General features: G+C 70.2%; 36 protein-coding genes and 4 pseudogenes (1 of these 40 running past the window's edge). 30 read left to right on the top strand and 10 right to left on the bottom strand.

What is annotated here, in order from left to right:
- On the top strand, window positions 1-35 hold the 3' end of the coding sequence (locus AB0D57_RS30640; protein ID WP_362080132.1) for an ATP-binding cassette domain-containing protein. Its footprint begins 937 nt before the window's first position; only the last 35 of its 972 coding nucleotides appear in the window; its start codon lies beyond the left edge, outside the window; it ends in the stop codon at window positions 33-35.
- Window positions 32-823, top strand: coding sequence for an ABC transporter permease (locus tag AB0D57_RS30635; protein WP_362080129.1), 792 nt, complete (start codon window positions 32-34; stop codon window positions 821-823). Before AB0D57_RS30640 ends, AB0D57_RS30635 begins: the two co-directional genes overlap by 4 nt.
- Here the strand turns inward: AB0D57_RS30635 and AB0D57_RS30630 are convergent.
- Window positions 804-3,950, bottom strand: coding sequence for a BTAD domain-containing putative transcriptional regulator (locus AB0D57_RS30630; RefSeq protein WP_362080126.1), 3,147 nt, complete (start codon window positions 3,948-3,950; stop codon window positions 804-806). The genes AB0D57_RS30635 and AB0D57_RS30630 overlap by 20 nt on opposite strands.
- Window positions 3,951-4,182: 232 nt before the next feature.
- Window positions 4,183-5,340 (bottom strand): serine hydrolase domain-containing protein, encoded by a 1,158-nt coding sequence (locus AB0D57_RS30625; protein ID WP_362080123.1) that lies wholly within the window; start codon window positions 5,338-5,340, stop codon window positions 4,183-4,185.
- A 245-nt stretch (window positions 5,341-5,585) separates the two neighbouring features.
- Between AB0D57_RS30625 and AB0D57_RS30620 the strand changes: the two genes are divergently transcribed.
- Window positions 5,586-6,857: an alginate lyase family protein gene (locus AB0D57_RS30620; RefSeq protein WP_362080120.1), complete on the top strand. Its 1,272-nt coding sequence runs from the start codon at window positions 5,586-5,588 to the stop codon at window positions 6,855-6,857.
- Window positions 6,854-8,557: a sigma-70 family RNA polymerase sigma factor gene (locus AB0D57_RS30615; protein ID WP_362080117.1), complete on the top strand. Its 1,704-nt coding sequence runs from the start codon at window positions 6,854-6,856 to the stop codon at window positions 8,555-8,557. Before AB0D57_RS30620 ends, AB0D57_RS30615 begins: the two co-directional genes overlap by 4 nt.
- On the opposite strand, the gene AB0D57_RS30610 is transcribed toward AB0D57_RS30615, so the two are convergent.
- Complete coding sequence (locus AB0D57_RS30610; RefSeq protein ID WP_362080114.1) at window positions 8,558-9,253, bottom strand: glycerophosphodiester phosphodiesterase; 696 nt, start codon at window positions 9,251-9,253, stop codon at window positions 8,558-8,560.
- A gap of 26 nt (window positions 9,254-9,279) precedes the next feature.
- A pseudogene (locus AB0D57_RS30605) lies at window positions 9,280-10,394 on the bottom strand (adenosine deaminase).
- A 109-nt stretch (window positions 10,395-10,503) separates the two neighbouring features.
- On the opposite strand from AB0D57_RS30605, the gene AB0D57_RS30600 reads away from it, so the two are divergent.
- The gene (locus tag AB0D57_RS30600) at window positions 10,504-11,481 is read left to right on the top strand and encodes a DUF4190 domain-containing protein (protein ID WP_362080111.1); all 978 of its coding nucleotides are present in this window, start codon (window positions 10,504-10,506) and stop codon (window positions 11,479-11,481) included.
- Window positions 11,482-11,511: 30 nt separating this feature from the next.
- Here AB0D57_RS30600 and AB0D57_RS30595 read toward each other — a convergent pair whose 3' ends face one another.
- A complete protein-coding gene (locus AB0D57_RS30595; protein WP_362080108.1) occupies window positions 11,512-12,078 on the bottom strand; it encodes an NADAR family protein in 567 nt (188 codons plus the stop codon).
- 208 nt (window positions 12,079-12,286) lie between these two features.
- On the opposite strand from AB0D57_RS30595, the gene AB0D57_RS30590 reads away from it, so the two are divergent.
- From AB0D57_RS30590 to AB0D57_RS30560, 7 genes are all read left to right on the top strand, one after another.
- Window positions 12,287-13,810, top strand: a complete 1,524-nt coding sequence (locus tag AB0D57_RS30590) for a gamma-aminobutyraldehyde dehydrogenase (protein WP_362080105.1) — start codon at window positions 12,287-12,289, stop codon at window positions 13,808-13,810.
- A 76-nt stretch (window positions 13,811-13,886) separates the two neighbouring features.
- Window positions 13,887-15,134: a spermidine/putrescine ABC transporter substrate-binding protein gene (locus tag AB0D57_RS30585; RefSeq protein ID WP_362080102.1), complete on the top strand. Its 1,248-nt coding sequence runs from the start codon at window positions 13,887-13,889 to the stop codon at window positions 15,132-15,134.
- A 162-nt stretch (window positions 15,135-15,296) separates the two neighbouring features.
- The gene (locus AB0D57_RS30580) at window positions 15,297-16,475 is read left to right on the top strand and encodes an ABC transporter ATP-binding protein (RefSeq protein ID WP_362080099.1); all 1,179 of its coding nucleotides are present in this window, start codon (window positions 15,297-15,299) and stop codon (window positions 16,473-16,475) included.
- Complete coding sequence (locus AB0D57_RS30575) at window positions 16,475-17,398, top strand: ABC transporter permease (RefSeq protein ID WP_362080095.1); 924 nt, start codon at window positions 16,475-16,477, stop codon at window positions 17,396-17,398. The genes AB0D57_RS30580 and AB0D57_RS30575 overlap by 1 nt, the downstream gene beginning before the upstream one ends.
- Window positions 17,399-18,199, top strand: a complete 801-nt coding sequence (locus AB0D57_RS30570; RefSeq protein ID WP_362080092.1) for an ABC transporter permease — start codon at window positions 17,399-17,401, stop codon at window positions 18,197-18,199.
- Window positions 18,200-18,228: 29 nt separating this feature from the next.
- Window positions 18,229-19,665 (top strand): FAD-dependent oxidoreductase, encoded by a 1,437-nt coding sequence (locus AB0D57_RS30565; protein WP_362080089.1) that lies wholly within the window; start codon window positions 18,229-18,231, stop codon window positions 19,663-19,665.
- A gap of 164 nt (window positions 19,666-19,829) precedes the next feature.
- Window positions 19,830-20,279 (top strand): hypothetical protein, encoded by a 450-nt coding sequence (locus AB0D57_RS30560; protein WP_362080086.1) that lies wholly within the window; start codon window positions 19,830-19,832, stop codon window positions 20,277-20,279.
- 210 nt (window positions 20,280-20,489) lie between these two features.
- On the opposite strand, the pseudogene AB0D57_RS30555 reads toward AB0D57_RS30560, so the two are convergent.
- A pseudogene (locus AB0D57_RS30555) lies at window positions 20,490-21,312 on the bottom strand (phosphatase PAP2 family protein).
- Window positions 21,313-21,481: 169 nt separating this feature from the next.
- Window positions 21,482-22,816, bottom strand: coding sequence for a 4-aminobutyrate--2-oxoglutarate transaminase (gene gabT, locus AB0D57_RS30550; RefSeq protein ID WP_362080082.1), 1,335 nt, complete (start codon window positions 22,814-22,816; stop codon window positions 21,482-21,484).
- Between the two features lie 300 nt (window positions 22,817-23,116).
- Here gabT and AB0D57_RS30545 point away from each other — a divergent pair, with 300 nt between their 5' ends.
- The 3 genes from AB0D57_RS30545 to AB0D57_RS30535 all read left to right on the top strand — a co-directional run bounded on the left by AB0D57_RS30545 (window position 23,117) and on the right by AB0D57_RS30535 (window position 28,921).
- Window positions 23,117-25,258 (top strand): ATP-binding protein, encoded by a 2,142-nt coding sequence (locus tag AB0D57_RS30545; protein ID WP_362080079.1) that lies wholly within the window; start codon window positions 23,117-23,119, stop codon window positions 25,256-25,258.
- A gap of 133 nt (window positions 25,259-25,391) precedes the next feature.
- Window positions 25,392-27,050: a PucR family transcriptional regulator gene (locus tag AB0D57_RS30540; protein WP_362080076.1), complete on the top strand. Its 1,659-nt coding sequence runs from the start codon at window positions 25,392-25,394 to the stop codon at window positions 27,048-27,050.
- Between the two features lie 425 nt (window positions 27,051-27,475).
- Entirely contained in the window at window positions 27,476-28,921 is a 1,446-nt protein-coding gene (locus AB0D57_RS30535) for an aldehyde dehydrogenase family protein (protein ID WP_362080073.1), read from the top strand.
- Window positions 28,922-29,063: 142 nt separating this feature from the next.
- On the opposite strand, the gene AB0D57_RS30530 is transcribed toward AB0D57_RS30535, so the two are convergent.
- On the bottom strand, window positions 29,064-31,919 hold the full coding sequence (locus tag AB0D57_RS30530) for a glycoside hydrolase family 3 C-terminal domain-containing protein (RefSeq protein ID WP_362080071.1): 2,856 nt from the start codon (window positions 31,917-31,919) through the stop codon (window positions 29,064-29,066).
- Window positions 31,920-32,280: 361 nt separating this feature from the next.
- Between AB0D57_RS30530 and AB0D57_RS30525 the strand changes: the two genes are divergently transcribed.
- The 7 genes from AB0D57_RS30525 (at window position 32,281) to AB0D57_RS30495 (ending at window position 43,535) form a co-directional block, all read left to right on the top strand.
- Complete coding sequence (locus AB0D57_RS30525; protein WP_362080068.1) at window positions 32,281-33,969, top strand: extracellular solute-binding protein; 1,689 nt, start codon at window positions 32,281-32,283, stop codon at window positions 33,967-33,969.
- A gap of 27 nt (window positions 33,970-33,996) precedes the next feature.
- Window positions 33,997-35,031, top strand: a complete 1,035-nt coding sequence (locus tag AB0D57_RS30520; protein ID WP_362080065.1) for an ABC transporter permease subunit — start codon at window positions 33,997-33,999, stop codon at window positions 35,029-35,031.
- 8 nt (window positions 35,032-35,039) lie between these two features.
- Window positions 35,040-35,987, top strand: a complete 948-nt coding sequence (locus AB0D57_RS30515; RefSeq protein ID WP_362080138.1) for a carbohydrate ABC transporter permease — start codon at window positions 35,040-35,042, stop codon at window positions 35,985-35,987.
- 155 nt (window positions 35,988-36,142) lie between these two features.
- Window positions 36,143-38,356: a 1,4-beta-glucanase gene (locus AB0D57_RS30510; RefSeq protein ID WP_362080062.1), complete on the top strand. Its 2,214-nt coding sequence runs from the start codon at window positions 36,143-36,145 to the stop codon at window positions 38,354-38,356.
- Window positions 38,356-40,380, top strand: coding sequence for a beta-galactosidase (locus AB0D57_RS30505; protein ID WP_362080059.1), 2,025 nt, complete (start codon window positions 38,356-38,358; stop codon window positions 40,378-40,380). Before AB0D57_RS30510 ends, AB0D57_RS30505 begins: the two co-directional genes overlap by 1 nt.
- A gap of 5 nt (window positions 40,381-40,385) precedes the next feature.
- On the top strand, window positions 40,386-42,662 hold the full coding sequence (locus AB0D57_RS30500; protein WP_362080056.1) for a glycoside hydrolase N-terminal domain-containing protein: 2,277 nt from the start codon (window positions 40,386-40,388) through the stop codon (window positions 42,660-42,662).
- A 153-nt stretch (window positions 42,663-42,815) separates the two neighbouring features.
- Window positions 42,816-43,535 (top strand): hypothetical protein, encoded by a 720-nt coding sequence (locus AB0D57_RS30495; RefSeq protein WP_362080053.1) that lies wholly within the window; start codon window positions 42,816-42,818, stop codon window positions 43,533-43,535.
- Window positions 43,536-43,589: 54 nt separating this feature from the next.
- On the opposite strand, the gene AB0D57_RS30490 is transcribed toward AB0D57_RS30495, so the two are convergent.
- Both AB0D57_RS30490 and AB0D57_RS30485 read right to left on the bottom strand, forming a co-directional pair.
- Entirely contained in the window at window positions 43,590-45,641 is a 2,052-nt protein-coding gene (locus tag AB0D57_RS30490; RefSeq protein WP_362080050.1) for a glycoside hydrolase family 31 protein, read from the bottom strand.
- 118 nt (window positions 45,642-45,759) lie between these two features.
- On the bottom strand, window positions 45,760-46,773 hold the full coding sequence (locus tag AB0D57_RS30485; RefSeq protein ID WP_362080047.1) for a LacI family DNA-binding transcriptional regulator: 1,014 nt from the start codon (window positions 46,771-46,773) through the stop codon (window positions 45,760-45,762).
- A 296-nt stretch (window positions 46,774-47,069) separates the two neighbouring features.
- On the opposite strand from AB0D57_RS30485, the pseudogene AB0D57_RS30480 reads away from it, so the two are divergent.
- From AB0D57_RS30480 to ispG, 8 genes and pseudogenes are all read left to right on the top strand, one after another.
- Window positions 47,070-47,558: pseudogene (locus tag AB0D57_RS30480) on the top strand (endo-1,4-beta-glucanase); the annotation flags it as partial.
- Window positions 47,559-47,853: 295 nt separating this feature from the next.
- Window positions 47,854-48,099, top strand: a pseudogene (locus AB0D57_RS30475) (endo-1,4-beta-glucanase); the annotation flags it as partial.
- Window positions 48,100-48,246: 147 nt separating this feature from the next.
- The gene (locus AB0D57_RS30470; protein ID WP_362080044.1) at window positions 48,247-50,190 is read left to right on the top strand and encodes an acyl-CoA dehydrogenase family protein; all 1,944 of its coding nucleotides are present in this window, start codon (window positions 48,247-48,249) and stop codon (window positions 50,188-50,190) included.
- Window positions 50,191-50,410: 220 nt separating this feature from the next.
- Window positions 50,411-50,779: a hypothetical protein gene (locus AB0D57_RS30465; protein ID WP_362080041.1), complete on the top strand. Its 369-nt coding sequence runs from the start codon at window positions 50,411-50,413 to the stop codon at window positions 50,777-50,779.
- Window positions 50,780-50,806: 27 nt separating this feature from the next.
- Window positions 50,807-53,566, top strand: a complete 2,760-nt coding sequence (secA, locus tag AB0D57_RS30460; protein ID WP_362080038.1) for a preprotein translocase subunit SecA — start codon at window positions 50,807-50,809, stop codon at window positions 53,564-53,566.
- 85 nt (window positions 53,567-53,651) lie between these two features.
- Window positions 53,652-54,908, top strand: coding sequence for a 1-deoxy-D-xylulose-5-phosphate reductoisomerase (dxr, locus tag AB0D57_RS30455; RefSeq protein WP_362080035.1), 1,257 nt, complete (start codon window positions 53,652-53,654; stop codon window positions 54,906-54,908).
- On the top strand, window positions 54,905-56,209 hold the full coding sequence (locus AB0D57_RS30450) for a site-2 protease family protein (RefSeq protein WP_362080031.1): 1,305 nt from the start codon (window positions 54,905-54,907) through the stop codon (window positions 56,207-56,209). The genes dxr and AB0D57_RS30450 overlap by 4 nt, the downstream gene beginning before the upstream one ends.
- 167 nt (window positions 56,210-56,376) lie before the next feature.
- Window positions 56,377-57,534, top strand: a complete 1,158-nt coding sequence (gene ispG, locus AB0D57_RS30445) for a flavodoxin-dependent (E)-4-hydroxy-3-methylbut-2-enyl-diphosphate synthase (RefSeq protein ID WP_362080028.1) — start codon at window positions 56,377-56,379, stop codon at window positions 57,532-57,534.
- Window positions 57,535-57,671 lie beyond the last annotated feature (137 nt).

The following is a 57,671-nucleotide window of genomic DNA, read 5'->3' as shown; positions in this document are numbered from 1 at the left end:
ACGTCCCCAACCAGCCCAAGGAGAATGTCCGATGAGCGCCCTCTCCCTCGCCGTACGCGACTCGAACACGATGCTGCGCCGCAACCTGCTGCACATACGGCGCTACCCGTCCATGACTCTGAACCTGCTGCTCACGCCGATCATGCTGCTGCTGCTCTTCGTCTACATCTTCGGCGACGCGATGAGCGCGGGCATCGGTGGCGGCGGCGCGGACCGCTCCGACTACATCGCCTATATCGTCCCGGGCCTCCTGGTGATGACCATCGGCAGCACCGTGATCGGGGCCGCGGTGTCCGTCTCCATGGACATGACCGAGGGCCTCATCGCCCGCTTCCGTACGATGGCGGTCTACCGCGGCTCTGTGCTCATCGGGCACGTCGTCGGCAGTGTGCTGCAGGTGCTCGCCAGTCTGGTCCTCGTCGGCGCCGTCGCCGTGGCCATCGGCTTCCGGTCCACGGACGCCACGGCCCTGGAGTGGCTGGCGGCGTTCGGGCTGATCGCGCTGTTCGCCGTGGCGCTCACCTGGATCGCGGTCGGGATGGGCATGGCCAGCCCGAACCCCGAGGCCGCCAGCAACATGGCAACTCCGCTGATCCTCCTCCCGCTCATCTCGAGCGCCTTCACCCCGGCCGACACGATGCCGGGCTGGTTCCAGCCGATCGCCGAGTACCAGCCGTTCACGCCGGCCATCGAGACCCTGCGCGGCCTGCTGCTCGGCACCGAGATCGGCAACAACGGGTGGATCGCGATCGCCTGGTGCGTCGGCCTGGCCGCGCTCGGCTACCGCTGGTCGACGTCGTTGTTCAACCGCGACCCGAAGTAACCGCCATGACAGCGCGGGCTGCCTCCCGCAACTCGTCCCGCTCCAGGGCGGCGTACTCCGACACCGCGTCGGCGTACGCCGCCCTGGCAGCGTTCCCGGCGGCCTCGGCCGCCTTCCGGGCGCGGTCCGCCGACATCGTCGGCTGGTAATCGCGCAGTACCCGCAGTCGTTCGGCCAGCGCGATCATCCGTACGGCACCGGCGTCACCGGAGGCGAGCCCCGCCACGCCGAGGGCGTGCAGCACCGTCCCGATCACAGGGAGCTCCATGGGCGAGCCGGACGGACCGGAGAGCAGGGTCTGCATCCCCTGCCGCAGCCGGTCGACCACCTCCGCGACCAGCTCGAGACGGCCGACGTGCGCGTGCGCCGTCACCGCCGTCGACTGGACCTGCAGTGCCCACCGGTCGAGGAAGGGATCGCCGCTGTACATCGAGCCGGCCTTGGCCACCCCCTCCACGGCGCTGCGCCACAAGCCGAGCCCGACCTCCGTCAGCCCGCGGGCGAGCGCGACCTCGGCGCGGCCGCCGAGGTCGGCGCTGTCGGAGTCGTCCTGCTGCAGGGTGTTGACATCCTCCGCCTGCCGCAGCCAGTACTCGGCCTCGTCGGGGTCGCCGCGCTGCAGGCAGGCGAGGACGAGGCCCCAGCGGACGCCGATGGAGTCGTGCTCGTCGCCGAGCCGCGGCAGCGCCTCGAGCGCCGCCTTGAGGTGCTCGTACGCGGCCTCGCCCTGCTCCATCTGCAAGCACAGCTCGCCCAGCCGGGCGTGGCCCATGACCTGCATGAACGGGTTGTCGACCGGCGTCAGTGCAGTGATCATCCGGCGAGCCGAGGCGAGCGCGCGGTCGATGTCGTGCTCCTGCTCCCAGACGTAGGTGGCGATGCACTCGGCGACGCCGGCGAGCAGCGGCTGCTCGCTGTCGCAGAGCCCCTGCAGCACTTCGTAGTCGGGAGGCAGCATCTCGGGGACCGCGCTCAGCACCGCCGCGGTGGCGCGCAGCAGCGTGTCCGGCGGGGCCGGGGGCAGCCGCCGGAGGGTGACGAGCTGGCGTACGACGTGCGGGCCGTAGCCCATGAACAGGGTCGCCGTGCACAACACCGCGGCGGCGCGGGCGACTTCGACGTATTCGGGCTCGGGGTAGTAGTGCGACAGCGGTGGGCCGGTGTCTGCGGCGAGGGCGGTGAGGCGGGGGTAGTTGGAGCCGGTGGACCACAGGGCGGCGAGGACCGCGGTGAGGGCGGCGATGGTGGGGCCGTCCGTACGGGCCAGGGCGTGCCGCAGGGCCAGCACGAGGTTGTCCTGCTCGGCCCTGATCCGCTCCCAGGCGGCCCTCGGTTCCGAGCCGAAGAACCAGTCGTGGTAGGCGACCCCGAAGCCCCGCGCCCAGGCGAGGAACCGGCCGATGGCCTCCTCGTCCTCGCCCGCCTTCGCGCGCCGGGCCGCGCTGAACTCCCGTACGGTCTCCAGCATCCGGAACCGCACGCCGGCCGGGGTGTCGGCGACGGTGAGCAGGGACTGATCGGCCAACTGCTCCAGCAGAAACAGCGCATCCGCACCCAGCACGTGCTCCGCCGCCTCACCGGTGAAGCCGCCGGGGAAGACGGACAGCGTGCGCAGCGCTGCCCTGGCGTCCTTGGCGAGCAGGTTCCAGCTCCACTCCACGACCGCGTGCAGCGTGCGGTGGCGCTCCGGCATGCCTCGCACCCCGCCGCGCAGCAGCGCGAACCGGTCGCCGAGGCGGCGGGCGATCTCCGGAACCGAAAGCACCCGCACCCGCGCCGCGGCCAACTCCACGGCGAGCGGCAGCCCGTCGAGGTGACGGCACAGCTCGGCCACCACGTCCGGCGGCAGCTCCACGCCGGGCCGGGCGGCCCGGGCCCGCTGCGTGAACAGCTCGACCGAGGTGTCAAGACCGAGCTCCGGCAGCGCGTACACCGCCTCCGATGTCAGGCCGAGGGAGGCCCGGCTGGTGGCGAGCACCCGCAGGTCCTTCGAGGACGAGACCAGCGCCTGTACGAGGTCGGCGGCGCCCCGGATGACCTGCTCGCAGTTGTCCAGCACCAGCAGTGCGGACCCGGAGCCGAGCACGCCGAGGATGCCGGGCACCGGGTCGTGGCCGCTGACGGAGCCGGCCCGCCCCTCGCCCGTGCCGAGCGCGGAGGCCACCTCCGCGGCCACGTCCTCGTCCGTGGTGACGCCGGCGAGCGGCACGAAATACACCACGCGCTGCTCGCCCCGGCGGCTGACGGCGTGCGCGAGCCGGGTCTTGCCGAGGCCGCCGGGGCCGACGACCGTGACGGCGCGGGAAGCGCGCAGCAGCCGCTCCACCGCCGCGATGTCCTCGTCCCGTCCGAGCAGCGGGTTCGGCTCGTGCGGCACGCCGTGCCTGACCACAGGCGCCTCGCCGCGCAGCAACTCCCGCTGTACGGCCTTGAGCGCGGCGCCCGGATCCGTGCCGAGCTCGTCGCGCAGCTCACGGCGGTACGCCTCGTACCGCATCAACGCGGCGGACGGGCCCACCGTCGCCGCCTCGCCGCGCAGCAGCTCGGCGAGTATCTCCTCGTCGCGCGGATGCTCCGAGGCGGCCACGGCCAGCGGCCCGGCCGCCTCCGCGTGCCGCCCCAGCCGGGCGAGCGCGAGCGCCTGCGCGCGTACGAGCGTGCCGCGGACGGGGGCGCGCTCGGTGCGCAACGCGGCTACGGGGTCTGTGCTTTCGCCGGGCCCGCCGGCCCCGTCAGGAGTGCCCTCCCACAGCGCGAGCCCGGCGTCGGCCGCAGCCAGCGATCCCGCGTGGTCCCCGGCCCTGGCCCGGTCCGCGCTGGCGGCGGCGTGCAGCAGGAGGGCGGAGCTGTCGACCTGGTCCTCGGCGAGTGTGAGCCGGTATCCGGTCGGTGTGTTGACGAGGACGTCGGCGTCCAGCTGCGCCCGCGCCCTGGACACGAGGACCTGCACCGCCTTTCCCGGCCGCTCGGGCAACTCGTCCGGCCACAGCCCTGCCACAAGACGCTCGGTGCTGCAACCCGTGCGCAAGTCGCCCGCGAGCAGCGCGAGGAGACCGCGGAGCCGGGGCGCGGTGACCTCTTGTCCGCGATAGGCGACACGCGGCAGCAGGGTCAGATCGGTGGTCATCCGTGCAGACTAGCCAAGGCCCGGCCGCCGCAACCACCGTCGCGGGCCGAACTCCCGCAGCGCGGGCAACTGCCGTACCCGCACCAGCCGTTACCTTTTCCTCCACCGTTGCGACACCCACGGAGCCGTCGCCTCTCGTACGCGGTCCGGCAAGGAACTTCTTGCACGCTCGGTGACCGACCGCCCCGCGTTTCCTCGCCTCCTGGGCCGCCGGCACCAGGTGCCCTCTCCGTCACTCCTTGAGCGCCGCCAACGCGATGCGCTCCGCCACCGGATTCATCTCCTCGCCCTTCGCGTCCGTGGAGTTGACCGAGTAGACCAGCGTGCGGGAGAGGTCGCGGGTGGCCGCGACGATCGCTGTGTAGCCGTACCGGGCGCCGGACTTGAGCCAGTAGACCTTCCCCCCGTACTCGAAACGCTGGAGCCCGGCGCTCATGTCCGCGCCCTTGATGTGCGAGGGGACCGTGAACATCTCCTTCAGCTGCGGCTTCGGGACGAGGTCGCCGCGGAAGAGGTGGGTGATCAGCCGCTCCAGGTCCTCCGTCGTGGAGATCATGTCGCCCGCCGCCCAGCGATCGGCCTGGTTCCAGTCGGTGACGTCGACGAACCTCGTCGTGCCGTCCGCCTGTCGCACCGCCTGGTAGCCGTGGTTGTGCGGCCCCCGGATGCGGGGATCGGTGCCGGGGAAGTACGTGTGACGCATCCCGGCGGGCCGCAGCACGCGCCGGGTCGCCTCGGACGCGTACGAGTGCCCCGTGACCTTCTCGATCAGCATGCCGAGGACCGTGTAGTTGATGTTGAGGTAGTGCTGCTTCCTGCCCGGGCGGAACTCCGGGCCCTTTGCGACGGCCGTGGCGACGACCTGCTCGGGCGTGAGGGTGTCGAAGCGGTGTGCGTACACGTCCTCGAAGGATTCGCCGAATCCGTCACCCGGCTGGATGCCGCTGGTGTGGTTCAGCAACTGCCGTACGGAGATGGGCTTGAAGGCGGGGGAGAGCAGCCCCGGAAGGTAGCGCTGCACCGGCGCGCCCAGATCGACCTTTCCCTCCGCCGCGAGCTGGAGCACCACCGCGGCCGTGACCACCTTCGTCGTCGAACCGGCTCGAAAGAGAGCGTTCGGGTCCGCTTTCCGGCCGGTCGCCAGATCGTGCACTCCGGCACTCCCGCTCCAGCGGCCGTCGCTGCCCCCGACGCGTACGAGCGCGGCTGTCGCGTCGGCGTCCGGCAGCCCGGCGAGCGCGGCGCGTAAGGCCGCGGCGTCCGGGCCGGCCGTGGCGGGGCGCGCGGTCACGGAGGTCGAGGCGACGGCGGGCACGGCCAGTGGGCCGGCCGTCAGGCCGAGGACGAGGGCTGCGGCGACAGCCGTGACGGTTCTGGTGCGGACGGGCATCTGCTGCTCCTGAGTGTGGGCGGTGCGATGGGTTCATCCTGTGACCGCGCGGGCTCTCACGGATCGTCACCGAGGAGGGCCCCACCCCTGATGTCGACCCGGATCAACTCCCTTCCCGCGTACGGGTGTTGTCAGGGGTTGCCACTAAGGTCCGGCGAAGAGAGGTGCGAAAAAACTGTTATCGCGGAGGGCGGCCGTCCGTCTCCTGTGTGTAAGGACCACCTCTTCGCACAGGAGCAACCGCCATGCCCGCGCACAAGCGCCCGACCACATCCGAGCCCAAGCGTGAGAACAAGCACCGCCTGACCCGCCGCGGTCTGCTGGGCATCGGCGGTGGCCTTGCCGCCACCGCGGCCGTCGGTGGTGGCGCGCTGCTCGTGATGTCCGGCGGAGACAACGCGGACGCGGCGCCCACGGCCTTCGCCCACCCGGGCCTGCTGCACGCCCACGGCGAGCTCAACCGTGCGAAGGTGCGCGTGGCGGCGAAGGCGCAGCCCTGGCTGTCCGGCTGGGACAGGCTCACCGCCAACGCGCACTCCCGCAGCACCTGGAAGGCCAACCCGCAAGCCACGATCGTCCGTGGCGGCACCGGCCAGAACTACGGCATCCTCTACCACGACATTCACGCGGCCTACCAGAACGCCCTGCGCTGGAAGATCGCCGGGACAAGGGCGAACGGCGACGCCGCACGCGACATCCTCAACGCCTGGTCGGCCACGCTCACCACGCTCACCGGGAACGCCGACCGGTTCCTGGCGGCCGGGATCTACGGCTACCAGTTCGCCAACGCCGCCGAACTCATGCGCGGCTACGACGGCTTCGACCTGGCCCGGTTCAAGAAGATGATGCTGAGGGTCTTCTCCCCGATGAACCGTCAGTTCCTGGCCACCCACAACGACGCGGTCATCACCAACTACTGGGCGAACTGGGACCTCTGCAACGTCGCCTCGATCATGGCGATCGGCATCCTGTGCGACGACCGGACGGAGTTCGACCGCGCGATCACGTACATGAAGCACGGAGCCGGCAACGGCTCCCTGAAGAACGCCACCCCGTTCGTCTACGAGTCCGAGGGCCTCGCCCAGTGGCAGGAGAGCGGCCGCGACCAGGGACACACCATGATGGGCATGGGCCAGATGGGCGCGATCTGCGAGATGGCCTGGAACCAGGGCGTCGACCTGTACGGCTACGACGACAACCGGTTCATGAAGGCCGCCCAGTACGTCGCCAAGTACAACCTCGGACAGAGCGTGCCCTTCACCACGTACGCCTGGCGCAGCGGCACCGGCACCGGTAAGTACAACGAGCAGACTGTGATCTCCGACATGGGGCGCGGGCAGGTTCGCCCGGTTTGGGACATCCTGCACTACCACTACGCGCGCCGCCGCAGGCTCTCCGTGCCGTACATCACGGCCATGGCTGAAAGGGTGCGTGCGGAGGGCGGGGGCGGCGACTACGGGCCGAACAGCGGTGGCTTCGACCAGCTCGGATTCGGAACGCTGCTCTACGCCAAGTGACACCGAAAGGGACGCACGTGGACGGGCGGCAGTGGCGTTCGACCATCTCGGCCGCGCAGGCCGGTGACCGGCGTGCCCTCGACGAACTGGTCGAGGGCTGGCTGCCCCTCGTCTACAACATCGTCGGCCGCGCCCTGAACGGTCACGCGGACGTCGACGACGTCGTGCAGGAGACCATGCTGCGCGCCGTCGGCAACCTCGGCTCACTGCGCGACCCGGACAGCTTCCGGTCCTGGCTGGTCGCCATCGCGATGCGCCAGATACGCGAGCGGGCCCGCGGCCGCACCGCCGAGACGCTGGACGACGGCGTGGCGGACCAGGCCGCCGACTTCGCCGAACTGACCGTGTTGCGGCTTCAGTTGGAGGGGCAGCGGCGCGAGGTCGCGGAGGCGGTGCGGTGGCTCGACGAGGATGACCGCCAACTGCTCTCGCTGTGGTGGCTGGAGGTCGCGGGCGAGCTCACCCGGCGCGAGCTGGCGGCGGCGAGCGGGATCAGCCGACAGCACGCGGCGGTGCGGGTGCAGCGGATGAAGGAGCGGCTGGAGACCGCGCGCGACATCGTGCGGGCGCTCGACTCGTCCTGCCCGGACCTGCCGTCGGTGACCGCCCGCTGGGACGGACGTCCCGACTCGGTGTGGCGCAAGCGGCTGGCCCGGCACATCCGGGGCTGCGCGTACTGCTCGGGCGTCCGAGAGGCTGTCGTACCGGCCGAACGGCTCCTCGTCGGGATCGCGCTCGTCCCGCTGCCGGTCGGCTTCACGCTCTCGCTGGCGCTGGGCGGCAAGACGGCGGTGGCCGCCACCGGCGTCGGCTGGTCCGCCAAGGTGATCGGCGTGCTCACCAAGCCCGCCGTCGCGGTGACGGCGGGAGCGACGCTCGTGGCGGGCGGCGCGTACGTCGTGACGCACACCCCCGACAAACCGCCGGCGCGCGCCGCCGAGCCGACGACGGCGAGCACGGCCCGCCCGCCGACACGGACCCCCTCCGCGACCCCGAGCCCCTCACCGACGAAGTCGAAGCCGAAGCCGACGTCGACGGCGAAGAAGCCGGAGGTGGAAACGCAGCTGTACGGCACGGTCGTCGACGCCGTCGACAACGCGCCCTCCGCGACCGCGCTCCCCGCCGCGCTGCCCCGGCGTGCCGAGAAGGGCGTGAGCGCGACGGGCGCGCCCGCCACCGGCATGACCCACCGCGGCGAGGCGATCACCCTCACCGGCCAGGGATACTTCCGCGTCCGCTGGCAGATCCTGCCCGGTCAGCGCCCCGGCAGCGTGGTGATGCCGACCTGGACGGGCCTGCGCGGCAAGCTCTTCCACGTCGCCTCGGGCGGCGGCCACCGCATGGACGACGTCCAGCCCGGAGCGACGGACGGCACGACCTGGATGGGAGGCCCGGCCACCGGCGTGTCCGTCCTGCCGTCCGGCACCCAGCAGATGTGGCAGAACGAGTACTTCTGGGTCGACGGCACCGTCACCCTCCACCAGAACGAACGCGGCGCCGACTACAACCTCTTCGTCGAGACCTCGACCTGGGACAGGGCGACCGAGGACATCCGCACGGGTCCCGCCGAGGGCGCGGTCCGCTACGGCCTCGTCCGCGACGACGGCAAGGACACCGCTCCGGCACCGCAGTACCTGACCCGCTCCACCCCCACCGATCCCGCGACCGTCCCGCAGCGGTCCGACGTCACCACTCCCTGACTACTCCCCTGACCACGCCTTGCGCAGGGCGTACAGCGTGTCGACGCGGTTCGTCGTGATCGAGTCCACCCCCATGTCGAGCAGCCGGCGCATGGAGCGGCGGGTGTCGGGGGTCCAGACGGAGAGGAGGTGGCCGTTGCGGTGGACGTGGGCCGTGAGGGCGCGGTCGACCAGGGTGAAGCGGTAGTTGAGCCAGCGGGGGCGCACCGCCTCGAGCAGGGCGGGGCGCGGCGGCGCGAGCGTCGTCCAGGTGAGCGCGATCTCCGCCGCCGGGTCGGCCGCCCGCACCGCGAGCATGGCCTGGGCATCGGCGCAGTAGTACACCCGGTCCTCGGCCCCGCACTCGCGAATGACGTCCACGACCCGGCGTACGGCCCGCGCGTTCGCCGCACCCGGCAGATCGACCATGATCCGGCTGTCCCCGGTCGCGGCCAGCGCGTCCACGAGCGTCGGCACGCCGCCGTCCGTGAGTCCCCGCAACTCGTCGCAGGAGAGGGACCGCAGTGGCCGCTCCAGCTCCCACAACCGCTTCAGCGTCTCGTCGTGCAGCAGAACGGGCACGCCGTCGCGAGTCGTCCGTACGTCGATCTCGACCGCGTCCGCGCCCAGTTGGAGCGCGGAACGCAGTGAGTCGATCGTGTTCTCGCGGACGCGATAGGGGTCGCCGCGATGAGCGACGGCAGTCACGGTGCGCATGGGGCCCATTGTGGTGGTGCGGTGTGTCAGAGCGCGAGCCAGGTCGAGGCGTAGGTGTCGATCTCCTCGGCGAGCTTCGTCTTTCCGGCCGGGTCGAGGAAGGACGCGTCGACCGCGTTCTTGGCGAGCGCGGCGAGGCTCTGCTCGTCGAGTTCGAGGAGACGGGCGGCGACCGCGTACTCGTTGTTGAGGTCGGTGCCGAACATCGGCGGGTCGTCGGAGTTGATGGTGACCAGAACTCCGGCCCGTACGAACTCCTTTATGGGGTGCTCGTCGAGGGTGCGGACCGCGCGGGTGGCGATGTTGGAGGTCGGGCAGACCTCCAGGGCGATGCGGTGCTCGGCGAGGTGCGCGAGCAGCTTGGGGTCCTGGGCGGAGCTCGTGCCGTGTCCGATGCGCTCGGCGCGCAGGTCGGTGAGCGCGTCCCAGACCGTCTCCGGGCCCGTCGTCTCACCGGCGTGCGGCACCGATCGCAGCCCGGCCGCGATCGCCCGGTCGAAGTACGGCTTGAACTGCGGCCGCGGTACGCCGATTTCGGGCCCGCCCAGCCCGAAGGAGACCAGCCCCTCGGGGCGCAGCCGCTCGTCGGTGGCGAGCCGTACCGTTTCCTCGGCCGCCTCGAGGCCCGCCTCGCCGGGAATGTCGAAGCACCAGCGCAGTACGACACCGAGCTCGGCCTCCGCCGCCTTGCGGGCGTCCTCGATCGCGTCCATGAAGGCGCGCTCGTCGATGCCGCGGCGGGTGGAGGACCACGGGGTGATGGTCAGCTCGGCGTAACGGACCTGCTGGCGGGCCATGTCCCGGGCGACCTCGTACGTCAGCAGCCGGACGTCCTCCGGGGTGCGGATGAGGTCGACGACGGACAGATAGATGTCGATGAAGTGGGCGAAGTCCGTGAACGTGAAGTAGTCCGCGAGGGCCTCGGGGTCCGTCGGCACCTTGGAGTCGGGGTGGCGGGCGGCGAGGGCCGAGACGATGCGCGGGGAGGCGGAGCCGACGTGGTGCACGTGCAGTTCGGCCTTGGGCAGCCCGGCGATGAAGGCGTGCAGATCGCGGGTGGCCTGGGTGTTGAGGTGGTCGGTCAAGGGTTCCTCCCCGGGAACGGCGCCCCCGGGCCATGGTCGGCGGGGACGCGGGTGATCGGCTGATCGGTGACTCGGGGATCATCGTAGGCCGCGGTCCGCCAGGGGCAGGACCGGGCCGTAGCATGACCGAACGTACGACAGGTGTACGACAGAGGGGGGCCACGCATGTCCGACGACGCGCAGACGCCGCAGAGCGCCGCCGAGACTCCGTGGGTGTCTCCGGACCAGGGGACTCCGCCGTCGCCGACCGACGCGTCGCCGACTGCCGAACCCGCGGACGACGTGCCCGCCGACGCCATACCCGCCGACGCGATACCCGAGGTGGGTGGGGCGACCGGCTACACCGCCCCCGCTCCCAAGATCGCCCTGGGCAAGTCCCCGGACGAATCCCCGGACATGTCCTCAGACGCGTCCCCGGACGCGTCGCCCGCCGCCAGGCAGCCCGAGCCGAACCCCTGGGCTCCGCCCGCGGATCCGGCTCCGTCCCGGGCGGGCGGCGCTCCCACGCCGCCGAACCCCTCGGTGGACTACCAGCCGACCGTCACCTCGCTCCCCGCCACGGGCACCCCGAGCCACCACCCTCAGCCCGGCCCCTGGGACAACCCCTTCGCGCCTCCCGCCGCCCACGCGCCCCACCCCCGACCCGCCCCCGGACAACCGGTACCTCCGCCGCCCATCGCCCCCGAGGGGCCCGGTCAGAACCCGTACGGCTACGGCTACGGCCAGGGCTACCCGGCCTACGCCCCGCCGCAGGCCGGCCACCCGGGCATCCCCGGCTACCCGGGCGGCGTCCCTGGCCACGGCTGGCACGGGATGCCCCTCCCGCCCAGCAACGGCATGGGCACCGCCGCACTCGTGCTCGGCATCGTCGCGGCCGCCATGTTCTGCTTGTGGCCGCTGTCCATCGTCGCGGGCATCCTCGCCGTGATCTTCGGTGTGATCGGCCGCCGCAAGGTACGTCGGGGCGAGGCGACGAACCCGGGCCACGCCCTGGCCGGGATCATCTGCGGAGCGGTCGGCATCGTCCTGGGCGCGGCGTTCGCCTCGATCCTCTTCCTCGTCCCGAACGACGACGGGACCGATGACCCGTTCACCGACGACGACGGCTACTCCACCTCACTCGTCGTGCGGCACCACGGCTGACCGGGTCCCCCAGCCGGCGGGAGGACACGCTCAGCCGGCCTGGGACTCTCTCAACCGCTCCCGCGCCTCCATCAGCGCGAACCCCAGCAGATTCGGCCCCCGCCACCGCTCAGGATCCGAGGCGCGCTCGTCGTCCGCCGCGAGCCCGATGCCCCACACGCGGTCCAGGGGGCTGGCCTCGACGAGCACTCGCTCACCGGTGCCCAGCAGAAACGCCCGCAGATCGGCGTGCGCGGCGAACTTGTGGACACTGCCTTCGACCACGATCGCGAACCGCTCCCGCTCCCATATCGAGTCGTCGAAGCCGCGCACCAGCCGCCCCGCCTTCTTGGCCAGCGCGGGATTGGGCGCCTCGGCCGCGCGCCGTTCCGCCTCCGCGTCCCCGAACAGCCGCGCCTTGCCCGCCATCATCCAGTGCTCGGCACTCGCGTAGGAGACCCCGGCCACCGTGAACGGGGACGGCCACCACTGGCTCAGACAGCTCGCGCTCACCTGACCGTCCGGTCGCGGGCTGTGGCCCCAGAAGTGCAGGTACTTGACCCTCGCCCCCGAGTCGACCGTGCTGAGCAGCGCTTCCCAAGAATCGATCTTCCCCATGCACGCGAGTCTGGCATTCACCACTGACAGTCCGTCCTGCCTTTTCCATGGGGACTAGACACCTGGCCGACAGATTCCGTCGCGTAACCAAAAGGCAACAACGGAATCACTTGTTGGAGTCCCTTTGCTCTGTCAGGATCAGCACTCAATTCGAGCTGGAGCTACGCCGGCCCTCGCGGTAACGGGGAGGGCGGCGGAGGAGAGCGACATGCACAATCGGGGCCATCGCTTCCAGGCGCAGGACCGCTTCGCGGACGGCGCGCAGTACATCGCGGGCCGGCTGACCCAGGGCACCTCCGGCCGCACGTACGCGGTCGTCGACCCGGCCACCGGCGACGCCGTCTACACGTACGAGCTGGCCGGGACGGACGATGTCGACCGTGCCGTCGCCGCCGCCCGCGACGCGTTCCCCGGCTGGTCCGGCGCCACCCCCGGCGAACGTTCCGACGCGCTGCACCGCTTCGCCGCCGTGCTCGCGGACCGCGCGGAGGAATTCGCCCGCGCGGAGTCGCTGCAGTGCGGCAAACCGCTCAAGCTCACGCGGGAGTTCGACATCCCGGGGACGATCGACAACACCGCCTTCTTCGCCGGTGCCGCCCGGCACCTCCAGGGTCAGTCCGCGGGCGAGTACTCCGGCGACCACACCTCGTACGTACGCCGTGAACCCATCGGCGTCGTCGGCTCCATCGCGCCCTGGAACTACCCCCTCCAGATGGCCGCCTGGAAGATCCTGCCGGCGATCGCGGCGGGCAACACGATCGTGCTGAAGCCCGCCGAGCTCACCCCGCTGACCTCGCTCCTCTTCGCCGAGGCGGCCACCGAGGCGGGGATCCCGGACGGGGTCGTCAACATCGTCACGGGAGCGGGCAAGGACGCGGGGGAGCACCTCGTCGGTCATCCCGACGTCGCGATGACCTCCTTCACCGGTTCCACCGCAGTCGGCAAGCGGGTCGCGGAGATCGCCACGTCCACCGTCAAGCGGCTCCACCTGGAGCTGGGCGGCAAGGCACCCTTCGTGGTCTTCGACGACGCCGACCTGGACGCGGCCGTCCACGGCGCGGTGGCCGGCTCGCTCATCAACACCGGGCAGGACTGCACGGCCGCCACGCGCGCGTATGTGCAAAGGCCCCTCTACGAAGAGTTCGTTCACCGAACGGCCGCCCTCATGGAGAGCGTCCGGCTCGGCGATCCGTTCGCGCCCGGCACCGACCTCGGCCCGCTGATCTCGCACGCCCAGCGCGACCGAGTGGCCGGATTCGTCGACCGGGCGCGTGCCTACGCGCGCGTGGTCACCGGCGGCGACATCCCCGAGGAGCTCAAGGACGGCGCGTACTACCGGCCCACGCTCATCGCCGACGCCGCCCAGGACAGCGAGATCGTGCAGTCCGAGATCTTCGGCCCGGTCCTGGTCGTGCTCCCCTTCGACAGCGACGACGAAGGAATCCGGCTCGCCAACGACACCCCGTACGGTCTTGCCGCCTCCGCGTGGAGCCGGGACGTGTACCGGGCAGGCCGTGCGACCCGCGAGATCAAGGCGGGTTGTGTCTGGATCAACGACCACATTCCGATCATCAGCGAGATGCCGCACGGCGGCTATCGGGCATCCGGCTTCGGCAAAGACATGTCGGCGTACTCGTTCGAGGAGTACACCCAGATCAAGCACGTCATGTTCGACAACACCGCGGTGGTCAGGAAGGCCTGGCACCGCACGATCTTCGGGGACCGGCCGTAACGGGATTCCCGTTACCGCCGAGTGGCAGACCAGGCCGCGACCACGGCCGCGACCCTTCCGAAAGGGCACCACGAGCATGGAGCAGTACGAGCCCGAACGCCTGGCCCCGGCCCAACTGGCCGCTCTTCGGCGCAGCTTCGCCGGCGGCAGGGCCGCCCTCACCCGCCGTTCGCTGCTGCGCGCCTCCGCGGGCGGTGCCCTCGCCGTCGGCGGGCTCGCGGCACTGAGCGGCTGCGGAATTCCCGCGGCGGGCAAGTCCCAGGGCGGCGTCTTGGCCGAGGACCACTCGGCCAAGGAGAAGACGATCAACTTCTCCAACTGGACCGAGTACATGGACGTCGACGACAGCGAGAAGCACCACCCGACGCTCGACGCGTTCGCCGAGCGCACCGGAATCAGCGTCAAGTACACCGAGGACATCAACGACAACGTCGAGTTCTTCGGCAAGATCAAGCCGCAGCTCGCGGCGGGCCAGGACACCGGGCGCGACCTCATCGTCGTCACCGACTGGCTGGCCGCCCGGCTGATCCGCTTCGGGTGGGTCCAGAAACTGGACGCCTCCAACCTCCCGCATGCGTACGCGAACCTGTCGGACCAGTTCCGCAGCCCCGACTGGGACCCGGGCCGCGCCTACTCGTACCCCTGGACCGGCATCTCCACCGTCATCGCCTACAACAAGAAGGCGCTCGACGGCGTGGAGGTCAAGTCGGTCTCCGACCTGCTCGACAACCCCAAGCTCAAGGGGCGCGTCGGCTTCCTCTCCGAGATGCGCGACAGCGTCGGCATGACGCTGCTCGACCTGGGCAAGGACCCGGCGAAGTTCACCGACGACGACTTCGACGCGGCGATCGCCCGGCTCCAGAAGGCCGTGGACAAGGGCCAGATCCGCCGCTTCACCGGCAACGACTACACGTCCGACATCACCAGCGGCGACTTCGCGGCCTGCATAGCCTGGGCCGGCGACGTCGTGCAGCTCAAGGCGGACAGCCCCGACGTCGACTTCCTCATCCCGGACAGCGGCTATCTGACGTCCACGGACAACCTGCTGATCCCCAACAAGGCGCGCCACAAGACGAACGCCGAGCGGCTCATGGACTACTACTACGAGCCCGAGCCGGCCGCCGAACTCGCCGCCTACATCAACTACGTCTGTCCGGTCGACGGAGTGCAGCCCTATCTCGCGAAGATCGACGAGGACGCGGCGAACAACCCGCTGATCATTCCTGACCAGGCCATGGCCGCGAAGTCGCACGCCTTCCGCTCACTGAGCTCGAAGGAAGAGACGGCCTACGAAGAGAAGTTCGCGAAGCTCACAGGGGCGTAACGCCTCCGGCGGGTGCGGTTCGGGTGGCCTGGGCCGCCCGGGCGGTCACCCGGCACCGCGGGCACCGAGCGCGGGCTCCGCGCGCCGCGTCCCCGACCGGCGCAGCGAGCGATCGCCACCCGCCCCGGATCCCCTACGACCCCGACACTCAGGGACCACACCATGACGACAGACCATGGCGGCGACGTCCGCCTCTCCGGGATCAGCAAGACGTACGGCTCCTTCACGGCCGTCCACCCGCTCGATCTGACCGTGCCCGAGGGATCGTTCTTCGCGCTCCTGGGAGCGTCCGGCTGCGGCAAGACGACCACCCTGCGGATGATCGCCGGACTGGAGGAACCTTCCTCCGGCACCGTCTCGCTCGGCGAGCAGGACGTGACGAACCTGCCGCCCTACAAGCGGCCGGTCAACACCGTCTTCCAGTCCTATGCGCTCTTCCCGCACCTCGACATCTTCGAGAACGTCGCCTTCGGCCTGCGCCGACGCGGCATCAAGTCGGTGAAGAAGCAGGTCGAGGACATGCTCGACCTCGTACAGCTCGGCGAGCAGGCCCGCAAGAAGCCGCACCAGCTGTCCGGCGGCCAGCAGCAGCGCGTCGCCGTGGCCCGCGCGCTGATCAACCACCCCAGGGTGCTGCTCCTCGACGAGCCGCTCGGTGCCCTCGACCTCAAACTGCGTCGCCAGATGCAGCTGGAGCTCAAGCGCATCCAGACCGAGGTGGGCATCACCTTCGTCCATGTCACGCACGACCAGGAGGAGGCCATGACCATGGCCGACACGGTCGCCGTGATGAACGCGGGCCGCGTCGAGCAGCTCGGCGCCCCCGCCGACCTGTACGAGAACCCGCAGACCACGTTCGTCGCCAACTTCCTCGGCACCTCCAACCTCATCGAGGCCGCCGTCGACGGCAAGAGCGGCGACGACATCGTGCTGGCGGCCGGCGGCGGCAAGCTCGTACTGCCGCAGGCGCGATGTTCGGCGCCCACGACGGCCGGCGGCAAGGTCCTGGTCGGCGTCCGTCCCGAGAAGATCTCGCTCACGCACGTCGACGACGCGGGCGAGATACCGGAAGGCCGCAACCGGATCACCGGCAGGATCGCCGACTCCAGCTTCATCGGCGTCTCCACGCAGTACGTCATCGACAGCGCCGTCTGCCCCGACTTCGAGGTCTACGCCCAGAACATCGACCGCGACGCCCGGCTCACCCCCGGCGCCGAGGTCGTCCTGCACTGGAGCCCGGCGCACACCTTCGGGCTCGATGCCGCGCAGTCCCTGCTTGCTGGGACGACGGGCTCTGCGGGCGTCGAGACGGTGGAGCCAGAAGAGGGGGTGGCCGCCTGATGGCCGCCGTCACCGAGGCGCCGCCCCTCGCGCCGGTGCCCACCGAGAAGCCGCCCCGCAAGCGCGGCCGTCTCGTCCCGTACTGGCTGCTCCTGCCCGGCATCCTCTGGCTGCTGGTCTTCTTCGCGCTGCCGATGATCTACCAGGCCTCCACGTCCGTACAGACGGGCTCCCTGGAGGAGGGCTTCAAGGTCACCTGGCACTTCCAGACGTACTGGGACGCGCTGGTCGACTACTGGCCGCAGTTCCTGCGGTCCGTGCTCTACGCGGGTTCGGCGACGATCCTGTGCCTGCTGCTCGGCTACCCCCTCGCCTATCTGATCGCCTTCCGCGCGGGCCGCTGGCGCAATGTGGTGCTGATCCTGGTCATCGCGCCGTTCTTCACCAGCTTCCTGATCCGCACGCTCGCCTGGAAGACGATCCTCGCGGACGGCGGCCCGGTCGTCGGCGCCCTCAACACGCTGCACGTCCTGGACGTCACCAGCTGGCTCGGCTTCACGTCGGGCGACCGCGTCCTGGCCACCCCGCTCGCGGTGGTCTGCGGTCTGACGTACAACTTCCTGCCGTTCATGATCCTGCCGCTCTACACCTCGCTGGAGCGCATCGACGGACGACTGCACGAGGCGGCGGGCGACCTGTACGCGAAGTCCTTCACCACCTTCCGCAAGGTCACCTTCCCGCTGTCGATGCCCGGCGTCGTCTCCGGCACGCTGCTGACCTTCATCCCGGCCAGCGGCGACTACGTGAACGCCGACCTTCTCGGCTCCACGGACACCCGGATGGTCGGCAACGTCATCCAGACGCAATTCCTGCGCATTCTCGACTACCCGACGGCCGCGGCGCTTTCGTTCATCCTCATGGCCGCGATCCTCATCATGGTCACGCTCTACATTCGCAAGTCCGGGACGGAGGATCTGGTTTAAATGGCCTTCGTACGCTGGTTCAAGCGGAATCTCGTCGTCATCGCGGGACTGCTGACGCTCGGATATCTATTGCTGCCCAACGTGATCGTCACGGTGTTCTCCTTCAACAAACCGAAGGGACGCTTCAATTACGAGTGGCAGCATTTCTCCACGGATGCCTGGAGCGATCCGTGCGGGGTCGCGGACATGTGCGGCTCGCTCTCGATCAGCCTGCAGATCGCGCTGTGGGCGACCGTCGGGGCCACCGTCCTCGGCACGATGATCGCGTTCGCGCTGGTCCGCTACCGCTTCCGGGCGCGTGGCGCGGTGAACTCGCTGATCTTCCTGCCGATGGCGATGCCCGAGGTCGTGATGGCCGCCTCGCTGCTCACGCTCTTCCTCAACATGGGTGCGCAGCTCGGCTTCTGGACGATCCTGATCGCCCACATCATGTTCTGCCTCAGCTTCGTCGTCACCGCCGTCAAGGCACGCGTGATGTCGATGGACCCGCGCCTGGAGCAGGCCGCGCAGGACCTCTACGCCGGCCCCGTGCAGACCTTCCTCCGCGTCACCCTGCCCATCGCGGCCCCCGGAATCGCGGCGGGCGCGCTGCTCGCCTTCGCGCTCTCCTTCGACGATTTCATCATCACCAATTTCAACGCGGGTTCCACCGTCACCTTCCCCATGTTCGTCTGGGGCTCGGCACAGCGCGGGACACCCGTTCAGATCAATGTCATCGGTACGGCCATGTTCCTCATCGCCGTACTGTTCGTCCTGGCCGGAATGGTCATCGGCAACCGCCGCAACAAGCAAAAGGCATAAACGCTCAGAAGCCGTAGGGAGTTGAAATCATGGCCCCAAGCGCCATGACCCGTGGGAATCATCGCAATCATTGGACGAAGTCTCTTTCCGACGCCCAGCCGGTGTCCTACTGGCTGGACGACCCCGGCAAGCCCCACCCCGAGCCCGCCCTCACCGGCGCCGAGACCTGCGACCTGCTCGTCGTCGGCGGCGGCTACAGCGGACTGTGGACCGCGCTGATCGCCAAGGAGCGCGACCCGCGGCGCGAGGTGGTGCTCCTGGAGGGCCGCGAGGCGGGCTGGGCCGCCTCCGGCCGTAACGGCGGCTTCTGCGCCGCGTCGTTGACCCACGGACTGGCCAACGGCCTCGCCCGCTGGCCGGACGAGATCAAGAAGCTGGAGGAGCTGGGCGCCCGCAACCTCGACGCGATCGAGGCGGCCGTCGCCCGCTACTCCGTCGACTGCGACTTCGAGCGCACAGGCGAGATCGACGTCGCCACCGAGCCGCACCAGGCGGCCGAACTGCGCGAGTGGCACGAGGAGCTGGAGGGCGCGGGCCTCGCCGGCGGCACGGAATTCCTGGACGCCGACGCGGTGCGCGAACAGGTCGACTCCCCGACCTTCCTCGCAGGCCTGCACGACCGCCGCGGTGTCGCCATGCTCCACCCCGCGAAGCTCGCCTGGGGCCTCAAGCGCGCCTGCCTCCGGCTCGGGGTACGGGTGTACGAGCACACGCCCGCGCTTGCCCTGAAGTCGTACGGCGCCGGTATGGCCGTACGCACCCCGTACGGCTCCGTCCGCGCCCGCCGGGTCGCCCTCGCCACCAACATCTTCCCGAACCTGGTCAAGCGCGTGCGGGCGTACACCGTCCCGGTCTACGACTATGCGCTGATGACCGAGCCGCTGACCGCCGACCAGCTGGCGGCTGTCGGCTGGAAGAACCGTCAGGGCCTCGGGGACAGCGCCAACCAGTTCCACTACTTCCGGCTGTCGGCGGACAACAGGATCCTGTGGGGCGGTTACGACGCGATCTACCCGTACGGCGGGCGGGTGCGCGCCGAGTACGACGACCGCCCGGAGACCTACGCGAAGCTCGCCGGGCACTTCTTCACCTGCTTCCCGCAGCTGGAGGGCGTCCGTTTCACCCACGCGTGGGGCGGCGCGATCGACACCTGCTCGCGCTTCTCGGCCTTCTTCGGCACCGCGCACCAGGGCAGGGTCGCGTACGCGGCGGGCTACACCGGGCTCGGCGTGGGCGCGACCCGGTTCGGTGCCGACGTGATGCTCGACCTACTGGCGGGGGAGCGCACGGAGCGCACCGAGCTGGAGATGGTCCGCAAGAAGCCGCTGCCCTTCCCGCCCGAGCCCTTCGCCTGGACGGGCATCGCGCTGACCAAGTGGTCGCTGGCGCGCGCGGACGCGCACGGCGGGCGGCGCAATCTGTGGCTGAAGGCGATGGACAGGCTGGGGCTGGGCTTCGACAGCTGAGGGGCGCGTGCGCCCAGCCATGATCCACAGGCGCACGCCCAGCTCATCCACTGTGACCCGGCTCACCATCAACAAGTGGCGGAACCCGCGTAATGCCCGGCCCGGACCCCTCTCTCCCCTGTGACGCGACCAGCGTCGACACGAGGAGAAAGGGGGGTTCCGCCATGACAGGGGACCAGACGGCGGTCGAGTGGCTGGCATCCGTGGCGCCGGATCCCGAGGCCTGCCGCTGGGAATGGGAGCGCGATCCGCTGGGGGTCGCGCTGCTGCCGGCGGGCAGGGTCTGGGACGTACTCATCCTGCCGGGCGAGCTCGGCTATCCCACGCTCGACGTGCTGACCCGGGTGATCGACCAACCGGGCCCGGTGCTCGTCGACTTCGGCGACGCCCGAATGGGCTTCTTCGTGCCTCCCGGCACCGCGGCCCGGTGGCTCGGCACGGGGGTGCGCACGGCGGGCGGCGGTACGTGGATAGTGGTGCCGTATCCGGGACGGACCGGCGGCGGGGTCCGCTGGCTGATACCCCCGGACGGCTCCGGCACGCTCACCGATCCGGCGCTGCTGGAACTGGCCATGCACGAGGCAGCGGCGGGTCTGGGGGGCGAGGACCGATAACCGGGGCGGGGCCGGACCCCGGTAACGCCCGGTGACGGTCAGAGGTCTCGACCATGGAAGCGGCCTGTGCCGAACGCGGTGCGCTCCACCTTGCTGAATTCCCCCATGCCAGGAGGAAGCCGAGCCGCACCCGGCCTCGCCGTGCCCTCGTCGGCCTTGCCGTGCTCTCGTCGGCCGCCCGTGCGGCCGACGGCCCGATGACCTGGTCGGTCAGCCGCTTCGATCACCGATCCGGCTGAGCGAGAGCCGCAGCGCGAGCAGCAGCACCGCACTCAGACACCAGCTCGCCACCACGTCCAGCGGCCAGTGGTAGCCGCGGCGGACCAGACCGATCGCCACCAGGGCGTTGAGAGCGAGGCATGTGATCACCAGGGCACGGCGGGCGTACGTCCTGCGCAACCAGGGCAGCAGGAGCAGGGTCGCGGAGCCGTAGGCGATGGCGGCGGTGGCGGTGTGGCCCGAGGGATAGAAGCCGGTGCCCGGACCCATGACGGGTGGGCCGGGACGGGCGACCAGTTCTTTCAGAGGCACGATCAATGCCGGTACGACCGCCATCAGCACCGCCGCGGCGACCGACGGCAGCCACCAGCGATCCCACCCGGCCCTGCGGGCCCGCCACGCCACATATCCGAGCGCGACGGCCAGGATCGGCACCGCGACGGAGACACTGCCCAGATCGGCGAGGAGTTCGGAGCCACGACCGGGCCGGACGACGCTGTCACTGAGACGTTCATCCGCGCGGGCGAGGGGGCCGTGGGCCGCGACCTGCCAGGTGATCAGCGCGAAGAACAGGGCCGGAAGGCCGAGGAGGAAGGTCGGCCGCCCCGGAACAGGGGGGGGGAGTTCCGAGGCGGCCGTCCAGATCGGGTCGTCGCGCGCCCCGGGGGGTTTGGGGCGAGCGACTGTCCGATCGGTGAGGAGATCCGGAGCCGGAAGCTCCGGGTGTGTGCGCGAGGGCACGACCAGGGCGAAGCTGGGGAGGCCTCGACCCGGTGTCGCCCACAGTCCCCTGTGGGCGGGGTGTATCTCTCATCTGGGTAGAACCTACGGCAGAGGGTCCGGGTCCGACAGACGGAATCGCGTCCCGTCATGCACCTCGCACACGTTCTTCACACGCTCCGACTCCCGCGACCTTCCCGCCGAAACCAAGCGGAATCCGGCACGAGGAGCAGCCGGATTCCGCTGGTGGGGCGGGTGGGACGTCAGATACGGGCGAAGGCCTGCTCGATGATGTCGAGGCCCTCGTTCAGCAGATCCTCGCCGATGACCAGCGGGGGCAGGAAACGGAGGACGTTGCCGTAGGTGCCACAGGTCAGGACCAGCAGGCCCTCCTGGTGGCAGGCCTTGGCGAGCGCGCCGGCCGCCTCCGCGTTCGGCTCCTTGGTGGCGCGGTCCTTGACCAGCTCGATGGCGATCATGGCGCCACGGCCGCGGATGTCGCCGATGATGTCGAACTTCTCGGCCATCGCGCCCAGGCGGGCCTTCATGACCGCCTCGATGTTCTTCGCCTTGGCGTTGAGGTCGAGCTCCTTCATCGTCTCGATCGCGCCGAGCGCACCGGCGCAGGCCACCGGGTTGCCGCCGTAGGTGCCGCCCAGGCCGCCCGCGTGCGCGGCGTCCATGATCTCGGCGCGGCCGGTGACGGCGGCCAGCGGGAGGCCGCCCGCGATGCCCTTGGCGGTGGTGATCAGGTCCGGGACGATGCCCTCGTCCTCGCACGCGAACCACTGGCCGGTGCGGCAGAAGCCCGACTGGATCTCGTCGGCGACGAAGACGATGCCGTTGTCGGACGCGAACTTGCTGATGGCCGGAAGGAAACCCTTCGCGGGCTCGATGAAGCCGCCCTCGCCGAGCACCGGCTCGATGATGATCGCGGCGACGTTGTCGGCGCCGATCTGCTTGTTGATCATGTCGATGGCCTGGGCGGACGCCTCGGCACCGGCGTTCTCGGGGCCGGTCAGCCACCGGTAGCCGTACGCCACCGGCACGCGGTAGACCTCGGGCGCGAACGGGCCGAAGCCGTGCTTGTACGGCATGTTCTTCGCGGTCAGCGCCATCGTGAGGTTCGTCCGGCCGTGGTAGCCGTGGTCGAAGACGACGACGGCCTGGCGCTTGGTGTACGCGCGGGCGATCTTGACGGCGTTCTCGACGGCCTCGGCGCCCGAGTTGAACAGGGCGCTCTTCTTGGCGTGGTCGCCCGGGGTCAGCTCGGCCAGCGCCTCGGCGACGGCGACGTAACCCTCGTACGGCGTGACCATGAAACAGGTGTGGGTGAAGTCCTGGAGCTGGGCGGAGGCCCGGCGTACGACGGCCTCGGCGCTCGCGCCGACCGACGTCACGGCGATGCCCGAGCCGAAGTCGATCAGGCGGTTGCCGTCGACGTCCTCGATGATGGCGCCGCCGGCGCGGGTGGTGAAGACGGGGAGCACCGAGCCCACACCGGCCGCGACCGCGGCGGTGCGTCGGGCCTGCAGCTCCTGCGACTTCGGGCCGGGGATGGCGGTGACGACGCGACGCTCCTGCGGAAGTGCGGTCATGAGGGGCTCCCTGATGGTCTTGCGAACCCGGCGGTCCCCGGCGATCGGGGGCGCGCTGGGCGGGGGTGTTTTCGGACTCTTGCCTTCTTTCTTCGCAGGCTAGGGCCGAGGGTGGGGGGTGGGCATGCTCCATGTGGGCGTTGTCGAAGGATTCGCTTGTCCGCGGTGGATATAGAGAGCCGAGAGTGACGGTTCTCCCGTTCGTTGCGTACCCGGCCGGGTAAACGGTGAACTCGCCCCGCAGGGGCACTAGATTGACTCGCGGACGAAGCACGGAGCGGCTGGTCAGGGGGCAGGGCGATGGACAGCGACGGGACGCAGGACGCGCAGGGCACGCATGCCCGTCCGGTGCCGCGCCCGGCGGGGCCGCCGGACGTACCGGCGATGCCACCCCGGCCGACACGGGCGCCGGGCACTGCGCCGTTGCCGGACGGGTCCGCCTTCCTGGCCTGGGTGCGGGCGCCCCGGCCGGAGGCGGCGCCGGGGGTGTGGCGCTTCGGGTACCGGCCCCGCCCGGCGGAGGAGCCGGAGCAGATCCCGACCCGGCAGCTGCTGAGCGGAGCGGTGATCGCCTTCCTGGTGGGGTGGCTGATCTGGTCGCTGCTCTGGAACGGGTACCTGGGCGGCTGGTGGGTCCTGCCGCTCGAACTGTTCACCCCCGACTCCTGGCGCCACAGCAACGACCGCATCGGCAACGCGTTCCTCTGGTACGGCTATTACACGCTGATCGCCCTCGTCATCATGATCGGCGTCGGCCGGCTGGGCCGTTGGAGTGAGGTCTGGCGGCGCTACGGGCTGCCCGCGTGGCGCCGCGCCGCCCCCGTGCACGAGCGCCCGCCCACGCCCGAGGAAGACCCCGCCCGGTGGAACCAGCTGCGCGCCGCCGGAGCCACCGACGCCGCCGACCGGCTCGCCGCCGAGGCCCACGCCGGGCTCATGCGCGATGTCGACCACGCCCGGATCACGCGCGCCTGGCAGGGCGTACGCAGTGGACGGCACAGTCTCGCCACGTTCACCGGGGCCGTACTCAAGGACGGCGCCGCCGCCTGCCTGCACCCCTCCGGGGAGCGCGACCTGCCCGGGCGGCTCGCCCGTCATGACTTGGTGACGGGTCAGGTACGGCTGGGCACGACCGCCGACGACCCGCGCAACCCGTACGCCTATCGCGGCACCGGACTGGCCCTCGCACCCGAACTGCTGGGGACCTCGCTGCTCGCCATCGGCCCGGCCGGGTCCGGCAAGACCGCCGGTGTCGTCTGGCCGCTCGCCGAGTCGCTGTGCCTGCACGCGCTCGCCGGACGGGCCGCCGTGGTCGTGGTCGGCGCCGCGGGCGCGGGGCTCGGACCCGTCGACGCCTACGACGTCGTCGTACGGATCGGGAACCCCGAGTCCGTGTACGACCTCGACCTGTACGGCGGGACCACCGACCCCGACGAGGCCGCGGCAGTGCTCGCCGAGGCACTCGTCGGAGATCTCGCCGACCCGCACCCCGGCGGCGACAGCCGTCGCTCGACGACGGTGCTCGCCCAGTTGCTCGGCCCGTTCCGTGCCGTCCACGGGCGCTTCCCCTCCGTGCCCGAACTGCGACAGCTCCTCGATGGTTCTCCTGGATCACTCGGGGCGCTGCGCAAGGCCCTGGAGGACAGCGGACAGGAGTCGCTGCTGCGAGAACTCGACGCGCGGGAGCGGCAGATGGGGCACCCCGGGGATGTGGGCGGTGTGCTCGCGGACCGTGTCGCGCTGCTCGACCGGCCCGCCTTCGCCGGGTTTTTCGAAAGCACAGCCTTCGACACGTCCGGCCGGTCGCGGCCCTTCTCGCTGCGTGCGCTGGACCATCCGGTGCGGGTACGGATCGATCTGCCCGCGCGGGGGCACGCCGATGCCTCGCGGATCCTGGCGCGGCTGGTGCTCGCGCAGTTCACGGCGAGTGTCGCGGTGCGGGAGGACCGTTCACTGTTCGCCTGCCTCGTGCTGGACGACGCGACCGGCGTGGTCACGCCCGAGGCCGTACGGGGGATCCAGCGGCTGCGGTCGGGCAACGCCGGGGCCGTACTGACGCTGCGCACCCTCGACGACGCGCCGCGGCCGCTGCGCGGCCCGCTGCTGGGCGCCATCGGCTGCCGCATGGCGCTGTCCGGGCTCACCCCCTGGGACGGACAGGACTTCGCCGAGGTGTGGGGCAAGGAGTGGATCGAGGCGCGGGACGTCACCGACCGGCAGATCATCGCCGAGACCCCGGCCGGCAAGGCGGTGCACATGCTGCGGCGGGTGATCACCGGGAACGCGCCCACCGCGCGGGCCGTCACCGTGCGGCAGGTCGAGCGGGAGCGGTGGTCCGCGTCCGAGCTGGCGCACGCGGTGCCGCCCGGGCACGCGGTGCTGTCGCTCACCAGTGTGCGGGGCGAGCACGCGCCGCCGTTGCTGGTGGATCTACGGGGCTGACCAGGACCTCTGGACATAAGGTCACCGGCTGACCATACGGTGAGGCAGAATCGACATAGGTCGTTCATACGTTGCGGCCAAAAGATCACCCCGCCCGCGACCGTCGAAGATCCTGTGAAGACCTGAAGGCCCCATGCCCCCCACGCTCGCCTCGCTCATCCATCACTCCGCGCTCAAGCTGACCGTGCGGGCGGGCGAGGACCGTCTGGACGTGCCCGTTCGCTGGGCCCACGCCAGCGAGCTCGCCGACCCCGTGCCGTACATGGAGGGCGGGGAACTGCTGCTGATCACCGCGCTCAAGCTGGACGCGGAGGATCCGGACGTCATGCGGCGCTATGTGAAACGGCTGGTGGGAGCGGGCGTGGTCGGGCTCGGGTTCGCCGTCGGGGTCAACTACGAGGAGATCCCCAAGGCCCTCGTCGACGCCGCGGAAGAGGAGGGGCTGCCGCTGCTCGAGGTCCCTCGGCGCACGCCCTTCCTGGCCATCAGCAAGGCGGTGTCGGCCGCGATCGCCGCCGATCAGTACCGGGCGGTCACCGCGGGGTTCGCCGCGCAGCGCGAGCTGACCAAGCAGGCGCTGAGCGCCGGGCCCGAGGGGCTGATCGCCGCGCTCGCCGGGCAGGTCGACGGGTGGGCCGCGTTGTACGACGCGTCCGGCGCCGTCGTCGCCACCGCGCCCGAGTGGGCAGGGCGGCGGGCCGCCCGGCTCACTTCGGACGTGGAGCGGCTGCGGGAGCGGCCCGCGCCCGCGAGTTCGGTGGTGGGCGGTGAGGATCGCGTCGAGTTGCACTCCGTCGGGACCGGGCGGCGGCCCCGTGCCGCGCTCGCCGTAGGCACGGCCGCGGCGCTGGGCACCGCCGAGCGGTACGCCGTGCACTCGGCGATCGCGCTGCTGACGCTGACCACGGAGCGGTCGCGGTCACTGCATGCCGCCGAGCAGCGGATCGGGGCGGCGGTGCTGCGCATGCTGCTCGCGGGGCAGCCCGAGCACGCCCGGACCGTTGCCGGGGACCTGTACGGGGAGCTGCTCGACGCGCCCTTCCGGCTGATCCTCGCCGAGTCGGCGTCCGCGTCGGCCGCGCGGGCGCATGCCGACGGGCACGCGCGCGTGGCCGACGCGAAGCCGTCGAAGGCCCCCGTCGCGGTGCCGGACACGAACGGTGACCCGCTCGGAGGGCTCGCCGAGATCGTGGAGTCCGCCGCCGCCCGCTCCGGGGAGTCCGTGCTCGTCGTGCCCGACGGGGAGCGGCTGGTCGTGCTCGCCGTGGACGGGGGTGCGGCGGTGGCCGCGTGCGGAGAGCACGCCGTCGCTCTGGACGCCGCGCGGACCGTGGCGCGGGAGCAGCCGGTGGGCGACGAGGACGAGTTGGTGGTGGGGCTGTCGGCTCCGGCCGGTCCGATCGCGGCCGCCGCCGCGTACAAGCAGGCCGAGCAGGCGCTGTCCGTCGCCCGGCGACGGGGGCGGTCGCTGGTCGAGCACGAGGAGCTCGCTGCGGGGTCGGTGCTGCCGCTGCTCGCGGATGATGCGGTGCGGGCGTTCGCGGACGGGTTGCTGCGGGCGTTGTACGAGCATGACGCGACCGGGCGGGGGGATCTGGTGGCCTCGTTGCGGGCCTGGTTGTCCCGGCACGGTCAGTGGGACGCGGCGGCGGCGGATCTGGGTGTGCACCGGCACACGCTGCGGTATCGGATGCGGCGGGTGGAGGAGATCCTCGGGCGGTCGCTGGATGATCCGGATGTGCGGATGGAGCTGTGGCTGGCGCTGAAGACGACGGCTGCGGTGGGGGAGTAAGGGGTGGGGTTTTCGCCCCCGCCGCCCCTACCCGTCCCATCCGTACCTGGGGGCTGCCGCCCCCAGACCCCCGCTTCGGCCTGGACGGCCTCGTCCTCAAACGCCGAACGGGCTGGAAGATTGCGGCCCGGCGCTGAAAACCTTCAAGCGCCGCCCGGCACCATCCAGCCCGTCCGGCGTTTGAGGACGAGCCCTTCGGGCGAAGGCGGGGGTTTGGGGGCGGCAGCCCCCAAGGATGGGACGGGTAGGGGCGGCGGGGGCGAGAACCCTGCGGTCCGCGGCACCGCGCGACCGTGCCAAAGCGGCGTACCCGGCGCCCTGACTCCTACGCGCAGGACAAACGACCTCCCGCCGCCCCGGCCCTACCGTGGACCACGGACCATGAAAGCCAAGGACACACCAACCTCGGAAGGGCCGGGACTCACATGACTTCCACCCACGCCTTCTGGCTCGCCGGCCGCCAGGCCACCGGTGAGACCACCTTCGATGTCACCTCGCCGTGGGACGGACGGGTCGTCGGACAGGTCAGCGTGCCCACCGAGGCACAGGTCGAGGAGGCGGTGGCCGCCGCGTACGCCGTACGCGACGAGTTCGCCGCCACCCCCGCCCACGTACGCGCCGCCGCCCTCGACCACGTGTACCGACGCCTCGTCGAGCGCACCGAGGAGATCGCGCAGCTCATCTCCGCCGAGAACGGCAAGCCGATCAAGTGGGCCCGCGGCGAGGTGGGCCGCGCGATGTCGGTGTTCCGGTTCGCGGCGGAGGAGGCGCGGAGGTTCAACGGGGGCGAGGCGCAGCGACTCGACACCGACCTCGGCGGTCAGGGCCGGCTCGCGCTGACCCGCCGCTTCCCGAAGGGCGTCGTGCTGGGCATCGCCCCCTTCAACTTCCCGCTCAACCTGTGCGCCCACAAGATCGCCCCGGCCATCGCCGCCGGCGCGCCGATCATCCTCAAGCCGGCGCCCGCGACCCCGCTGTCGGCCCTGATCATCGGTGAGCTGCTCGCCGAGACGGACCTGCCCGTCGGCTCCTGGTCCATCCTCCCGGTCTCCAACGACCGTATGCCCGCCCTCGTCCAGGACGAGCGGCTGCCCGTCATCTCGTTCACCGGGTCCGAGAAGGTCGGTTACGCGATCATGGACTCGGTGCCCCGCAAGCACTGCACCCTGGAGCTGGGCGGCAACGGGGCCGCTGTCGTCCTCGGCGACTACGCGAGCGACGCCGACCTGGACTGGGCTGCCACCCGCATCGCCACCTTCTCCAACTACCAGGGCGGGCAGTCCTGCATCTCCGTGCAGCGGGTGATCGCGGATGCCTCCGTCTACGACCGGCTGCTGCCGCGCATCGTCGCCGCCGTCGAGGCCCAGGTCAGCGGTGACCCCGCCGACGAGACGACGGACGTCGGCCCGCTGGTCAGCGAGGACGCCGCCCGGCGCGTCGAGTCGTGGGTCGAGGAGGCCGTGAACTTGGGCGCCACGCTGCTCACGGGTGGCAAGCGCGACGGTGCCGCGTACGCACCGACCGTGCTCGCCGACGTACCGGCCGAGGCGACGATTGCCTGCGAGGAGGTCTTCGGGCCGGTTCTCACCGTGCGGAAGGTGGAGGGGGAGGCCGAGGCCTTCGCCGCCGTCAACGACTCCAAGTACGGGCTGCAGGCCGGTGTGTTCACGCACGACCTGCAGGCCGCCTTCCGCGCGCACCGTGCGCTGGAGGTCGGTGGTGTGGTGATCGGCGACGCGCCGTCCTACCGCGCCGACCAGATGCCGTACGGCGGTGTGAAGCAGTCCGGTGTCGGGCGCGAGGGCGTGAAGTTCGCGATGGACGACTACACGTACGAGCGGGTGCTGGTGCTGTCGGGGCTCGCGCTCTGAGCAGGCGGTGCCGCGCCAGACGTAGCTGACGAAAAATCGTTCTCATATAGGTCTGAGTGCATGCCGGGTTCCCCCGGCATGCAGGGGCCCGGCACCGATGCCTTCCGGTGCCGGGCCCCTGTCGGTCGACCTGTCCGGACCCTCAACCGGAGAAGTCGACCCGCGCGAGCCGCAGTGGGCCGCGCAGTTCGAGGTGTACGTCATGGACATCCGCGGCGACGAGCGGGGCGCTGACGGTCGTGTAGGCGTACGGGCCCTTTGTCGGGCTCAGGGGCAGGGTCGCGAGCGACGGACCGCCGTCCAGGGACACCTCGACGATTCCCTCACCCGACGCCTCGATGGTGATGTGCGTGACGCCGCTCGCGAAGTCGCAGTCGCGGTAGAGGAGTTCGCCCACCGGTTCGCCCGCCGCGCCGGCCGTCGGTGTCACCGCGTCGCCCGCCGACTTCGTCCGGTCGACGATCTCGGTGTTGTGCTGCTCGTCGAAGTCGGCCGCGTTCAGGCCCAGTTCGCGGACGGGGCGGGGCGTGGCGGGCTCGCCGTCGATGTCGATCGTGGTGCGCAGGCGGATGTCCTCGCTCGAGGCGCCCACGAGGAGTTCGTACGCGCCCGGCTCTACGCGGGGACGGCCGTGCGCCACGTCCCAGAACTCCAGGGTGGTGAGGGGGAGTTCGAAGGTCACGTGCGTCGAGGCGCCCGGGGTGAGAGGGAAGCGGCGGTGTGCCGCCAGTTCGCGGCGGGGGCGCGGCACCGACGGGTGCACGGCCCGCGTGTAGAGCTGGACCACCTCGTCGGCGGGGGCCTCGCCCGTGTTGGTGACGGTGAAGGAGACCTTCAACCCGGCGTCCGACGCGGTGACTTCGAGATCCTCGTACGCGAAGGACGTGTAGGACAGGCCGTGTCCGAACGGGAACAGGGGCGTGCCCTCGAAGTACAGATACGTCTGGCGGCTGCCGATCACGTCGTAGTCGAGGAGGCCGGGCAGGTCCGCGTCGGAGGCGTACCAGGTCTGCGGGAGGCGGCCCGCGGGGGAGACGTCGCCGGCCAGGACGCGGGCCAGGGCGGTGCCTGCCGCCTGGCCGCCGTGAGCGGTCCAGAGGGCGGCCGGGAGGTCGGCGGGGTCCACCGCGTAGGGGTACGCGGAGACCAGGGCCAGGGCGGTCCGCGGGTTCGCGGCACGCGCCGCGCGGAGCAGGCGCTCCTGGTGGGCGGGGAGCCGGAGGGTGGTGCGGTCCTCCGTCTCGCGGCCGTTGATGTGCGGGTCGTTGCCCGCGACGACCAGGACCACATCGGCGGCGGCTGCCGCGCGGGCCACCGCGTCCTCACCGCGCTCGGTGAACTCGAGCGCGAAAATCTCCGGGGCCTCGTCGGCAACCTTTACGCCGTCGGCGGCAACAGAGATGTGCCTGCCCGTCCCTACGTGCCTCAGGAGGTGGCCGCTCTCATGGGAATCGGTTGGTTCGAGGCGGAATGTCTCCTGGACCACCCAGCCGCCCGGCTGATCGGCGGACGCGCGGACGTAGCCGTCGTCGGCGACCGAGAGATACCGGCCGTCGGGCGCGCGCAGGGTCAGGATGCCCTCGCCCCAGTCGATCAGCGCGAACTCGGTGCCGGTGGCGTCCGCGGTGAGGGGCGGGAGATCCGTGCGGCCCGCGAGCAGCGCCGGGTCCAGGGCGCCCTCGGCGCCGCGCACCTCGTCGGACGCGTCGTCCGCGGCGGGGACGGACAGGTAAGTGCCGGACGACGTCCGCAGACGTACCCGGTCCACGCCCTCGGCGAAGTCGACGTACTCGGCGCCGAAACGCTCGTACAGGCCCTCCAGTGGTGTGGACCGGTGGATGAGGGTGCCGCTGTACCAGTCGAGCTTGCACTCGTCGGCGAGCAGGCCGACGACGGCGATCCGCGCGGCCTCGGAGAGCGGCAGCAGGCCGTCGTTCTTGAGGAGGACGATCGCCTGCTCGGCCGTCTCGCGCGCGAGGGCGCGGTGGGCCGGTGTGTCGAAGTCCTTCGCTTCGGCGTACGGGTCCGACTGCGCGTCGAACTCGCCCAGTCGGAAGCGGATCGCGAGCTGACGCCGGACCGCCGCGTCGATGTCGGCCTCGCTCAGCAGACCCTGGTCGAGGGCGCCCCGGACGCGTTCGACGATTTTCGAGCTGTCCGTGCCGTGGTCGGTGAAGCTGTCCACCCCGGCGAGGATCGCGGCGGCGGTCGCCTCCTCGTGGGTGTCGAAGTAGTGCTCGGAGTCGACCAGGTTGGAGGGCGCGCCCGCGTCCGAGCAGACCAGGAGTTCCTGGTCGGTCCAGGTGCGAAGGTGCTCGCGGAGATACGGCGACACGTGGTTGGGACGGCCGTTGACCAGGTTGTAGGCGGGCATCACCCCGGCCACCGCGCCCGCCTGGACACTCTCACGGAAGGCGCGCAGGTCGTACTCGTGCAGGACGCGCGGACGTACGGAGGAGGAGGTGGTGTCGCGGTCCGTCTCGTTGTTGTGGGCGAGCCAGTGCTTGAGGACGGGGGCGGTGCGCCAGTAGTCGGGGTGGTCGCCGCGCAGACCTCGGGTGTACGCCGTCGCGATCGCCGAGGTCAGCTTCGGGTCCTCCGCGTAGCCCTCCTCGTTACGGCCCCACAGGGGGTGGCGCAGCAGATTCACCGTGGGGGACCAGACGTTGAGGCCCACGCGGTCGTCGCGGGCGCGCATGGCGCGGGTCTCGGTCGAGACCGCTTCGCCGACGCGGCGTACGAGGTCGTCGTTCCAGGTCGCGCCCAGGCCCACGGCCTGGGGGAAGACCGTCGCCGGGCCCATCCAGGCCACGCCGTGCAGCGCTTCCTGCCCGGTGCGGAACGCGGCCACCCCGAGCCGCTCCACGGCGGGTGCGAACTGGTGCAGGAACGCGATGCGCTCGTCGAGCGTGAGCCGCGCCAGCAGGTCGTCGATGCGCTTCGCGAACGGCAGCTGCTGATCGCGGAAAGGCGGCGTAGGCGGCGTTTGTGCGGTCACGTGGTGATCCCTTTGCGGTGGAGCGACGGGGTGCTTTCGAAGCGCTTCGATGCTCAGTCGCCCGAGGGGTGGGTGTCAAGACACCCAGACGCAACAACTCCGTTTCCTCACCGGCATTTCAAGCGCCCGATAAGGGTTGTCCAGTCCTCTACACCTCCGAGGAATCTTGGAATCGGCTCTTGTGCACCCCCAGGTGTTCACTTAACCTCGCAGCAACATCGAAGCGCTTCGACTAGTGGGACTGCCCTCTCGGGGGCCGCAGTCCACCGAGGTCCGCTTCAGCTCAGCCAGTTCCACTCAAGACACCGCAGCCGACGGCCGTACCGCCGGGTGTCCTGGTGCGCCATGAAGGGTTGACGCAATGACGCCGAACTCCGCCACCTCCGCTCCCAGCCGGAGAAGCTTCCTCGCCTCCACGGCGGTCGCCGCCGCAGCGGTCGCCGGCGGGATGCCGCTGCTCGCCGCCTGCGGTGGTTCGGACGGCGGCTCGCGCGAGGGCACCACGTCGGGCAAGGACGCGAAGAAGATCCTGCCGGCCCATGTGGCGAGCAACGTGGTGACGCCGGACATCCCGTCCAAGAACGGTTCGTCGATGGGCTTCACCGTCAAACTGGAGGTCGCCACCCTCAAGACCTCGGTCGCGAAGAAGCTCGGCAATGGCGGCAAGGTCACCATCATGTCGCCCTTCTGGGGCTCCCCGCCGAAGGGCGACAACGCCTACTACACGTCGATGAACGATCTGATCGGCGTCGACGTCCAGTGGCGGAACCAGGACGGCAACACCTACGACCAGAAGCTCGGCGCGGTTCTCGCCTCCAGTGATGTCCCGGACGTGGTCGTCATCCCCGGCTGGAACATGATGGGCAAGATACCCAGCGCCATCGCCGGCAAGATGGCCGACCTCGGCCCGTACCTGTCCGGCGACAAGGTCAAGGAGTACCCGAACCTCGCGGCGATCCCCACCGACGCTTGGCAGCGCTCCATCTTCGGCGGCAAGCTGATGGGCCTGCCGATGCCCGCCCCGTCCGTCCAGACCATCGTGCCCCTCTACCGCCAGGACATCTTCGAGAAGAAGGGCTACGAGGTCCCGCGATCCGCCGACGAGTTCATGGCCCTGTGCAAGGACATCACCAACGCCCGGGCCAAGGTGTGGGCCTGCGGCGACATGAAGTGGACCGCGATGAACACCTTCGGGGTGCTCGGGGGCGGGGAGAAGCCGCTCTGGTGGAACCTGGTCGACGGCAAGCTGATCAACCGCATCGAGACCCCGGAGTACCTCGAAGCCATCGAGTGGACGCGCAAGCTGTTCGCCGCCGGAGTCGTCCACCCCGACTTCAAGCTGGGCAAGAGCCAGACCGTCGACCCGGCCCCCAAGTTCGCCGCCGGCGAGTTCCTGATCTGGGACAACAACATCGTCAACTGGTACGGCCAGCAGGCCTCCCAGGCCACCCAGAACCCGGACTTCAAGGTCTGGGGCATGGACCTTTGGGGCCACGACGGCGGCGATCCGACGCTGTACGCCCAGAACCCGGCCGGCATCTTCGCCTTCGTCAGCAAGAAGGCCTCCGAGTCCGTCATCCGCGACGTGCTGGCGGTCGCCAACGTCACCGCGGCGCCGTACGGCACCAAGGAGTGGATGATGACCAACTACGGCGTCGAGGGCACGCACTACACGATCAAGGACGGCGTCCCCGTCAAGAACGACAAGGGCAACAACGAGGTTCTCAACGCCTACGTCATGGTGGCGAGCCCGGCCGCGACCACCGCCCACCCCGACCTGCCGGACTGCACGAAGGCCATGGTCGAGTGGGAGCAGCGGATGGGCGCCTTCACCAAGAAGTCGTCCTTCTGGGGCCTGCAGATCACCGAGCCCTCCCGCTACACCAACCTCGCCAACGACTTCGAGCAGCTCGAAAACGACATCATCCGCGGCCACAAGAAGATGAGCGACATGCAGCAGGCCGTCTCCGACTGGAAGAGCAAGGGCGGCGACAGGCTGCGCGACTGGTACAAGAAGCTTCTCGACGAGAACGGCTCGGCGGCGAGCTGAGCGGGCGCTGAGGCAAGGAGAACGGTCGTGTCCCACAGCACCGTGCCTCGGAGCAGTGCCGAGGCCAGCACACCGGTGAAGACCCCGGTGGCGTCCGACGACGCCACCGATGCCCGGAAGGAACGGCGCTCGGGCAAGCTGAGCCTCCGGCTCAGGTTCAGACGCGACCGCGTCCTGATCCTCATGACGCTGCCGGCCGTCCTGCTGGTCCTGGTCTTCAGCTACCTGCCGATCGTCGGCAACGTCGTCGCCTTCCAGGACTACGACCCCTACATCAGCGACAACGGCATCATCTCCATCCTGAACAGCCCCTTCGTGGGCCTGGAGAACTTCCAGCGGATCTTCGAGGACTCGGCCTTCTGGAACGCCGTCCAGAACACGCTGGTGCTGTTCTTCGTCCAACTCGTGCTGTTCTTCCCGATCCCGATCCTGCTCGCGCTGCTCATCAACAGTGTGGTCCGGCCCCGGGTGCGGGCCGTCGCGCAGGCGGTTCTCTACCTGCCGCACTTCTTCTCGTGGGTGCTGGTCATCGCCGTCTTCCAGCAGATGTTCGGCGGCGCGGGGATGCTCTCCCAACTGCTGCGGCAGAACGGGTACGACGGCCTCGACATCATGACCAACCCGGACACCTTTGCCTTCCTCATCACCGCGCAGAGCGTGTGGAAGGACGCCGGCTGGGGGATCATCGTCTTCCTCGCAGCCCTGGCCTCGGTGCCCCCGGACCACTACGAGGCCGCCGCGATGGACGGCGCCGGACGCTGGCGCCGCATGTGGCACGTCACGCTTCCCGCCCTGCGGCCGGTGATCGCCCTCCTCCTCGTGCTGCGCGTCGGCGACGCCCTGACCGTCGGGTTCGAACAGATCCTGCTGCAACGCGACGGCGTCGGAACGAACGCGGGGGAGGTCCTCGACACCTTCGTGTGGTGGAACGGCGTGCGCAACCAGGACTTCGGCTACGCGGCCGCCGCCGGTCTCATCAAGGGCGTGGTCAGCATCGGCCTGGTCTTCGCCGCGAACAAGATCGCCCATCTCATGGGTGAGCAGGGGGTGTACAAGAAGTGACGTCCGTGATGTGGGAGCCGCGCCAGGACACCGAGCCGGTACAGGAGAAGGCGCCCCGCTGGTGGGCCGCGCCTCCGCGCCCGGCATGGGAGGAAGAGCCCTCGAAGGCCGGCCTCGCGGGCAAGGGCATCGCCCTGTCGTTCGCCTGCCTGGCGGTCCTCTTCCCGCTGTGGATCGTGATCGTCACCAGCCTCTCCTCGCGGAAGACCATCGACGAGGCGGGCGGTCTCGTGATGGTGCCCAAGGGCATCACCTTCATCGCCTACCAGGAACTGCTCAACGGCGGCCAGGTCACCCGCGCCGCGATCATCAGCATCCTCGTCACCCTGGTCGGCACGTTGTTCTCGATGGCGGTGTCCGTCCTGTGCGCCTACGGCCTGTCCCGCAGCGGATCCCTCGCCCACCGCTGGATCCTGATGACGCTGCTGGCGACCATGTTCTTCAGCGCCGGCCTCATCCCCACCTACCTGCTGGTGCAGTCCCTCGGCCTGACGGACAGCTATCTCGCGCTGATCCTGCCGAGCGCGCTGAGCGTCTTCAACATCCTGGTGCTGCGCGGCTTCTTCATGGGGATCTCGCAGGAACTCATCGACAGCGCGCGGATCGACGGGGCCGGGGACTTCCGGGTCCTCTGGCAGATCGTCATGCCGCTGTCGCGGGCGGTCCTCGCGGTGATCACGCTGTTCTACGCCGTCGGGTACTGGAGCGCCTGGTTCAACGCGTCGCTCTACCTGAACGACCAGGACATGATGCCGTTGCAGAACATCATGATCCAGCTGGTGCAGAGGCAGGAGGCACCGGTCGGGCTCAGCCAGGCCATCAGGACCGGGCAGTTGTCGGGGTTGGCCATACAGATGGCGGTCATGGTGATGGCGCTTCTTCCGGTTGCCGTGCTGTCTCCCTTCGTCCAGAAGCATTTCAAGAAGGGCATGTTGACCGGCGCGATCAAGGGCTGACGGCTCGTTCCGCCGGGTTTCGCCGAAGAACGCGGCCTGTTCTTCAACTGCGGGCTGTGGGGGCTGGTCGCGCAGTTCCCCGCGCCCCTGAAGGGGCGTTTCCCCTGACCTCTTGAACAGGCACCCCTCCCCCTCCTTCCAGAACGAGGTATGTCATGCGCACGCCCCGCCCGAGTCGGCGAGTCGTTCTCGCCGGGACCGCTGCCGCCGCCGTGCCCGCCGTGCCCGCCGTGCCCGCCGTCGCGGCCCAGGCGCGGGCCGCCGGGGGCGCCGTCGGGTCCGGCTACCGCTGGCGCAACGCCGTCATCGGCGGCACCGGCTTCGTCACCGGTGTCCTCTTCCACCCCTCCGTCCGTGGTCTCGCCTACGCCCGGACCGACATCGGCGGCGCCTATCGCTGGGACGATCGCGCCGCCCGCTGGACCCCGCTCACCGACCACCTCGGCTGGGACGACTGGAACCTCCTGGGCGTCGAGGCGCTCGCCGTCGACCCCGTGCACCCGGACCGGCTCTACCTCGCCCTCGGCACCTACGCCCAGTCGTGGGCGGGCAACGGTGCGGTCCTGCGCTCCGAGGACCGCGGCGCCACCTGGACCCGCACCGACCTGTCCGTGAAGCTCGGCGCCAACGAGGACGGGCGCGGGGCCGGGGAGCGGCTCCTCGTCGACCCGCGCGACAGCGACACCCTGTGGCTGGGGACCAGACACGACGGGCTGTTGAAGTCGACCGACCGGGGTGCCACCTGGGCAGCCGTGACCGGCTTCCCGGCGCAGCCGAACGCCTCCGGCCAAGGCGTCGTGTTCCTCCTCGCGGTCGGGCGCACCGTCTACGCCGGCTGGGGCGACGGCGACGGCACCTCGGGCACGGCGAACCTCTACCGCACGTCCGACGGCACGACCTGGGAGGCGGTCCCCGGGCAGCCGTCCGGTACCGCAGCCAAGGTCCCGCTCCGCGCCGCGTACGACAGGCATACCCGCGAGCTGTACGTGACGTACGGCGACGCGCCCGGCCCCAACGGTCAGTCCAACGGCAGCGTGCACAAGCTGCGCACCGCGACCGGCGCCTGGACCGACGTCACCCCGGTCGAGCCGGGCGGCACCACGGCCGACAACTTCGCCTATGGCGGGGTCGCCGTCGACGCCCGCCGCGCGGGCACCGTCGTCGTCTCCACCAACAACCGCTGGGCCGACGGCGACACCGTCTTCCGCTCCACCGACGGCGGACGCACCTGGACGTCCCTCAAGGACACCGCTGTGTTCGACGTGTCCGAGACTCCCTTCCTCAACTGGGGTGGGGACCAGCCGAAGTTCGGCTGGTGGATCCAGGCACTCGCCCTCGACCCGTACGACTCGAAGCACGTCGTGTACGGGACCGGCGCGACCCTCTACGGCACCCGCGACCTCAAGCGCTGGGCGCCACAGATCCGCGGCCTGGAGGAGACGTCCGTGCGCCAGCTGATCTCGCCCCCGGTCGGGGAGGCGCACCTGATCAGCGGACTCGGGGACATCGGCGTGACGTACCACGAGCGGCTCACGGCGTCTCCGTCGCGCGGCATGGCGACGAACCCCGTGTTCGGGACGGCGACGGGACTCGCCCAGGCCGCGGCCGAGCCGGCGTACGTCGTCCGCACGGGCTGGGGCGACAACGGCAACGGCGCCCACTCCCACGACGGCGGGCAGACCTGGGCGCCCTTCGAGGCCCAGCCCGACATCGCCAAGAACGCACCGGGGCCGATCGCCACCAACACCGACGGCAGCGTGCTGCTGTGGTCCTTCGTGCACTGGGACGGCACGAAGTACGCAGCGCACCGCTCGACGGACAACGGCACGACCTGGTCCGAGGTCTCCTCCTTCCCGAAGGGCGCCACGCCGGTCGCCGACCCGGCCGACCCGACGCTCTTCTACGCATACGACACCGACACAGGAACGCTGTACGCGAGCACTGACAGTGGCCGTTCGTTCACGGCGCGTGCGGCCGGGCTGCCCTCCGGCGACAGCCAGTTCGAGCTGGTCGCCGCCCCCGGGCGGAGCGGCGACCTGTGGCTCTCCGTCAAGTGGAACGGGCTTTATCGGTCCACCGACGGCGGGGCGAGCTTCGCCAAGATCGACAGCTGCTGGGCCTCGTACACCCTCGGTTTCGGCAAGGCGGCCGACGGTGCGGACCACCCGGCGATCTACTTCGTCGGCGCGACGGAGACGATCACCGCCGTCCATCGCTCGGACGACGAGGCCAAGACCTGGGTCCGGATCAACGACGACGCCCACCAGTGGGGCTGGACCGGAGAGGTCATCACCGGCGACCCGCGCGTGTACGGCCGCGTGTATGTCGCCACCAACGGCCGCGGCATCCAGTACGGGGAGCCGGTCTGATGCCTACGCATAAGGGACCCGGCAAGGGGCCCGGTCAGGGGCCCGGTCAGGGGCCCGGACTGAGCGACGCCACCCGCGGCCGCATCCTCTTCGGCGGCGACTACAACCCCGAGCAGTGGCCCGAGGAGGTCTGGCAGGACGACGTACGCCTCATGAAGGAGGCCGGCGTCAACTCCGTCACCGTCGGGGTCTTCTCCTGGGCGCAGCTCGAACCCCGGCCAGGAGCACGGGAGTTCGGTTGGCTCGACCGGCTGATGGACCTCTTGCACGAGAACGGCATCGGCGTCGTCCTCGCCACCCCCACCTCCGCCCCGCCCCCATGGATGGGCAAGCTGCACCCCGAGACGCTGCCGCGCGAAGAGAACGGGCAGATCGTGTGGTGGGGCTCGCGCCAGCAGTTCTCGCACTCCAGCCTCGTCTACCGCCGCTACGCCGCCGCCATCACCGAGGACCTGGCCGCCCGCTACGGGAACCACCCCGCCCTCACCATGTGGCACATCAACAACGAGTACTGCACCCACGACTGGGGCGACGAGGCCGCCCGCGCCTTCCGGGTCTGGCTGCGCCGCAGGTACGAGACGATCGATGCGCTCAACACCGCCTGGGGCACCGCTTTCTGGAGCCAGCGCTACGACTCCTGGGACGAGATCATCCCGCCGCGCCGCGCCCAGTACATGAACAACCCCACCCAGGTCCTCGACTTCAAGCGCTTCACCTCCGACGCGCTCATGGAGTGCTACGTCGCCGAGCGTGACATCGTCGCCCGGCACACCCCGCACATCCCCGTGACCAGCAACTTCATGCCCTTCTGGCAGGGCCAGGACGCCTGGGTCTGGGCCGAGCGGGAGGACGTCGTCTCGGTCGACGTCTATCCGGACCCGCGCGACCCGCTGGGCGGCCAACACGGCGCGCTGATCCACGACATGACCCGTTCGCAGGCCCGCGGTGGCCCCTGGATGGTCATGGAGCAGGCGGCGGGCCCCGTCAACTGGCGCGGCGTCAACCACCCCAAGCCGCCCGGCCTCAACCGGCTCTGGTCGCTCCAGGCCGTGGCCCGCGGCGCCGACGCCGTCTGCTACTTCCAGTGGCGGCAGTCCCGGCAGGGCTCCGAGAAGTTCCACTCCGGCATGGTCAGCCACGCGGGGGAGCGGGGCCGAACCTTCCAGGAGATCAAGCTCATCGGGGCCGAACTCGCCCTGCTGAGCGAGAAGGTGACGGACAGTCACGTTGCCGGGGCCGATGTCGCCGTGCTCCTCGACTGGAACGCCTGGTGGGCGAGTCAGCAGGACGGGCGGCTGTCCTCCGAGGTCGAGTACCCGGCTGTCGTACGCGCCTGGCACCGCGCCCTGTGGGAGGCGAACACCACCGCCGCCTTCGCCCACCCCGAGCACGACCTGTCCCCGTACAAGCTCGTCCTCGTACCGCAGCTCTACCTCCTCACCGACGCCGCGATCGACAACCTCCTCGCGTACGTCCGCGGCGGCGGCACCCTCGTCTCCGGCTTCCTGACCGGAGTCGCCGACCAGGACGACCGGGTGCGCCCCGGCGGCATGGACGAGCGCCTGCGCGACCTCTTCGGCATCCGCACCCTGCACGAGTGGTGGCCGCTCGACGCCGGCGAGACGGTCGACGTCGAGGGCTTTCGCGGCACCCTGTGGTCCGAGGAGATCGAGGCCGCCGCCGACTCCGTCACCCCGTACAAGGGCGGCGAGCTGGACGGTCTCCCGGCCGTGCTGCGCAAGGGCCGCGCCTGGTATCTGTCCACCCTCCCCGAGCCGGAGGCGTTGCGGACGCTGATCGCCGGGATAGCGGAGGAGGCGGGCGTACGGCCGCCGCTCGACAACCTGCCGACGGGCGTGGAGGCCGTACGCCGAGGTGAGCTGCTGTTCCTGCTCCACCACGGGCGCGACACGGTCACCGTGCCCGTGCCGGGCCGCCACCGCGACCTGCTGACCGGCGCGGACGTCACCGACGCCGTGGAACTGAGCCGGTACGGCGTCGCCGTGCTGGAGGCGGCGCCGTGAACCTCATGAGTGAGCCCGTCCACAGAGACCCCGTCCACAGCACCTGGGAGCCAAAGCCCGCCGCACGCTGGGAGGACGCCTTCCTGAGCGGCAACGGCGCGCACGGCGTCATGGTGTTCGGTGATCCGAACGACGACCGGGTGATCGTCAACCATCACACCCTGATCCGCCCGAACGGCAGCCAGGACGCGCGCCCGCCCGAGCTGGCGGCCCGACTCCCGGCGCTCCAGGACCGCCTGCTGGCCGGTGACGTCACCGCGGGGGAGGAGTTCACCGACGGGCGTTCGCTGCTGTGGGTGCAGCCCTTCCACCCGGCCTTCCAGGTGCGGTTGCGCCGCTCGGAGGAGCTGTGCCCCTCGTACCGGCGCGAGGTCGACTTCACCACCGGCGTCGTCCGTAGCCTGTGCGGGGGCCGGCGCAGCGAGGTCTTCGTGTCGCGTGCGGACGACGTCGTGGTGCAGTACGTGACCGACCCCGGCCCCTTGGTGGAAGTCACGCTCGACCATCGACTGCCGGGCGCACCCAGTGACTTGGCAGTCGGTCACAGTACGGTGCTCACGCCCGAGGGTGCCCTCCTGACGCTGCGGGCCCGCTACCCGGACAGTGACCGCGCGTACACAGGAGTGACGCTCGTCGTGGTCACCGGCGGCCGCGCCCAGGCGGCGCTGCCCGGCGTACGCGTGCAAGGCGCGCGCTCGGTCCTCCTGCTCACGCGCGTACGGCGACACACGGGCGGCGAGCTGGACGCGCTCGCCGAGGCCCGCGAGCTGCGCGCGCTGCTGCCGGACAGAGGCGAGGGCGAAGGCGAAGGCGGGAGCGAGGGCGAGGGCGAGGGCCGTAGCGACTCTGCCGAGAACGCCTACGCCCACCTCCTCGCCCGTCACACCGCCCTCCACCGCCCCGCCTACCTTCGCGCGGGTCTGGACCTGTGTGCCGACCCCACCGAACGTGCCCTACCTGGCTCCGAGTTGGTCCGCCGCCCGAAGAGCCCCGCCCTCCTCGAACGCCTCTTCGCGGCCGGCCGCTACCACCTGCTGTCCTCCGCCGGGATACTGCCCCCACGGCTGACCGGCCTGTGGACCGGCGACTGGGACACCGCCTGGGCAGGGGCCTTCACCACCGACGCCAATGTCAACCTGCAGACGGCGTCGGCCGCCGCGGCCGCCCTCCCAGAGGTCTCCGAGGCTCATGCCGCGCTGATCCACGGCCAGTTGCCGCACTGGCGCGACAACGCCCGTGCCGTCTTCGGGGCCCGTGGCGTCGTCGCCCCCGCGCACACCGACGGTGAGTCCGGGCACATCTACCACCTCAGCCGCGAGTACCCCCTGCATGTGTGGACCGCGGGTGCCGACTGGCTGCTGAAGCCCCTCGTGGACCACGACGAGACGCGCGGCGCGCGCGATCCGCGGCTGGCCGCCGCGCTCGCCGAAGTGGCGTACTTCTACGAGGACTTCCTCACCCGGACCGACGACAACGGCCACCTCGTCGTCGTGCCGTCGTACTCGCCGGAGAACCGGCCCGCGAACGCGAGCTGGATCACCCTCAACGCCGCCATGGACCTTTCGGCGGCCCGGCACGCCCTCCTCACGGCGGCCCACTACCACCCGGGACCCGAGGGCCGGCGCTGGCGCGCGCTCGCCGACCGGCTGCCGCCGCACCGCGTCAACGCCGACGGCGCGCTCGCCGAGTGGGCCTGGCCCGGCCTCGACGACACCTACGACCACCGGCACCTCAGCCACCTCTACGGGGTCTGGCCCCTCGACGAGATCAACCCGTACGACACCCCCGAACTCGCCGCTGCCGCCCATCGCGCCCTCGAACTGCGCGGCGCCGAGAACGACTCCGCGCACGGCCACCTCCACCACGCCCTGGTGGCGGCCCGGCTGCGCGACGCGGACCGGGTGGCGGGAGCCCTCGGCAACGTCCTGGCCGGCGACTTCTTCCACGTCTCCCTGATGAGCGGCCACTACCCCGACCGGCACGTCTACAACGCGGACGCCGCCCACACCCTCCCCGCGGTGCTCATTGAGGCACTCGTCCAGTCGACCCCCGATCGACTGGTCCTCCTGCCCGCGCTCCCGGCGGCCTGCCCCACCGGCCAACTCTGGGGCGTGCGGACGCGGTTCGGCGCAGAGGTCGACCTCGAGTGGGGGCCGGGGCGGGCTCGGGCCGTCGTACACCCCACCCGTAGTCACCGTATTGACCTCAGGACTTCCTCCGGCGCACGCACGCTCGACCTCGTCGCCGGAGAAGACCACGTCCTCACATGGGGGACGTGGTGACTTCCCGTTATTCCCTTCGTCCCTTCATCCATGGAAGGGACACCGTGACTCCGCTCTCCCTGCAAACAGGGCGCTTCCAACCCGGAGGTTGCGGTCCAGCCCGAACCGATCCCTTGCAGGACAAAAGGAAATTACCACAAGAATAGGATCCCCATGGCAGTACGCGCCCGCACACTCGGCAAGGTCACTAAGGCCCTCGCGGCCCCCGCCCTCGCGCTAGGCGCCACCATCGGTCTCGCCTCCGCCCCCGCCTCGGCCGCCGTCTGGAACTCCTGCGACCAGTGGGGCAACACCTCACTGAACGGCTACACGCTCTACAACAACATCTGGGGCTCCGGCGCCGGCAGCCAGTGCATCTGGGCCAACTCCGGTACCAACTGGGGGGTCTGGGCCAACCACCCCAACACCGGCGGCATCAAGTCGTACCCCAACTCCAAGAAGGTGATCAACAAGACGATCACCTCACTCGGTTCGCTCTCCAGCAGCTACAACGTCACGGTCCCGTCCTCCGGCGCGTACAACACGTCGTACGACATCTGGGACACCGACTACGACTACGAGATCATGCTCTGGGTCAACTACAACGGAGCCGTCGGCCCCCTGGGCACCTCGCAGGGCAATGTGACGCTGGGCGGCCACACCTGGACCGTCTACAAGGGCAACAACGGCGCCAACGAGGTCTTCTCGTTCCTGCGCACCTCGGACTCGTCCTCCGGCACCGTCAACATCCTGCCGATCCTGAAGTGGATCAAGGACACCAAGGGCTGGTTCGGCAACGAGACCATCGGAGACGTCCAGTTCGGTTACGAAGTCACGTCCTCGTCGGGCGGCCTGGACTTCCAGACCAACAACCTGACGGTCAGCAGCAGTTGATCGACAGACAGAAGTGCGGCCGGTCCCGTGGAGGGGCCGGCCGCACTTTCCTGTCTACTCCGCCACAGGCAGCTGCGCCCCGTCCCGCAGGAACAGCGGGATACGGTCCAGCGGGGCGTCGACGGTGACGGCGGTGCCGCCCTCGTACGTCTCACCGGTCCACGCGTCGGTCCACCGGGCGCCCGCCGGGAGGTACGCCGTACGGACCGTCGCGCCCGCCGTGAGCACCGGCGCGACCAGGAGGTCCGGGCCGAAGAGGTACGCGTCGTCGATGGACCAGGCCGCATGGTCCTCGGGGAACTCGAGGAACAGCGGGCGCATGACCGGCAGACCCTCCTCGTGCGCGGCGCGCATGATGTCCAGGACGTACGGCTTCAGGCGCTCGCGCAGCCGCAGATACTTCTCCAGGATCGCGCCGGCCTCCTCGCCGTACGACCAGACCTCGTTCGGACCGCCCGTCATGTCCGGGCCGAGCGGCATGCCCGGGTCGCGGAAGCCGTGCAGGCGCATCAGCGGGGAGAGCGCGCCGAACTGGAACCAGCGGACCATGACCTCGCGGTACGCCGGGTCGTCCGGGTCGCCGCCGTGGAAGCCGCCGATGTCGGTGTTCCACCAAGGGATGCCGGAGAGCGCGGTGTTGAGGCCCGCCGCGATCTGGCGGCGCAGGGTCGCGAAGTCGGTGCCGATGTCGCCGGACCACAGGGCGGCGCCGTAGCGCTGACTGCCGGCCCACGCAGAGCGGTTGAGGGTGACGATCTCGGTCTCGCCCGCGGCGAGCATGCCCTCGTAGAAGGTGCGGGCGTTCTCGCGGGGGTAGAGGTTGCCGACCTCGAGGCCGGGGCCGGCGTGGTAGCGCAGGTTCTCCTGGAAGCCCGGCTTCAGCTCCGGTTCGCAGGCGTCCAGCCAGAAGGCGGTGATGCCGTACGGATCGAGGTAGTTGTCCTTCACCCGGGACCACACGAACGCGCGGGCCTCCGGGTTCGTCGCGTCGTAGAAGGCCACCTGGACGGTGGACGCGACCTGCTTGTCGGGCCAGTCGGCGTGCGCCATCGGGCCGTACTCGGTGCCGATGAAGTGGCCGCGCTGCTCCATGAGCGGGTGGTTCTCGGAGAGCGGGGAGACCGAGGGCCAGACCGAGACGACCAACTTGACGCCCAGCTCGGCGAGTTCGCGCTGCATCGCCGCCGGGTCCGGCCACTCGGCCGGGTCGAACTTCCACTCGCCGAGGTGGGTCCAGTGGAAGAAGTCGCAGACGATGACGGAGAGGGGCAGACCGCGGCGCTTGTACTCGCGGGCCACGTCGAGGAGCTCGTCCTGCGTGCGGTAGCGCAGCTTGCACTGCCAGAAGCCGGCCGCCCACTCGGGCAGCATCGGCGTACGACCGGTCGCGGCGCTGTAGCGGCGCTGGGCGTCCGCCGGGGTGCCCGCCGTGATCCAGTAGTCGAGCTGACGGGCCGAGTCGGCGACCCAGCGGGTGCCGTTGCCCGCGAGCTCGACGCGGCCGATCGCCGGGCTGTTCCACAGGAAGGTGTAGCCGCGGCTGGAGGTGAGCACCGGGACGGTCACCTCGGCGTTGCGCTGCACCAGATCGAGGACCACGCCCTTCTGGTCGAGCAGCCCGTGCTGGTGCTGCCCGAGGCCGAACAGCTTCTCGCCCTCGTACGCGGCGAAGCGCTGCTCCAGACGGTGGTGGCCGTTGCCGATCGGCGTGTACAGACGCGGGCCCGGCCACCAGAAGTGGGCGCGCTCCTCGGCGAGGAGTTCGGTGCCGTCGGCGGTGCGCAGGAAGCGGATCAGGCCCTCGGCGCTGACCTCGACGGTCAGGGCGCCGACCGTCAACTGGCCCTCGCCGTCCTGGATCTTGACGGTGCTCTCGGTCACCGGCGGCTCGTCGAGGAGCGCGCCGGGGAGGCCTTCGAGGACCGGTCCGCCGAGTCGCGTGCGGACGCGGACCGCGTCCGGGCCCCAGGGTTCGACACGTACGGTCTCCTGGCGGCCGCTCCACTCCAGCGCGCCGTCCCGCTCACGGAACGTGCCGACGGTGGGGGAGGACTGCGCGAGGCTGACTGCGCCTGACTGGGTCTGGTTTTCGGCAGGCTGATTCACGAGGGGTGCTCCTGAAGGAAGGAGTGGCGATACAGCCCCGGCGCCACTCGAGCGGGCCGGGACAGGATGGGGTGCCTCGGCGCCCCTGGGCGCGAGGAAAAGGGGAGTGACGGTTCGTTCAGTTGGCGGTCGGCGCCGGGCCCGTACTCGCCCGTACCGTCAACTCGGGTGCGATGAGCACGACTTCGTCCTTGCCGTGCCCCTCCAGCTTGGCGATCAGATGTTCCACGGCGTGCCGGCCCATCTCCTGAGCGGGGATGGCGACCGAGGTCAGCCGCACCGAGGCCTGCGTGGCGACCTGGTCCGGGCAGATCGCGATCACCGACACGTCCTCGGGCACGGCACGGCCCTGCCGGCGCAGCAGCGCGAGCAGCGGCTCGACCGCGGACTCGTTCTGCACCACGAAGCCCGTGGTGCCCGGGCGCTCGTCGAAGACCCGGGCCAGCGTCAGGGACATCGCGTCGAAGCCGCCCTCGCAGGGGCGGTGCAGCACGCGCAGGCCCAACTCCCGGGAACAGGCGCGGAGTCCGTCGAGCGTGCGCTCGGCGAAACCCGTGTGCCGCTCGTAGACCGCGGGCGCCTCCCCGATGACAGCGATGTCACGGTGCCCGAGCAGCGCGAGATGCTCGGCGCACAGCGCGCCCGTCGCGCCGAAGTCGAGATCGACGCAGGTCAGTCCCGAGGTGTCGGCGGGCAGGCCGATGAGTACGGACGGTTGGTCCGTCTGACGCAGCAACGGCAGTCGCTCGTCGTCGAGTTCGACATCCATCAGGATCATCGCGTCGGCGAGCCCGCTGCCGGTGACGCGGCGTACGGCGTCGGGACCCTCCTCGCCGGTGAGCAGGAGCACGTCGTAGCCGTGGGTGCGGGCGTGGGTCGCCACCGCGATGGCGATCTCCATCATCACGGGTACGTACATGTCGGTGCGGAGCGGAATCATCAGCGCGATGATGTTGGACCGGCTGCTCGCCAGGGCCCGGGCGCCCGCGTTCGGGTGGTAGCCGAGCTCCTGGATGCTCCGCTCGACCCGCTGCCGGGTGCCCGCGGAGATGGACCGCTTGCCGCTGAGGACATAGCTCACCGTGCTCGCCGAGACTCCGGCGTGCTGGGCGACCTCGGCGAGGGTGACCATCCAGCTCTCCAAGAATGTGTGAAGCGCTTCGACAGTGCGCGTTGCGGATAAGGGGGAGTGAGGGTGGCTCGACAGTAGCTCGATGGGTGATGGGTGTCCATAGGTTGTCGAAGCGCTTCGACAGGTTTCTTGCGGCGTGAGGTCGGGGCGAGGGCGGCGCGGGTTCGGCGCCCTTCTCGCACCCTCCTCACGCCCTTCTCGTAGCCTTCCCGCGCCCTCACGATCGCGCGGCAACCTTCCTGGCCCCGGCGGCCACTGAGTGGTCGTACACAGACCGTCCCCCGGAAGGACCACCGATGCAACACCGCCGACCACGCCTGTCCAAGAAGGCGAAGACGCTGCTCGCGGGCTCGGTGGCGCTCGCGGCCGCCGCAGGCGTCACCGTCGCCCAGGCGGGCGAGGCCAGCAAGAAGTGCGGTGCCTTCGACACCGTCACGATGGGCAAGTACTACGTCAACAACAACCTGTGGGGGCAGGACGACGGCACCGGCACCCAGTGCGTCTGGGACACCTCGCGCAGCGGTGACACCATCGCCTGGGGCACGGACTACACCTGGGCCAGCAAGGCCGGCAAGGAAAACGCCGTGAAGTCCTACTCCAGCACCGTGCTGGGCTGGCACTGGGGCTGGAAGACCGACAAGGCCGCCACCGAGCTCCCCGTCCGGGTCGGCGACCGCAAGCCGGTGAAGACCAGCTGGGAGTTCTCGGTCAGCTCCGACCCCGGCACCATGAACGTCGCGTACGACCTGTGGCTGCACAGCAAGAACACCGCGGACTGGCAGGACCAGCCCACCGACGAAATCATGATCTGGCTCAACCGGCAGGGCGGCGCGGGCCCGCTAGGGCCTGTCCGGCGGATCATGCCGGAGACGCGGGGTCTGGCACGCCGATCTGCGGCGTTGTCGTCGGTTGCCGACTCCCCCACTCTCGGCTTCGCTCGAGCGGGGGGACCCCCATCGCGTCGACGCCCTCCTCCGCCTTGCAGCTCGACGCACCAGACCCCGCTCACCTGCGCCGACAAGGCACCGCTGCTTCCCTCCGACTTGATCCGCCGGACAGGCCCTAGGCACCAAGTACGGCAGCGTCAGCCTCGGCGGCGCCATGTGGGACATCTACCAGGGCGACATCGGCTGGAAGGTGTACTCCTTCGTCCGCCGCACCAACACCACCAGGGCCTCCCTCGACCTGGACGACTTCACCCAGGCGCTGGTCCGCCGCAAGCTGCTGAGCAACGACAAGTACATCTCCGGCATCGAGTCGGGCACCGAGGTCTTCCGCGGCTCGGGGCGGCTCGACACGAAGGCGTACTCGGTGGACATCGGCTGACCCGAGGAAGGGGCGCGGGCCGGGCGCCGGTGACCCGAACGGCGCGCGAGGACTGGTGGGGTGGTCCGAAATCGGGTAAATACGATCGAGTAGAACCGGTCGGTAACGATCGGCCCCAAGATCCCTATTCGCGGCGAGGTGAGCCTCATGTCCGCAACACCCCACCAGGCCCCCCACCAGGCCACAGTCACCGAACGTGAGGCCCGTCAGGTCGCCGAAGCGGCCCGCGAACAAGACTGGCGCAAGCCCAGCTTCGCCAAGGAACTGTTCCTGGGCCGCTTCCGGCTCGATCTGATCCACCCGCACCCCCTGCCGGCCGACGAGGACACACAGCGCGGCGAGGAGTTCCTCGCCAAGCTGCGCGACTTCTGCGAGACGAAGATCGACTCGGCCCGCATCGAGCGGGAGGCGCGGATCCCCGACGAGGTCATCGACGGCCTCAAGGACCTCGGCGCCCTCGGCATGAAGATCGACACCAAATACGGCGGTCTCGGCCTCACCCAGGTGTACTACAACAAGGCGCTGGCCCTGGTCGGCTCCGCGAACCCGGCGATCGGCGCGCTGCTGTCCGCGCATCAGTCGATCGGTGTACCGCAGCCGCTGAAGTTGTTCGGCACCCAGGAGCAGAAGGACACCTTCCTGCCGCGCTGCGCCCGCACCGACATCTCGGCGTTCCTCCTCACCGAGCCGGACGTCGGTTCCGACCCGGCACGGCTCGCCACGGCCGCCGTGCCCGAAGGCGACGACTACGTTCTGGACGGCGTGAAGCTCTGGACGACCAACGGTGTCGTCGCTGACCTCCTCGTCGTCATGGCCCGGGTGCCGAAGTCCGAGGGCCACAAGGGCGGCATCACGGCGTTCGTGGTGGAGGCCGGCTCCGAGGGCGTCACCGTCGAGAACCGCAACGCCTTCATGGGCCTGCGCGGCCTGGAGAACGGCGTCACCCGCTTCCACCAGGTGCGCGTACCGGCCGCGAACCGGATCGGCCCGGAGGGCTCGGGCCTGAAGATCGCGCTCACCACCCTCAACACCGGCCGTCTCTCGCTCCCCGCCATGTGCGTGGGCGCGGGCAAGTGGTGCCTGAAGATCGCCCGCGAGTGGTCGGCGGCGCGCGAGCAGTGGGGCAAGCCGGTCGCCTTCCATGAGGCCGTCGGCGCGAAGATCTCCTTCATCGCGGCGACCACCTTCGCGCTGGAGGCCGTCCTCGACCTGTCCTCGCAGATGGCCGACGAGAACCGCAACGACATCCGCATCGAGGCCGCCCTCGCCAAGCTGTACGGCTCGGAGATGGCCTGTCTGATGGCCGACGAACTGGTCCAGATCCGCGGCGGCCGAGGCTTCGAGACGGCGGAGTCCCTCAAGGCCCGCGGGGAGCGGGCGGTCCCGGCCGAGCAGATCCTGCGCGACCTGCGCATCAACCGCATCTTCGAGGGCTCCACCGAGATCATGCATCTGCTGATCGCCCGTGAGGCCGTCGACGCCCATCTGTCGGTGGCCGGTGACCTCATCGACCCCGACAAGTCCCTCTCCCAGAAGGCGAAGGCGGGCGCGAACGCCGGCGTCTTCTACGCCAAGTGGCTCCCCAAGCTGGTCGCGGGCCCCGGTCGGATCCCGGGCGCGTACGGCGCGTTCCACCACCACGTGGACCTCTCCCCGCATCTGCGCTACGTCGAGCGCAGCGCCCGCAAGCTCGCCCGCTCCACCTTCTACGCGATGTCCCGCTGGCAGGGCCGGATGGAGACCAAACAGGGCTTCCTGGGCCGGATCGTCGACATCGGCGCCGAGCTCTTCGCGATGAGCGCGGCCTGCGTCCGCGCCGAACACCTGCGCGTCACCGGGGAGAACGGCCGCGAGGCCTACCAACTCGCCGACGCCTTCTGCCGCCAGTCCCGCGTCCGCGTCGACGAACTCTTCGGCCGGCTGTGGACCAACACCGACGACATCGACCGCAAGGTCGTCAAGGGCGTCCTGGCGGGCACGTACGAGTGGCTGGAGCAAGGCGTCATCGACCCGTCCGGGGAAGGCCCCTGGATCGCCGACGCGACGCCCGGCCCGTCGAAGAAGAAAAACGTCCACCGCCCCATTCGCTGACATTCTCCTCAGGAATTGACTGCTGTCCCCGTTCGCCATTCTGATGCTTGCCGCACCGAATCCGTGCGTCAACAATGAGAACAATGGCGAACGGGGACAGTGCATGCGCCAAGGAGTCGGGGAAGAATACAGTCACGGCATTTCGGTACAGCTGACGCGGGCCCGCGGGGAGGCCTGGCGCCGGCTTCATGAGACAGATCTCGTACGGGCCCTGCGGACCGTGCGCGACGAGGTGCAGCCGCTGGCGCAGAAACTGCGCGAGACCGCGCCGGAGGCCTTCGAGGCGCACCGGGACGCCGTCGCCGTCCTGCTGAACGAATGCGCGCTGGCCCTGGTCGACGCGGAACCCCGGCCGCCCGTGCCCTCCTTCGACGCGGTACGGATCCGGAGAATCGACCTCCGCGACATCGACGGTCTGCTCGATGCCGGACGGCCCGGCGAGCGACCGGTCATTCAGCAGCTTTTCCGCAGCGCGCTCGACGCGGTCAAGGACCCCGTCCTGCGCGAGGTGATCAAAGCGAATCAGCAGGGCGTCCACATTCTCCAGCGCGCCAATCGCTGGATACAGATGCTCGTGGACACCGTTTAGTCATGTTCCACTGCGGGGGGAATTCCCATGCCAGGTAAGGGTCTGGATGCCATCACCGGCAGGATCATGCGGGCCGGCGAGGGGCGCGTGCTGCGCCGGCTGCAGCGCTCCGTCGATCAGGTCAACTCCCTGCAGGAGGAGTTCAAAACCCTGTCCGACGACGAACTCCAGGCCCTCACCCCGGAGTTCAAGAAGCGCCACGCCGAGGGCGAGAGCCTGGACGACCTGCTGCCCGAAGCCTTCGCCGCGATGCGCGAGGCGGCCTGGCGCACCCTCGGCATGCGTCACTTCGACGTCCAGGTGATGGGCGGCGCGGCGCTCCACCTCGGCAACATCGCCGAGATGCAGACAGGGGAGGGCAAGACCCTCGTCGGCACCCTGCCCGTGTATTTGAACGCCCTGGCCGGCAAGGGAGTTCACCTCGTCACCGTCAACGACTACCTGGCCGAGCGCGACGCCGAGTGGATGGGCCGCGCGTACCGCTTCATGGGCCTGACCGTCGGCGTCATCAAGTCGGACTCGACCTCCGCCGTGCGCCGCGCCCAGTACGCCCGCGACATCACCTACGGCACCAACACCGAGTTCGGCTTCGACTATCTCCGCGACAACATGGCCTGGTCGCAGGACGAACTCGTCCAGCGGGGCCACCACTTCGCGATCGTCGACGAGGCCGACTCGATTCTCATCGACGAGGCCCGCACCCCGCTGATCATCTCCGGGCCCGCGGACCAGCCCACCCAGTGGTACGAGGCGTTCGCCAAGCTCGTACGACGGATGAAGGGCGTCCGCGTGCAGGACGAGCTGTTCACCCGGCCCGCGGAGAAGGAGGAACTGGGCCGGCTGCGGGCCACGTACGACTACGAGTACGACCCGAAGAAGCGCACCGTCGCGATCCTGGACCGGGGTGTGGAGTACCTCCAGGACCAGCTCGGTATCGAGAGCCTGTACGAGTCCGACCACACGTCCCTCATCGGGCATCTCAACAACGCCCTCAAGGCCAAGGAACACTTCAACAAGGACAAGGACTACGTCGTCGTGGACGGCGAGGTGCTGATCGTCGACGAGCACACCGGCCGCATCCTCGCCGGCCGCCGCTACAACGAGGGGCTGCACCAGGCGATCGAGGCCAAGGAGGGCGTGACGATCAAGGCCGAGAACCAGACCCTCGCCACCATCACCCTGCAGAACTTCTTCCGCCTCTACGACAAGCTCGCCGGCATGACCGGCACGGCGATGACGGAGGCGGCCGAGTTCCACCAGATCTACCAGCTCCAGGTCGTACCGATCCCCACGAACCGGCCCCCGCAGCGCGCCGACGACCCCGACCAGATCTACCGCACCGCGGACGCCAAGTACGCCGCGATCATCGAGGACATCGCCGAACGGAACGCGAAGGGGCAGCCGATCCTCGTCGGCACCACCTCGGTGGAGAAGTCCGAGCTGCTGTCCGCACGCCTGCGCAAACGCGGCATCCGGCACGAGGTGCTCAACGCCAAGAACCACCAGCGTGAGGCCCAGATCGTGGCCCAGGCGGGTCGCAGGGGCGCCGTCACCGTCGCCACCAACATGGCGGGCCGCGGCACCGACATCATGCTCGGCGGCAACCCGGAGGCGCTGGTATCCGCCGAGCTGGAGCGCCGCGAGCTCACCGAGGCGGAGCACCCGGACGCCTGCCGCGAGGTCCGCGAACGGATCACCGCGGCGGTCGAGACCGCGTACAAGGAGGTCAAGGAGCTCGGCGGGCTCTACGTCCTGGGCACCGAACGGCACGAGTCGCGCCGCATCGACAACCAGCTGCGCGGCCGCTCCGGACGCCAGGGCGACAAAGGCGCCTCCCGCTTCTACCTCTCCCTGGAGGACGACCTGATGCGCCTGTTCCGCGCCCAGGTGGTGGACCGTGTGATGTCGATGGCGAACGTTCCCGACGACGTGCCCATCGAGAACAAGATGGTCACGCGCGCCATCGCCTCGGCCCAGGCCCAGGTGGAACAGCAGCACTTCGAGTCCCGCAAGGACGTCCTGAAATTCGACGAGGTGCTCAACAGGCAGCGCACCCTCATCTACGCCGAGCGCCGCCGCGTCCTGGCGGGGGAGGACCTGCGCGAGCAGCTCCTGCACTTCATGGACGACACCGTACGGGCGTACATCGAACAGGAGACGGGTGAGGGCTTCCCCGAGGAATGGGACCTGGAGCGGCTGTGGGGCGCCTTCACCCAGCTGTACCCGGCGCGGATCACCATCGAGGAGCTGGAGGAGACGGCCGGCGACCGCGCGAACCTCACCGCCGACGATCTGATCGAAGCCGCGACGCGGGACATCCACGACCGCTACCAGGACCGGGAGGCCGAACTCGGGGCCGACGCCCTGCGCGATCTGGAACGCCTCGTCGTCCTCTCCGTCCTCGACCGCAAATGGCGCGAGCACCTCTACGAGATGGACTACCTCCGTGACGGCATCGGCCTGCGCTGGACCCTCGGCCGGGAACCGATCGTGGAGTACGAGCGCGAAGGCTTCGACATGTACGGCGCGATGACCGACGCCATCAAGGAGGAGTCCGTCGGCTACGTCTTCAACCTGGACGCCTCCGGCGCCGCCACGCAGACCCTCGAACGCCGCGAACGCGTCGAGGACCTGCACTTCACGGCCCCCACGTTGGACACGGCGGAGGGCGTGGTCCAGGGCGACTTCGCACCGGCGACGGCCGACGAACCAGCCGCTCCCGCCGAGCCGTCCCGCGGCGGCACCCGCCCCAGCAGGTCCAAGGCACGCCGCCGCCGCAAGCGGTGAACGGAGCGTCGCCGACGAGCGTCGGCAGCGAGCGGAAGAGGGGAGCCCTGTCCTGCGCGCCTCGTCTTGCGGCCACAATGGGGGGATGAGCGACAGTCCAGCCCCCCTCGCCGATCCGCATCTTGTCTTCGACTCCGTGGACGGAGTCCGGGATGTCGTGATCCTCGGCTCCACCGGGTCGATCGGCACCCAGGCCATCGACCTCGTGCTGCGCAACCCCGACCGGTTCCGGGTCACCGCGCTGTCCGCCGCCGGCGGCAGGGTCGCACTGCTCGCCGAGCAGGCACACCGGCTGCGCGTCGAGGTGGTCGCCGTCGCGCGCGAGGACGTCGTACCGGCACTGCGCGAGGCGCTGAGGGCGCGGTACGGAGCGGGTGAGCCGCTCCCCGAGATCCTCGCGGGCACGCAGGCGGCGGCTCAGCTCGCCGCTTCCGACTGCCACACCGTCCTCAACGGCATCACCGGCTCCATCGGCCTCGCGCCCACCCTCGCCGCCCTGGAGGCGGGCCGCACCCTCGCGCTCGCCAACAAGGAGTCGCTCATCGTGGGCGGCCCACTGGTGAAGGCGCTGGCCAAGCCGGGCCAGATCATCCCGGTCGACTCCGAGCACGCGGCCCTGTTCCAGGCGCTGGCGGCCGGCACCCGCGCGGATGTGCGCAAGCTGGTCGTGACCGCCTCCGGCGGCCCTTTCCGAGGCCGTACGAAGGCGGAGCTGGCCGACGTCACCCCGGCGGACGCCCTCGCACACCCCACCTGGGCCATGGGCCCGGTCATCACGATCAACTCGGCGACCTTGGTCAACAAGGGTCTGGAAGTCATCGAGGCACACCTCCTCTACGACATTCCCTTCGATCGCATTGAGGTGGTGGTGCACCCGCAGTCGTATGTCCACTCGATGGTTGAGTACACGGACGGATCGACGATGGCCCAGGCGACGCCCCCCGACATGCGGGGCCCGATCGCCATCGGGCTCGGCTGGCCGGAGCGCGTCCCGGACGCCTCGCCGGCCTTCGACTGGACCAAGGCGTCGAGCTGGGAGTTCTTCCCGCTCGACAACGACGCGTTTCCCTCGGTCGGGCTCGCCCGGCACGTCGGGGAGCTCGCGGGCACGGCCCCGGCGGTGTTCAATGCCGCCAACGAGGAGTGCGTGGACGCGTTCCTGAACGGCACGCTGCCGTTCAACGGCATCATGGAGACCGTCACACGGGTGGTCGAGGAACACGGCACACCCGGTACGGGAACTTCCCTGACCGTCGCGGACGTCCTCGAAGCGGAGACCTGGGCGCGCGCCCGGGCCCGGGAACTGACGGCACAGACGACAACCGCGGAGGTTCGTGCATGACGACCTTGATGATGATCCTCGGCATAGTCGTCTTCGTGGTCGGCCTGCTCATCTCGATCGCCTGGCACGAGCTGGGACACCTGTCGACGGCCAAGCTCTTCGGCATCCGTGTGCCGCAGTACATGGTCGGCTTCGGTCCGACCATCTGGTCGCGGAAGAAGGGCGAGACCGAGTACGGCATCAAGGCGGTCCCGCTCGGCGGCTACATCCGCATGATCGGCATGTTCCCGCCGGGGCCGGACGGCAGGATCGAGGCCCGCTCGACCTCCCCCTTCCGCGGCATGATCGAGGACGCCAGATCGGCCGCGTTCGAGGAACTCAAGCCCGGCGACGAGACCCGCCTGTTCTACACGCGCAAGCCGTGGAAGCGCGTGATCGTGATGTTCGCGGGCCCCTTCATGAACCTGATCCTGGCCGTGGCGATCTTCTTCGGCGTCATGATGACGTTCGGGGTCCAGACCCAGACCACCACGGTCGGCAAGGTCTCGGACTGCGTCATCGAGCAGAGCGAGGCCCGGTCCGAGTGCAAGACGAGTGACCAGGCCGCGCCCGCCAAGGCGGCCGGACTCAAGGGCGGCGACAAGATCGTCGCGTTCAACGGCAAGAGCGTCCAGGACTGGTCGGCCCTCCAGGCCGACATCCGCGCCAACCCCGGCAAGGACGTCACGCTCACCGTCGAGCGCAAGGGCGAGCAGGTGGACCTCACCGCCCACCTGATCAAGAACCAGGTCAGTCAGAGCGACGGCAGCGGCGGCTATGTCGAGGGCAAGTACGTCTACGCCGGCTTCCTCGGCTTCACCCCCGCCACCGGCATCGTCCAGCAGTCCTTCGGCCAGTCCGCGGACCGCATGGGCGACATGATGGAGAACGGCGTCGAGTCGCTGATCTCGCTGCCCGCCAAGATTCCCGACCTGTGGGACGCGGCCTTCGGCGACGGCCCGCGCAAGGCGGACTCCCCGATGGGCGTGGTCGGCGCGGCCCGCATAGGCGGCGACGTGTTCACGCTGGACATCCCGGCGTCCCAGCAGGTCGCGATGATGCTGTTCCTGGTCGCCGGCTTCAACCTCTCCCTCTTCCTGTTCAACATGCTCCCGCTGCTCCCGCTCGACGGCGGGCACATCGCGGGCGCCCTGTGGGAGTCGCTGCGCCGGAACACGGCCAAGGTGCTGAGGCGGCCCGACCCGGGCCCGTTCGATGTCGCGAAGCTGATGCCGGTGGCTTATGTGGTGGCCGGAATCTTCGTCTGCTTCACCCTGCTCGTGTTCATCGCCGACGTCGTCAACCCGGTGCGCATCTCCTAGCCAGTAGCGCGGCGTTTGTGGCGGTCGGGCATGCTGTGCGCCCGACCGCCCTTCCATGGGGTGGCTTCAGGGACGGGATGTGCTCGGGCGGGTGCCCGTGCCGTAATCTCGAAGCCTGGAGCCCACGATTCCGGGACCTTGATCCACAACTTGGGGTTGCACAGCAGATGACTGCGATTTCTCTCGGCATGCCGTCCGTTCCGACCAAGCTGGCCGAGCGCCGCAAGAGCCGGCAGATCCAGGTCGGAACCGTGGCCGTGGGTGGAGACGCGCCCGTCTCGGTGCAGTCGATGACGACGACGCGTACGTCGGACATCGGGGCCACGCTGCAGCAGATCGCCGAGCTGACGGCGTCCGGCTGCCAGATCGTGCGCGTGGCCTGCCCCACGCAGGACGACGCGGACGCGCTCGCGACCATCGCCAAGAAGTCGCAGATCCCGGTGATCGCGGACATCCACTTCCAGCCGAAGTACGTCTTCGCGGCGATCAACGCCGGCTGTGCCGCGGTCCGCGTCAACCCCGGCAACATCAAGCAGTTCGACGACCAGGTCAAGGAGATCGCGCGGGCCGCGAAGGACACCGGCACCCCGATCCGGATCGGGGTCAACGCGGGCTCGCTCGACCGACGCCTGCTCCAGAAGTACGGCAAGGCCACCCCCGAGGCGCTTGTCGAGTCGGCGCTCTGGGAGTGCTCGCTCTTCGAGGAGCACGACTTCCGGGACATCAAGATCTCCGTCAAGCACAATGACCCGGTGATCATGGTCAACGCGTACCGGCAGCTCGCCGCCGCATGCGACTACCCGCTGCACCTGGGTGTGACCGAGGCGGGCCCCGCCTTCCAGGGCACCATCAAGTCGGCCGTCGCCTTCGGCGCGCTGCTCTCCGAGGGCATCGGCGACACGATCCGCGTGTCCTTGAGCGCTCCGCCCGCCGAGGAGGTCAAGGTCGGCCTCCAGATCCTGGAGTCGCTGAACCTGAAGCAGCGCGGCCTGGAGATCGTCTCCTGCCCGTCCTGCGGTCGCGCCCAGGTCGACGTCTACAAGCTGGCCGAGGAAGTCACCGCGGGTCTGACCGGCATGGAGGTCCCGCTGCGCGTCGCCGTCATGGGCTGCGTGGTGAACGGTCCGGGCGAGGCCCGCGAGGCCGACCTCGGCGTCGCCTCCGGCAACGGCAAGGGGCAGATCTTCGTCAAGGGCGAGGTCATCAAGACCGTGCCGGAATCGAAGATCGTGGAGACCCTCATCGAGGAAGCGATGAAGCTCGCCGAGCAGATGGAAGCGGACGGCATCGCCTCCGGCGAGCCTTCGGTGTCGGTGGCCGGCTGACCGTGCTGCCGGCGACGCACTGACCCGCCTCGTGACGCGAGGGACCCGGGCTCCCCGCGGAAGCCCGGCCCCGAGCTGAGCGAACGCCCGCTCGGCCGCGACCACGGCATCCCGTCCGACCTCCGTCGCCCGCTCCC

The organism is Streptomyces sp. NPDC048275 (genome assembly GCF_040652275.1).
Classification (GTDB): Bacteria; Actinomycetota; Actinomycetes; order Streptomycetales; family Streptomycetaceae; genus Streptomyces.
Note: the sequence above shows the minus strand (reverse complement) of the source record. Positions and strands in the feature narration are given on the sequence as shown.

What these genes read in the sequence shown, in the direction of transcription:
- AB0D57_RS30635 (WP_362080129.1), top strand. Translation starts at nt 32, where the DNA reads ATGAGCGCCCTCTCCCTCGCCGTACGCGACTCGAACACGATGCTGCGC.
- AB0D57_RS30630 (WP_362080126.1), bottom strand. Translation starts at nt 3,950, where the DNA reads ATGACCACCGATCTGACCCTGCTGCCGCGTGTCGCCTATCGCGGACAA.
- AB0D57_RS30625 (WP_362080123.1), bottom strand. Translation starts at nt 5,340, where the DNA reads ATGCCCGTCCGCACCAGAACCGTCACGGCTGTCGCCGCAGCCCTCGTC.
- AB0D57_RS30620 (WP_362080120.1), top strand. Translation starts at nt 5,586, where the DNA reads ATGCCCGCGCACAAGCGCCCGACCACATCCGAGCCCAAGCGTGAGAAC.
- AB0D57_RS30610 (WP_362080114.1), bottom strand. Translation starts at nt 9,253, where the DNA reads ATGCGCACCGTGACTGCCGTCGCTCATCGCGGCGACCCCTATCGCGTC.
- AB0D57_RS30600 (WP_362080111.1), top strand. Translation starts at nt 10,504, where the DNA reads ATGTCCGACGACGCGCAGACGCCGCAGAGCGCCGCCGAGACTCCGTGG.
- AB0D57_RS30595 (WP_362080108.1), bottom strand. Translation starts at nt 12,078, where the DNA reads ATGGGGAAGATCGATTCTTGGGAAGCGCTGCTCAGCACGGTCGACTCG.
- AB0D57_RS30590 (WP_362080105.1), top strand. Translation starts at nt 12,287, where the DNA reads ATGCACAATCGGGGCCATCGCTTCCAGGCGCAGGACCGCTTCGCGGAC.
- AB0D57_RS30585 (WP_362080102.1), top strand. Translation starts at nt 13,887, where the DNA reads ATGGAGCAGTACGAGCCCGAACGCCTGGCCCCGGCCCAACTGGCCGCT.
- AB0D57_RS30580 (WP_362080099.1), top strand. Translation starts at nt 15,297, where the DNA reads ATGACGACAGACCATGGCGGCGACGTCCGCCTCTCCGGGATCAGCAAG.
- AB0D57_RS30575 (WP_362080095.1), top strand. Translation starts at nt 16,475, where the DNA reads ATGGCCGCCGTCACCGAGGCGCCGCCCCTCGCGCCGGTGCCCACCGAG.
- AB0D57_RS30570 (WP_362080092.1), top strand. Translation starts at nt 17,399, where the DNA reads ATGGCCTTCGTACGCTGGTTCAAGCGGAATCTCGTCGTCATCGCGGGA.
- AB0D57_RS30565 (WP_362080089.1), top strand. Translation starts at nt 18,229, where the DNA reads ATGGCCCCAAGCGCCATGACCCGTGGGAATCATCGCAATCATTGGACG.
- AB0D57_RS30560 (WP_362080086.1), top strand. Translation starts at nt 19,830, where the DNA reads ATGACAGGGGACCAGACGGCGGTCGAGTGGCTGGCATCCGTGGCGCCG.
- gabT (WP_362080082.1), bottom strand. Translation starts at nt 22,816, where the DNA reads ATGACCGCACTTCCGCAGGAGCGTCGCGTCGTCACCGCCATCCCCGGC.
- AB0D57_RS30545 (WP_362080079.1), top strand. Translation starts at nt 23,117, where the DNA reads ATGGACAGCGACGGGACGCAGGACGCGCAGGGCACGCATGCCCGTCCG.
- AB0D57_RS30540 (WP_362080076.1), top strand. Translation starts at nt 25,392, where the DNA reads ATGCCCCCCACGCTCGCCTCGCTCATCCATCACTCCGCGCTCAAGCTG.
- AB0D57_RS30535 (WP_362080073.1), top strand. Translation starts at nt 27,476, where the DNA reads ATGACTTCCACCCACGCCTTCTGGCTCGCCGGCCGCCAGGCCACCGGT.
- AB0D57_RS30525 (WP_362080068.1), top strand. Translation starts at nt 32,281, where the DNA reads ATGACGCCGAACTCCGCCACCTCCGCTCCCAGCCGGAGAAGCTTCCTC.
- AB0D57_RS30515 (WP_362080138.1), top strand. Translation starts at nt 35,040, where the DNA reads ATGTGGGAGCCGCGCCAGGACACCGAGCCGGTACAGGAGAAGGCGCCC.
- AB0D57_RS30510 (WP_362080062.1), top strand. Translation starts at nt 36,143, where the DNA reads ATGCGCACGCCCCGCCCGAGTCGGCGAGTCGTTCTCGCCGGGACCGCT.
- AB0D57_RS30505 (WP_362080059.1), top strand. Translation starts at nt 38,356, where the DNA reads ATGCCTACGCATAAGGGACCCGGCAAGGGGCCCGGTCAGGGGCCCGGT.
- AB0D57_RS30500 (WP_362080056.1), top strand. Translation starts at nt 40,386, where the DNA reads ATGAGTGAGCCCGTCCACAGAGACCCCGTCCACAGCACCTGGGAGCCA.
- AB0D57_RS30495 (WP_362080053.1), top strand. Translation starts at nt 42,816, where the DNA reads ATGGCAGTACGCGCCCGCACACTCGGCAAGGTCACTAAGGCCCTCGCG.
- AB0D57_RS30485 (WP_362080047.1), bottom strand. Translation starts at nt 46,773, where the DNA reads ATGGTCACCCTCGCCGAGGTCGCCCAGCACGCCGGAGTCTCGGCGAGC.
- AB0D57_RS30470 (WP_362080044.1), top strand. Translation starts at nt 48,247, where the DNA reads ATGTCCGCAACACCCCACCAGGCCCCCCACCAGGCCACAGTCACCGAA.
- secA (WP_362080038.1), top strand. Translation starts at nt 50,807, where the DNA reads ATGCCAGGTAAGGGTCTGGATGCCATCACCGGCAGGATCATGCGGGCC.
- dxr (WP_362080035.1), top strand. Translation starts at nt 53,652, where the DNA reads ATGAGCGACAGTCCAGCCCCCCTCGCCGATCCGCATCTTGTCTTCGAC.
- AB0D57_RS30450 (WP_362080031.1), top strand. Translation starts at nt 54,905, where the DNA reads ATGACGACCTTGATGATGATCCTCGGCATAGTCGTCTTCGTGGTCGGC.
- ispG (WP_362080028.1), top strand. Translation starts at nt 56,377, where the DNA reads ATGACTGCGATTTCTCTCGGCATGCCGTCCGTTCCGACCAAGCTGGCC.